Raw genomic sequence first — 48,868 nt, forward strand, 5'->3', positions numbered from 1 at the left:
TTCAGACTCCTGTAGTTCAGACTCCTGTAGTTCAGACTCCTGTAGTTCAGACTCCTGTAGTTCAGACTCCTGTAGTTCAGACTCCTGTAGTTCAGACTCCTGTAGTTCAGACTCCTGTAGTTCAGACACCACTAGTTCAGACTCCTGTAGTTCAAATACCACTAACACCTGAAATTGATGAAACAAAGTTAAGTCATACAGATATGGAAGTTTATCCTAAGTCGCCAGAAAACGTGGTAGTCCAAGATGTTGCAAGTAACTTTAACCAAGATTTTTTCAAACAAGGTGAACAAGTTGAAAATACTAAAGTAGAAAATATTTCTAATTACGCATTGCCAGCTAAGCCTAGCTTTTCGGATAGTAGTGATTTTTCAAATATACAAGACACGGATAGAAGTGATGAAGCATCAGTTTCTATCTTTGAAACAAAAGATAATATTGCAGATGAAGCTCTTTTTGCATTCGGATCCCATGATGTAAATGGTAATCAATCAATGTGGTCTATGTATGAATCAAATGATGATTTATCAAATGCAAAAAATACATTAAACATGAATGATTTTCCGACAGTTTCAGACGGAAAAAGGCAATTAACATTAAAAGAACCAATGATAATCTGTGTATATTCACCGAAAGGTGGTGTAGGAAAAACCTCAATTTCAGTAAATATGGCTGCTCGTTTGAGTTACACGACAAAAGCTCAAGTTTGTATTGTTGATTTAGATATAGGTTTTGGAAACGTGGGAACGAGACTTGGTCTATATAACCCTACAGTTCGAGAATTATTGAATGAGCATCATTTAGATTCAGAATCGCTTTCTAGAAATTTAGTATACGACAGAAGGTCTGGTCTGTTTGCTTTACTAGCTCCTTTGCGACCTGAAACTGGTGCAAATCGAAGGAAATTTTCACCAGCAACATATAGTAAAATTCTTGAATTACTAACTCAAAGATTTGATATTGTAATTCTGGATTGTCCAGTTGAATTGCGCGACCCATTGGTATCAGGTTTTGCTTTAACCAGTTCAGATAAAGTTGTTATGGTTGTTAATAATGAACATGCAACTTTGCTTGATGCAAGAAGGGCATTAGAAGCAATGTGTCGATCTAAGGACTCACAACGACTTCCTGGTTTAGGAATTGATCCTAGCAAAATTGGGCTAATTGTAAACCAAAAAGTAGATAACGTCGGGCGAGAAGTTGAAGATATTAAGCAAGTAATCTCAGGATCTGATTTTGACCATCCTAGTAATCAAGTAGATCTATTGGCAGTTATAGAAGACGATAGAGAGCTTTGGGTTGGAAATGCGAATATGGCTAGGACTGTAGCAACATCAGGTGAGAATTCAGTCGATACTCAACTAGATAAAATATGGGAGAAAATACTGCCCAAAGACTCAATGCAGTCCTTTGACGATACACCCGGAGAAAATATATCAAGATCAAATAAATTAGACGATATTTTTTCATCTAATTCAGAATATAAAGATGACTCAAAGATAAAAAGAAAATTATTTAAATGGAAAAAAGGAAATTAAAATGGGAAAAAGAGAATTAGCGATACTCGATACAAGTATTACTGCTAGATCTGTTGCTAACAAATTGTCTTTGCCTATACATAAAAAAGGTGATGACGAAAAAGAAGCTATATTATTGGTAATTAACACAAAAAAGGATATAGAGCTGATCGAATGGTCTAGATCTATAAGAAATATTATTGGAATTTTGGCATGGGAACTACCCGAAAAATTTCTATTAGAGCTATTGGAACTTGATTTACCCGTATTGATTGGTCATGTAGGACCCGACCAGCTTAAAGCGCTAGTTAAATGGGGTGGCCAAAAAGTATCAAATGATAGTGAGATTGAGACTACCCAGCGTTTAGCTGCAATTGAAGGCGCTTTTGACGATACTATCTCAAATGTTGGATAATCATATTTTTAGATAATTTCTTTTTATTAGTTTAAGTTGAGTGATGTTATTGACGAATTACTCTCATAATAATTGAAATGTCTAAATGTCATGGAAGACAATAATCGGCTGACATCTTAAATTTGGTAGGAGGTGCTAGTAGTGGCATTCCAAAATAAAAATAAAGGTCCAAAAAATACTCTGGAACAGCAAAATGCACCAGTTCAAGAGTTAAGACTTTTAGTAGGTATAGAAGTAGATGGCACTCAAGTACATGTTGCATACGTAGAACCGCATGGTTCAATTCGTGTTGAACATTTTGAAGGACCTACACCTGCTAAAGCGTTAGACTCTGCTTTAAACGCGATTCCTTCTAAAGCAACGATTGTACGTGTTGCATTTACAGGAGGTAGACAATTCGTGCGACGAGTTGATGTACCTCGCGTACCTGACCGAGCGATGCGTGCAGCAATTATGTCAATTGCTGAAGATAATCTTCCTATTATTCCTGGCTCAACTTCTGTTGCTGCCCTAGTTGTGGGTGATCTTAAAGATGATTTCACATCAAGTGAAGGTGCAAAAAACTCCAATATGTTAAATATGGTTATTGCAGCAGTTGAATCAGACGATTTGGATCCCGTATGGAGAAGATTAGGTGGGCGTAAGGCTCCAATCACTTCATCTACATTTTTACTCCCTGCTGATGGGCTATATTTCAGAGTTGCTAGATCTGTGTCTGAAGTTATTTTATTGGAAGATGGATTACCTTTAGTTTCTAGAGCTCTACGAATTGGTGGATTAGATGAATTAGACAAAAAAATCGAAGAATCACAATCACCAAATACATCATTTACACAAAATGAAGAAGTGCAAAAAACTCCTCAAGAAATAACTGATGAGTTTCTCGATGAACTTGTAAGTGAATTCAGAAAAACTTTGATATTTTGGAAACGAGAAGGTACTGATGTTCCAGACGAGCTTATAGCTCTTGGTGCTGGTGCAAATACTCCTACTTTGCTTACAAGAATTGCAGACACTGGTATAAATATATTGCCTATTCCTGAACCGCGTGGTTATCATCTAGATATTGAGCAGCATGAGAAACCTCTAGCATTCCAAGCTCTTGCTAGTGCATATTCAGATTTTTCTAATCAACCATACGCAATTTTGCCAAATCCTGTATACGAAGCTGAGAGGGAAAATGCAAAACGAAAAGCGAAACAACGTTCAATTGCCTTAATAAGTTTGATCGCTTTTGTTGGCCTTATTATGATGATTACATTTCCATTAATTTATGCAACGCTGAGAGAACAATCCGCTAAAGACGATAAGGACAAAGCATTAAAAGAATTAGCATTAAAGCAAAAAGTCATAGATGCTAACGACACTCTTATACTTGGAGAAACTGCTCTAAACACTTTAGAGATTGGTTTACCTGCATATTCAAAAGTATTGTGTTCGCTTATTACAACTAGACAAGAAATTGTTCCAGGAAGCCCTGCTATCTTTAAATCAATATCAGTGACTTCAACAACGGAAGGTCCAGCAATAGATACATCTATTGAAATTGCAGATCCTGAAAATGGTTTTGCTAAGTCTCTGGGTGTATGGCAGGTACTTCTTCAAAAAGCAGCCTCAACAGAAAAAATTGGTGTGGGAACATTTAAAGACACAACTGGAGTGAAAGATTTTTCATTTAAGTATGTTTATCCATTATCTAGTTCTTATTTAGTTCCAAATGTTGCTAATTGTGATGGATATGTAAATGGTCTATCACCAGAGCAACAATTTAAAATCGCTAATGGGTACGATGCTAATGATAAAGGCACAAAATTTAATAAAAAAGGAGTATTAGTCAATACAGCAGACAATACGCCAGCTTCTACTACTTCTACTACTACAACTTCTACAACAACAACAACAGCTCCTATAGGGGGTAACTGATGAATAAGAATCGTAAATTAACAATAATTTTGATGGCTTGCGTATTGCTATTAGTAGGTTTAGGTGTTTTTAAACTATTGATTCCAAAATATAATGAAATATCTAAACGTGCTGATGAAAATTCTGAAACTGCAAAAGTAGCAAATGATAAATTAGAATTAGCAAAAAGTTTGAATCCTAAATCAATAGAAAAAAGATTAAAAAAGCTACAGGCACGTGTTCCAAATTCACTGGAATTACCAAATGTGATTCTCAAAATTAATGAAAGAGCAGATTTATTTAGACTTCAATGGCTCGAAGGTACACCGGAAGATGTCATTGCATTGGACTCAATCCCTAGCGCACCATCAGCTAAACCCGTACCTGCAAACCCAAATTCAACAGTGACACCATCAGCACCACAATTAGATAATCATGAAGTTTCTATAAAGGTGAGAGGAAATATGAATGATGTCATTGGGTTTTTAGAATCGATAACTAATAAAAGTGTAGGGCGTATTGTAGTTATAACAAGTACGAATATCACAACTATTGGCGATGTCGAAGGAGGGCAATCTGCGGACCCAAATTTAGTTGAAGTTGAAATAAAAATGAATTTAATTGGTTGGGCCGCTGGTGGAAATATAGATTCAGCTGGTTGTATAGAAGATCCAACAACACCAGCACCAGAATGCGTTTTAACGCCTGAAGGTAATTAGAAAAACGTTAATAAGTAGAGGAAAGAGAATGACAATGTCAGCGCACGAAGATACGAATCATGAATTCGAGAATATTGACGTCGTAAATGGTGATTCTCCAATTCAGAAAAATGAAATTGTACCCGTAGACAAAAATATTTTAACTGGCACTAAAAAAAATGCTATAACTTTTACAGTTGAAACACAAAGCTATGTCGATGCTCTAGAGAGAGCTGGATATGATGATACTGAACGAGTAAGAAAAGCAATAAGTGCTGGCAGTCAATTCGGCTTGTTGCCATTACGTTCATTAATGCGTGCTGGAATATCAATAGGAATACTAGAAAAAGCTGCTTGGATCAAACAAGGATATGAAACTATTGATTTAACTTTAGCAATGGTTGATAGGGATCGTTTCTCAAACATTCCTATTGCTAGTGCAAAGAGATTGATGGTTGCTCCAATAAGAACTGATGACAACCATTTAAAAATAGCAGTCTGTGACCCTACAAATATAATAATACTCGATGATATAGAACAATTATTTTCAGGTGAGAAAATAGAGATCGTTGTTGCAGAAGCTGCCGCTATCAGGGATGTACTTTCAGTCTTAGAATCAAGAGAGCGTTCACAAGAGTTAGAAATTGAAAAAGAAGAAGTTGTTGAAAAGATTAGAATTGTTAATAACGATGGTGAAGGAAAAACTTCAAAGTTGGTTAAAACACTAATCGAAAATGCAACCAAACAAGGTGCTTCTGATGTGCATATTGAACCTGCAGGCGAAGAAGTAATAGTAAGATATCGTAAAGACGGAGTGTTACACGTAGTAGGTACTTATCCTATTTCATATGCTGCAGGTATCATAAATAGACTTAAAGTTATGTCTAATTTAGATGTAGGTGAACGAAGACTTCCTCAAGATGGTAGATTCGGATTGGATTTTGACGATCGTTCTGTTGATTTACGTCTCGTCACATTACCAACAAGTTGGGGAGTCGAGGGCGCTGTAATGCGTATTCTTGATCGTTCTAGCAAAATTTCAAAACTTGAAGATTTGGGTTATTCAAAACAAGTCCTAGAAAGATATATTCCTCTAATAACGGCAACACAAGGTACTTTGTTAGCAACCGGACCAACTGGTTCTGGTAAAACTACAGCACTTTATGCAACACTTGACCGTATAGCTACTCCTGATCTTAAAGTACTAACGATTGAAGATCCTGTCGAGTATAGATTTAAAGGAATTACACAAATACAAGTAAATGTTAAGGCAGGAATGACTTTTGCTAGAGCATTGCGTTCATTTATGCGAGCTGACCCTGATGTCATTTTGGTTGGTGAGCTTCGTGATGGCGAGACTGCATCAATTGGGATTCAAGCTGCTCTTACAGGTCACTTTGTTCTAGCTACAGTTCATGCGAACTCAGCATCTGGTGTTCCAACCCGTCTGATCGACATGGGTGTTGAACCATTTTTAGTTTCCTCTTCATTACGTGGAGTTATATCTCAACGTTTAGTGCGAAAACTATGTCATCGTTGTTATATACCCTTTGATGTTATGGATCAAATTAAAGATTCATTTCCTTGGAATGGTGAACCGCCGTCAATCCTTTATAAAGCAAATTTAGAAGGTTGTGCTCATTGTCATCGAACAGGATATTTAGGACGTACAACAATTGCTGAAGTCTTGGTATTTAATGATGAAATTGCACATATGGTTTCTAAAAATACGACATCAAATGAAATAGAAGCTACAGCAATTGCTTCTGGAATGACAACAATATTACAAGATGGCCTTAATAGGGCAGCCGAAGGTATTACATCTATCGAAGAACTATCAAGGGTGGTGGGCTAATGACCGCAACATTTAAGTACGAAGCTTTTAGTAAAAATGGTGAAGAAATTCATGGTGTTTTAGAAGGCGAGAACGAGTCCGAAGTGAGAACTTCACTAGGTCAACAAAACCTACTTGTTATGTCAGTTTCTAAACAAGGTGGTAGTACTGTAGCTACTAAAGAAATAAATCTTCGAAAGAAAGCAAACACAAAAGAGATCGCATGGTTGGCTAGATCTTTGGCAACGACTCAAGCATCAGGGCTACCAGTTTATCCTGCCTTGGGAATCTTGGCACGTCAACAAGCTAAGAAACCTATAGGAAAAATACTTTCACGTATTCATACAAAAGTTGGTGAAGGTTCATCTTTAACCTCTGCATTTCGAGAAGAAGGAGATAATGTTGGAGAGCTTTCGTGTGCTTTAATTGAAGCAGGAGAAATTTCTGGTCGTCTCGACGAATCATTAGAGCATTTAGCCTTTATAACTGAAGCACGTGTCCGAATAAAACGTAAAGTTAAATCGGCAATGATGTATCCAGTTGTTGTATTTATTATTGCCATGGTCATGACTGCTGGGCTTTTGATTTTCGTTGTTCCGCAATTTCAAGCTATTTACGACCAATTAAAAGGTGACTTACCTCTCCCAACAAAGATTGTTGTCTGGATGAGTGATCAACTTATTGAAAAATGGTATATATATCCACTCTTAGCAATAATAATTATTACTTTAGTTGTCTTATATAAGCGAAGTCCTTCAGCTCATGCTACAAAAGATAGATTGATATTAAAGTTACCGATTTTTGGAACAATTATCCATAAATCAGCAATTGCTCGCTTGGTTCTAGTGTTGTCATCACTAATGAATTCAGGAGTAGGATTGCTTGAAGCACTGCTACTTGCAGGTAATGCTTCGGGTAATCAACATGTAAATGAAGCCGTGGTTAGAATTCACGACAATGTTCGTGAAGGATCTTCTTTAGGTCTAGCTTTAAAGCAGGAGCCACTAATCCCAGAAGTTATGACTCAGCTTGTACTAATGGGTGAAGATACAGGTACTGTACCTTCATTATTAGATCGTTATGGAAAAACTCTCGATGATGAAGTTACGACATCAGTTGATGGCTTAAGTTCACTAATGGAGCCACTATTGATTGTATTCTTAGGTGGTATAATAGGTAGTCTGGTCATAGCATTTTGGCTACCAATACTAAATGCACCAAGTCTGGTTTCAAAGCAATAATAGAATATCTTCTAATATTTATATGAAAACCCTTGTATCTTTACCTTCATGACCATCAACCCTGAACTAATATGTTTGTTCGACTTAAATTTCTAAAAATTTAAGCTCAGGGCGGTGTAGCCGAGTGGTTCAGGCACTGGTTTGCAAAACCTGGGACACGGGTTCGAATCCCGTCACCGCCTCAAAACAAGATCGCAGGGTCTTTATGATGAACTATTAGCATTTTTAAAATTTAATAATACTAATATATAACTGTGCTTTTAGTTTCTAATGATTTCCCTCCCAAAGTCGGCGGTATACAAAATTATTTATATGAGCTTGTGAAAAGGTTGCCGTTTGAAAATACCAAAGTTATTACTACTAAATATAATGGAGCAAAAGAGTTTGATCGAGAACAAAGTTTCGATATTGAACGTTATTCAAAAATTCTTTGGCCAACTCCAAAACTTATACATCATATAAACAAGACAATAGATAAACTAAATTCTGAGATTGTATTTATAGATCCTGCATTGCCTACTGGATTAATTGCTTCACATTTAAGAGATATCACAAAGTGTCTTATAGTCCATGGCGCAGAAATAACTACGCCAGGTAAAATTTTTCCTACAAAACTTCTACTAAGACAGGAAATGAAAAGCATAGATATTGTTTTAAGTGCAGGTACATACGCTGCGCAACAACTAGCCAATGTTGTAAATGGTGATATCAACTATTTGCGCATTCCCCCTGGAGTTGATGTAAATAGATTCTCAATACCAGATACAAATGAAAAATTGCAAGCGCAAATCTCGTTACGAGAGACTTTAGGGATTTCAGTTAATTCAAAAATTGTTGTTTCAATTAGCAGACTAGTTCCAAGAAAAGGATTCGATGTACTGATTAATGCGATTTCGAAAACTGATGAAGATCTAAATGTTGTTATTGTCGGCAAAGGACGTGATGAAAAAAGATTAAAAGATTTGGCAATAAAAAAAGGCGTAGAAGATCGGATCCATTTTTTAGGTTCTGTGTCCGACTCAGATTTGCGTATGGTGCTTCATGGTTCAGATATATTTGCGATGCTTTGTCGAGACAGATGGAAGGGACTTGAAGCAGAAGGCTTTGGTATTGTGTTTCTTGAAGCGCAGAGCTGTGGGTTACCTGTAATCGTAGGTGATTCTGGTGGTAGTTCCGAAAGTTTAATTGAGGGTGAGACGGGTTTTTGTATTGATCCTAAATCTGAAAACGAATTGATCAATAAACTAAATATTTTATTATCTGATAATGAATTAGCTTCTCAAATGGGGATTAAAGGTCGCGAATTTGTAGAGAAGAATCATTCATATGACTATTTAGCTTCTTTGCTAGTTCCCATTGTCCAATGTGATTTTTCGAGAATTAAAACTATTTCACCAAATAGATAGAACTATTTTTCTGAGATTTGTTTTAGGTTTTTGAGTGCAGAATCAACTATTTTTTGTGCAGCTTTACGTTTTATAAATCCCGGTAAAGAACTTGTTAGATCAATATCTAAGTTATATATAACTTTTACTTCGTCATTATTAAGCTGTTCTAATTTGTATGATCCTATTAATGAAGAAACCATATCTCCTTTAATGAATTTCCAGCTAATCTCTGATGGATAATTATCATAAGAGTATTGGTGGGTTTGTTCGATTGACCTACCCATAGCATTTGTTTTCATTGTTGCTAAGATCGCTCTCCCTTGTGAATCTCTTGAATGTACATCAATAGATATAATGTCTTGAATCCAACTTGGATATTCATCTAATTCTAGGAGTATTTCCAGGACTTTAGACATTTTGCTATTTATATTTATCTCTCCAGATGCATGTTCGGTCATCTTGCTACTATATTATAAAGCAATGAACAATGACGAAAACATAAATCAAAACATTGCAGATAATATTTTTAATTTTCTCTTTATGTCTTTGAGTCAATTAAATGAAATAAAAAATAATGTTGACCCTGAAGTAAAAGAGCTACTTCTCGAAAGTGCAAGTGATGCTATATCGAGTGCAAAAAACTTATTAGATGCAGTCGATACAATAATTAACCAACTAAAATCTAGTGAGAAAGATAGAGTCCAAATGGATTTAAAGTTTGTTGATGATAATACTGCTGAAGAAGATAATACAGTTATAAATATAAGAGAATCAAAAGTGAAAAAATGAAAGCAATCGGAGTTGATATTGGTGGAACTAAACTAAGTATTGGAATAGTAGATTCAGAGGGTAATTTTGAAATAGAAGAAAGCTCATTAACTTTAACTAGATGGTCGGATATGAAGAAAGTTATCGTTGATACTTCCAAAGATTTGATTTCAAAAGACAATAGTATTAAAGCAATCGGTTGTGGTGCCGCTGGTATGATCTCGCTTGATGGTCACGTTATATATTCTCCAAATGTTCCTGCTTTTAATATAGATGGTGGTGTAGATCTAAAAAGTGAACTCCAGAATGCTATTGGTATACCAGTATTTATAGACAACGATAATAATTGCTCAGGTTATGCAGAATATAAATTTGGTACAGTTAGAAATGAAAAAAATATTTTAAGTGTAGGTTTAGGTACTGGTATTGGAGGTGCCTTGATACTTGATGGAAAACTATATAGAGGCAATGATGGGTATGCATTTGATATCGGCCATTTTACAATGGATTTAAATGGTCATGTATGTGCATGTGGTCAAGTGGGTTGTTTTGAGACATTAGGGTCTGGCAAAGCTTTAGGTCGAGTCGCACGTGAACATATTTCTAGAGGTGAATCTAGATATCTACTTGATTTCGTAGATGGTGATATAAATAAAATTGATGGATCGCATGTAAATCTATCGATTGCAAGAGATCCTAGTAATTGTTCTGAAATATTAGAAGAGTTTTCTCACAATATTGCCTTGGGTTTGAGTTCTTTGGATAATATATTGAATTTTGGTGTCTGCGTAATATCTGGAGGTGTATCGGATCTTGGAGATGCACTTTTATCTAGAGTGCAAAGACACTACAGTGTTGTAGCGCAAGGTAGTTTAAGAAGAACATTACCTGAAATACGATTAGCTAAGTTTAAAAGTAATGCAGGTTTATTAGGAGCTGGCGCTCTTGCCATTGATTCGTTAGGGTAGAATATCATTATGGATTTTCGTCGTATAAATGCCCTTCCTCCTTATGTGTTTGCGGAGATTAATAATTTAAAAGTTGCCCAGCGACATTTAGGTGAGGATGTAATAGATTTAGGTTTTGGCAACCCTGATTTACCATCACCAGATTTAGCTGTAGAAAAATTATGTGAAGCTGCACAGAACTCAAGGAATCATAGGTATTCAACATCTAAGGGAATACCTCATCTACGTCAAGCAGTAGCAAAATTATATGATCGTACTTTTGATGTTAAGTTAGATCCTGAATCGCAAATATGTATGACAATTGGCGTCAAAGAAGGTTTCTCTCATCTTATGTGGACTCTATTAGGTCCTGGTGATACTGCTTTAGTTCCAAGTCCTAGCTATCCTATTCATATATGGGGTCCGATTCTGGCAGGAGCTGCTGTACATTATGTACATTTGGGTGACGGTTCTGATGTTTTATCAAATATGGCAAAAGCATATGAGCAGGCTTGGCCTAGACCACGAGTAATAGTTGCTAGTTTTCCTCACAATCCGACTACTACAGTTGTTGATTATGATTTCATGGTTGAGCTTGTTGCATTTGCAAAAAAACATGACATCATTGTCGTTCATGATTTTGCATATGGCGATATGGGCTTTGATGGATATAAACCACCCTCTATATTGAGTGTACCAGGAGCTAGCGATTGTTGTGTAGAGCTTTATTCGATGACAAAAAGTTTTTCTATGGCTGGTTGGCGTGTTGGATTCTTACTAGGTAATGAAGAGATTATTTCTGCATTACAAAAATTAAAAAGCTATTTAGATTATGGAACTTTTCAACCTGTACAAATCGCAGCTACGGTGGTAATGGATGAACTTCCAGATTATCCAAAACAAGCATGTGAAATTTATCAAAATCGTAGAGATAAATTAGTTGATGGTTTGAATCGCATTGGTTGGGAAATCGCAAAACCAAAAGCAACTATGTTTGTTTGGGCAAAAATACCAGATGCTTATCGTGAAATGAGTTCACTAGAATTTGCTAAGTTTTGTGTAACCGAATGTAATGTTGCTGTCTCTCCAGGCTCAGGATTTGGACCCGGTGGGGAAGAGTTTGTGAGATTTGCCTTAGTAGAGAATGATCAAAGAACAAGCCAAGCAATAAGAAATTTGAAAAAAGGATTAACAAAACTTGAATAAAATAAATTTGCTCTATAGTTTAAAAAAAGTTAAAAATAAATCGATGGACTTGCGAGAAAAGGTAGACTTTGATTTATATGATGCTACTAAAATGATCGGTTCGGTGCCTTTCAAAGCATTTTTAAAGACACAAGTAACGGGTTTAGAAAATATTCCAAACACTGGAGCTGTAATATTGGCTGCAAACCATAGATCATTTATGGACTCAATGTTAATTCCTCACGTTGTAAAGAGAAGAGTAACTTTTGTAGCTAAAGCTGAGTATTTTGATTCGATAAAAACGCGATGGTTTTTTAAAAGTACAGGCCAAATCCCTGTAAGAAGAGATAGTTTAAATAGTGCTACTGGCGCACTTGAAGCAGCTAAAGGAGTGCTAGAAAATGGGGGTGTGTTTGCTATCTATCCTGAAGGTACAAGAACTCGAGACGGTTTTTTACATAAAGGCCATACAGGCGTTGCTCGTTTAGCAATTGAAACTGACGCTGTAATCATACCTGTAGGTATTGTTGGCACCGAGAATGTCCAAGATGTTCATGAAAAATTACCACGAGTTGGTAAAAAAATTTCTATACATTTTGGTAAAGCAATCGATGTTGAAAAGTATAAATCGAATACTGATTCGAAGCTAGTATTACGAAATCTTACTGATGAAATTATGTATGAAATATTTTCACTTTGTAAATATGGATATGTAGATTCTTATGCTTCTACTATACCTATCTAAATATATGCTGTGCGACCAGAGACAAAAGTAATTTTAAACTAAAGAAATATTTAAACGTTCAGAATATTCCCCGATTGCTTCTTTTGCTGAATCTGGATTTGATGGATCAATTCGCGATAATGAGAATAAAATATAGCTAACCATTGCTTCATCAGCATCTAATACTTTGAAGTCCCTTACTTTAACAGCCCATTGTTGCAGTGACTCTAGAGAGATGGAACCATCAAGTGCGCGAGATAAACTTTGAATGATAACATCCCGAGTAACTACCACTTCTTTTTTCTTTTTCTCTTGGCTTCGTTCGTGTGAACTTAATTCAGTTTCTGGAGACTTTGGAATAGAAGACTTTGCGCCCAATGATTCTTCTAAAGCCTCAGCAACATCATTACTAAGCGCCACACCTTTTTGACTATATACCTCTTCACTTGCGATTGGTTGTTGATTCGTATTAGTTGCAATTGGTTTATTTATCTCAACGATTGCATTCACTAAATTTTCTACAAATAAGTTTGTAGCATCAAAAGACTCGACAATAATTAATTGTCCATCAGGAAATAGTAATTCACAATTCTTTTTATTTTTTTTAGACCAAGTGTCTTGTATTTGTAAATCTTCAAACATCACCGAGCAAGAAATCTCAGAGAGGCTTTTTGCCAATGTGCGCCTTTTGGCCCACATGATTAGGCGTGTTTTGCTCATTGCGGCAACATACACATGTCGTGAAACCATAGCTCGTGGAAGTTTAGAATGAGATGCCGCCAGAACAAATTCAATTTGCTCTACCTCTTCTCCTTCAAAAAATGAAGCGATATCCTCTGTATTTATTTGGTTTGAATCTTTAAGTTTTTCCATGATCTAAGTTTAGCGCTATTAAATACGTGATATGTAGATGGTTAAGTGTAATAATAGAAGTCTTACGAAAGGTATAAGATGAGAATAGGAATTTTAACTTCAGGAGGCGATTGTCCTGGGCTAAATGCGGTTATTCGTGCCATTATTAGAAAAGGTGAGGGATTCTATGGTCACGCACTAGTTGGGTATAAATATGGCTGGAAAGGTGTATTGGAATCTGACTATATTGAACTCTCTATAGATAGTTCTAGAGGTTTATTACACAGGGGCGGTACAATATTAGGAACTTCACGTTTATCACCAACAATGATTGATGACGGTGCGGATATTGTTAAAAAATCGTTAGAAAATAATAATATTGATTGTTTGATTGCTATTGGAGGAGAGGGAACGCTATCTGGTGCTGCTTCAATGAGCGATTCAGGCATAAATATTGTGGGTGTGCCAAAAACAATAGATAATGATATTTCAGCTACTGATGTAACATTTGGTTTTCATACAGCTGTACAAATAGCAACTGACGCAATCGATCGTTTACATACAACAGCAGAGAGCCATGACCGGGTAATGGTAGTAGAAGTAATGGGAAGACATGCTGGTTGGATAGCGACTTATAGTGGAATCGCAGGTGGTGCAGATGCTGTTTTAGTACCTGAAATTGAATTTGATTTAGATCAAATTTGTGAACAAATAAAAAGACGTCATACTCGTGGTTCTCATTTTTCAATTATTGTTGTTGCGGAAGGCGCATTACCCATTGAAGGAACAATGAAAAAAATTAATTATGATGTAGATGAATATGGACATCAGCGTTTGGGTGGAATTGGCTATCGTGTTGCTCGCGAGATAGAACAACGTACTGGATTTGAAACACGCGAAACTACACTTGGTCACGTTTTACGTGGAGGTACACCAACTGCCTTTGATCGAGTATTGGCTACACGATTTGGTATAGCCGCGATCGATGCTGTAAATGAAAAAGATTATGGCAAAATGGTATCTTTAAAAGGTAAAGAAATTAAGCGTGTGACTTTAGCTGAAGCCACTATTGAACTAAATCGTGTTGACCTTGAACTTTTAGAAATTGCAAATATTTTCCAGTAGATAAAGTTGAACTTGATACATGTCAAAAGCATTAGATGAATTATTAACATATTTTGAACTAGATGCTATAGACGAAAATATCTATCAGGGAAATACTCCTTTAGAGTCTAGGCAAAGAGTTTTTGGTGGATTAGTAGCATCTCAAGCTTTGTTAAGCGCTGGAAAAACTGTTGATAAATCTAGAATGGTACATTCACTTCATGCATATTTTTTAGTCGGCGGTCATCCTGGAGCAAAGATAACATATGTCGTTGAAAAAATTCGTGATGGTGGTAGTTTTTCAACAAGGCGAGTATCTGCACAGCAAAATGGTGTAACAATATTTGTGCTTACTGCAAGTTTTCAAAAAGTTGAAGAGGGTTTTAATCATTCAACTCCATTCCCTGAGAATATTGTTGAACCGGAGAATTTACCTACATGGCAAGATCGCTTGCGGCCAATTATGAATAATATCGATGAGGATACTCAGAAATGGCTCGTATGGGATAGGCCAATAGATACTCGCTCTGTTACTGCACCAGCTTGGGTTGCTAATACTAAGCAAGAACCGGAACAAGATGTTTGGCTAAAAGCAGATGGTGCTTTAGGCGATGATCCATTAATACATAAATGTATATTGACATATGCATCAGACCTAACATTGCTTGATACGGCAATGCTGCCTTATGGTGAAGTTTTATACCGCGGGAAATTTATGATGGCATCATTGGATCATGCGATTTGGTTTCATGAACCTTTTCGTTGTGATGAATGGCTTTTATATCATCAGCATTCTCCTCATGCTTCAAATTCTAGAGCTTTAGCTTATGGCGAAATATTTACACAAGATAAAAGACATGTAGCAACTGTAATGCAAGAAGGTTTAGCAAGATTCTTTAAACAAAGATAGATGTCATCTGAGTAGTTTTGACGGCCTTTTAGAAGATGAAAATAGTTTTTTTCTACTTTTGAATTCTACACTTGCTTTTAAACTTATATTTACAACTACCGACATTGACCAACAAATTGAAATTGAACTTAGCAAGGCAAATACTAATTCTATAATTTGTGATGGGTCATTTACAAAAATCTTTGAGCTTGCATAACCTATGAGTCCACCTGTAATTGAGCTAACGAATAATACAAGAAAAGCGATAATATACGCCTTTCTAGTCGGAACCAGAGAATCAATTTCTTCTTCTGAGTAGTCGGATTCATTAAATGATAAATTTTCATCGTTTATATTCACTTTTATATCGTACTCAACTAGAATGTACCTATGCGAAGTTGTGTGGTAATTCCTACATATAATGAAAAAGAAAATATTGAAGAAGTTATTAGACGTGTACTTAAAAATGATGTGGATTTATTGATTGTTGATGATTCAAGTCCCGATGGTACAGGCGATATTGTAATAGAACTAAGCAAAGAATACAATGGACGGCTATCTTTAGAAACAAGAAAAGAAAAACTTGGGCTTGGCAAAGCCTATATTTATGGCTTTTCGAAATGTTTAGAAAAAAAATACGACATAATTTGTCAGATGGATGCTGATTTAAGCCACAATCCTGATGTGCTAGGTGAATTAATACAACCAATTAGTGAAGCTAGAGCTGATCTAGTAATTGGTTCTCGGTATGTACAAGGTGGTCAAATTCCTAAATGGTCTTTAATAAGAAGACTACTTTCTAGAGGCGGAAATTTATATACTCGAATTATGCTTAATATTAAAACCCGAGATGCAACAGCTGGTTACAGAGCATACAATGCAAAGATACTAAAGAAAATGTTAGATAATGGAATAAGTTCAGAAGGGTATGGGTTTCAAATTGAGATGACTTATACTGCTTCAAAATTTGGTGCAACCATTATTGAGGTACCAATTTCTTTTGCTGAAAGAGAAAAAGGTGTATCGAAAATGGGTGGTATCATTATCGTTGAAGCATTAAAGAACGTAACTATATGGTCTTTAAGAGATAGGTTATGGAAGCCAGTTTCTAAATTATTTACGCATAGAGCTAACATAAAGGTTGACATTAGTAAAAGCAATGATGATATAGATCTATATAACAGTAATGATGGTGAAGTTAATTCACATATCATTGATACAGAAAACAGAAAGTAATTGAACGATTTTTATGCCATTAAGTGAAAATGAAGAAAAGATTCTTGCCGATATTGAAGCCAATATTAGACGTTCTGACCCTGATCTAGCTCAGCATGTTGAGCAAACAACTATCTACAGACATAGTGGAAGAAGAATACTATTTTCAGTAATTGGATTATTGCTTTTATTGGTAGTGATAGTGATTTCTTTTACTAAAGCTTGGTATATATCTTTTATATCATTTGGTATCATGGTAGTTATAGGTATATCGCTAGTTGATCATGTTGTTAAAATATCAAAAGCTGGTGTCGATGATGTTATCCGTCAATCAAAAAAAATGACTAATAAATCAAAAAGAAATAAATATTAGACTTTTTCATTGGCCATATCAGTTAGCTCAAGCAGCGCATCATTAGCAGATTCCGTTAAGTCATAAATATCTATATCACAATCTGGTGCATAAGAATATTCTGAATATTGTTCTAAAAACTTTTGTGTATACAAACAAGTCGACGGCACTTTTGCTTTTAATTCCGCAAGAGTGATATCTATTTTGTGGGACTCTAATATATAATGTTCAAATATTTTTTTATAGGTATTATTTATTTGTGTTGTTGGGAACGAATCTATATTTCGTTTACGGACATATCTGTTATATAGAAAACCCATGATCGTCAATAAAGATACCAAAGTTAAAAATAGTATATTTGAAAAACTAAAAATGTTATTGCTACTAGTTGAAGTGCTTAATGGACTTACTCTTGACTGTGTAATGGTATTTGTTGTTTGTGTTCCAATTAACGTTGTTGTTGTATTCTTAATCCTAGTTGTACTAGTCGTGCTAGAAGTTGTTGCTAATTGCTCACCTATATTAGAAGGTGCCTGGCCAGGTTGTGTTCCTTGTGGAGTTGGGTCTATTGTTATCCAACCCATTCCCGTTAAATATACTTCTACCCAGGAATGTGCCTGTTTTGACATTACATTGAATACACCATTTGTATCTGGTTTACCAGGTATAAAACCTACGATTACCCTTGATGGTATTCTTATCGACCTTGCCATTGCTGCATATGTTGCCGCAAATTGCTCACAAAACCCGACTTTGGCATCTAAGAATTGTCTCATAGCTCTTTGGCTAGAGTTATAATTAACTTTTGTTGAATATACGAAATCTCCTTTTGTGAAATAGTCTTTTAGCGCTGTAACTTGTTCATATATTGATGTTTTATTTGTAGCAATACTTCTACTCAATTCTTCGATACTAGGATCAAAATTTTCTGGTATCAATAAATAATCATCTAATCCTTTTGGTGTTGGAGTTGAACCAATACGTATTTGTTCATCGGTAAAGGATGATTCTGGCACTGAAGCATCAATTGAATAGTTAGTAATGTCTGATTTTGGGGAACTTATTGTAGAGTCATCTAATACTACGAGATTGCGTTCTGATGTTGAATCAGTATTATAAATCGAAGGCAAAATTTTAGGACTCAAATTTTTTAGCTCAAATGTTGCATTAACTAATCTTGAATCTAAGCCTTTAAGCACTGGTTCTTTATAGTTTTTCTTTGGAGCTTCATAATACCAAGTATCTCCATCGAATTTATTTAGTACTCCAAGTCGAAAATATTGGGCGCTATCTGTTTTCGCTGTGAACATTAATTTATTATTATTATCTTTTAGTTGAGCTCTCATCGAAACAAGAGGGGATAATTCAGTTATTGTTGAGTTTCTGGATAATTTATTAAGCATGTTTTTTGGTGCAATACTAGGTAAGGATGAGATTGGGATAACAATGGCTATACATATTGTTGTTATTAGTATTGTCGCGAATATATTTGTCGCGAATATCTTATATTTTGTCTTATTCACGATCTGTATTTTGTGTGCACTATTTGAAACTTTATATCTGTATGTTGTCCTTAAATAAATCCAGCAAGCAAAACAAAAAAGAGCGATGATTGGTATATTAAATGTATTATTTGAATTATTTTGGGCTAATGCAAAAAATAGTATGTAGATAGCGAAGGCTAATCCGTAAAGATTTAATCTGATAGCAATTGTCTCTATCAGTTCAGAAATTGACCATAGTATAAAAGCAGCAACAACTATTGTTCCCGTTGTTGACTGCAATGGAGTTGAGTTTTCAGCAAATTGCCGTATCCCAATTTGTCCTTGTTTTGAAATGTTTTTCAGGTTAGAAATTGTTGGAATGAGTTTTTCTAATTTAGGTCCAGCCACTTTTAGTAAGAGTAATTCTATGCCGATAAGAGCGCTAACCAGTGAAGAAATATTTTGAAATATTTTATTTTTTGCAGCGAATATACCTACACAATGTGGAAGTATTACTATTATACCTAGAAATATATAGTCATTAAGTGAAATGTTTATTAGATTATTAATATTCGATCCTAGTATTAAGGACAGGAATATTAGAGAGATGCTGATGTTTCTCGAACGTTCCATTTTGCTACCCATTGCTTATAATCTTCAAATATTGTTTTTACATTCAGACAAAAAACATTGTTTCCGTCTATTTCATTAATTTTTTTTGATGTGACTTTAAATATGGTCTCTTTAATATTTGTTGTATCAAATCTTGATCCAGTTATTATAAAAGAATCACATTGATTACTTTTAATCTGGCTATTTAAGATATTAAAAGGTACAGTATGTTTAACTAACTGCTGTGAGCATAATTTATCTAAAAAAATATCTGCATCATATATAACCTCTTGTTGGTCATTTCCTATAAATATCGTTTTTTTGCTAGATGATAAACCAGCTTGGCAGATACTTGCACAAAGTCTGATAGCGGATTCAAATTCGTTTTCATCATAAGAATTTTCATTGAGGTCTAAAATGATTGCTATAGATCTAGTTGATATAGGTTCATGCTGCCTAACGAATATCTTTCTTGTTCTCGAAGACGTTTTCCAATGTATCAATCTAATATCATCGCCAGGCTCATATTCCTTTAGCCCAAAGAGATCTTCTGAAAGCGAACTTGAGTTTGAGTCGAAGTAACTAGATTCATCGCTGGCTCGTAATGGTAAACTTGGCAACGGTATAGTCTCAGTTTTTGGATATATTAGTAGTATATCCTCGTTGTCTATAGTTTGATCTTTTAAAAAGAATCCTAGCCAATCTGATTCGCTAATTAATATAGGACCAACTGTGAAGTTACCTCTTTGTTTTGCACAAAATTTATATTGTGCTTCCGAAATGGCATCTTTAGATGTTTTATTAAAAAAGAATTTTGCATTTTTTTTCCCATTGTCAAAATAATCTTTCAAAATAGTATCTGCTGTTGCACCTTTTATTCGTAAAGTCGTTAATATTTCGGTTTCTTCGTCAGGTTTTTCGGGTAAAACTATTCGTGTTGTATGGATTGTAGATTTGATTATATATATATTGATAATCGACAATATAATTAATGTAAACATAAATATAAACATTACCAGTAAGAATTTTGAAGCAAATGATATTGAACCTAAGCCCGCTAGGATACCAATAGTTAAAGCCCAGTAGCCTCTAAAAGTCATCATCTTTCTTTCATGGTAGGGACTTCAATACCACCAACTGTTGCAAGCATTACATCAATTCTTTTAATACCTTCAAGTTTCGCTTTTGGAGTTAAAATTAATCTATGTTCCCATATTTTAGGAGCAAGTGCTTTAACATCATCTGGTAGGACATAATGTCGTCCTAAAGATAATGCTAATACTTTCGCTGCTTTATAAAGTGCTAATGATCCACGCGGCGATATACCCAATGATATATTTGTGTTCGCTCTTGTTGCATTGCTTAATGAAACAATATAATTTACAACTATTGGAGATACATATATCGATGTTGCTATTTTTTGAATTTCGAAGAAATCATCTAAAGTCAGCACTTCCGTGAGTTTTTGTTTTGTGGAAGATCCTTGCAATATTTCAATCTCATCTTGCACACTTGGATAACCCATTGCTAGAGACATCATGAATCTATCTAATTGAGATTCAGGCAGGGGGTATGTTCCGCTGAGTTCAACTGGGTTTTGTGTAGCTATAACCATATGTGGATTTGGCAAGCTATGCGTAATACCGTCATAGGTAACATTTCTTTCTTCCATGGATTCTAATAATGCACTTTGTGTTTTTGGTGAAGCTCTATTGATCTCGTCAGCTAATAAAATATTTGCAAATACTGGTCCAGGCCTAAATTCAAAAGTATTGTTTTCTTGATTAAATATTGATGTCCCAATTACGTCACCTGGAAGTAGGTCAGGTGTGAATTGAATTCGTGATTGTTCTAAATTCAGGCTCTCTGATATTGATTTGGCCAATGTAGTTTTTCCAACACCCGGCACATCTTCTATTAATAGGTGCCCACCAGCTAATAAACATACACAACTTAGATGAATTACAGGGTTTTTCCCTTTAATATTTATTGCAATATTATTCACTAGTGAATTAAACATTTTTGCAGCTCTTTTTGAGTCTTCTTCTGTTGCAAAATTATCCATTTTTACTGCTTTCTTTATTTGACATTAAGTTATATTATCCCAAAGAATCACCCAAGTTGATTCAACTTTGTATTTGTTCTATTCTCGTCTTAATATGTATAAGACTCGAGTACTTTTTATGGCAATACTATGGGCAATTTTGCCTCATCCTTCGCTCTATCTGACCGGTTTAGGGTTATATCGTTCATCGCTTTCAAATGATGGAAATAGCATAATGCGGTTATTACCATCGAAGAGGTATATAGGTTTTAGGCTACACACACAATACGGTGATAAGTTGCCCGAGATAAGGGTATTAAAGGATGATCTAATTAATTACATATCATGGGTCAAAAATTATTCTAATAATGATCGATATTAGATTTTTATAGCGTCTATAGAATCTTTAATTTCACTTAGATCAAATGCTCCATCTAATCTTTTCTTAATTATTCCAGATTTATCGACGGCAAATAACCATGGTTCACTTGGTAATCCCCATTCAGTTACTGCATCTAGTACATCCGGTGATGTTTCATCCTTATAAATTTCAATGTGTGTGCAGTTAATAGGATTTTTTTCAACTTCACTTTTCAATATGTCTAAGACCGGACCACAATATTTCGTTTGACACCTTGCAGGTGTAGCAAATAGAACTAGGAAGGGTGCATTTTGTGATAATAGATTTGATATTGAATTTTTGTGCAACCCACATTCTCCATCGAACCTTGTGCATAATATTTTTGCATCTTTAGGATCAGCATTGGTAGGTGAGTCAGTATTAATACAATTTGTATCAAGTCCAGGTGCGAGGTTTACTTCACTAACATTAAATGTAAGTGTTACCGGATTCTTATCATATGATGTTGATATTTCGTAATTACCAGCTTCATCAAAAATAGTTTCAAATGAATATATTCCTTGAGATTTTAATCCACCAACTCTAGGTCTAATATTTTTAATTTGTGTTAATTTTCCACTTGGTTTTTTTAAATTAACACTAAGTGTTTCTTTTGATAAATGTGTTTCTTTTTCAAAAATTACAAAAGCGAATCTTTGTAATAGCGTAGATTTATATAAATCGGAACTTATCCGAATCGCTACATATTGTGAACCTTTAAGTTCATTCTCATTTTTAGTTGATTTGTCGTTAGAGCATCCTTGTAATGATATAGCCAAGGAACCTAGAGCTAGGCCTGATGCCCCAATCCCTAATTTTTTAAGAAATTCTCTTCTATTTAATTCATTCATAGCTTAATTCTTTCACGTATTGGCTGGTAGATCAGAATTTTACGAAATGGAGCAAAAAAGTGTCTAAGTGGTTGCATAGTGGTGGGTAGTGGGGTAAAGTGGAGCTCAGTGGTTTTGACCTAGGTGGCTAGTACCTGGATGGTTTATCGAAAGATGATCAGAAAATCATTAGAGGGAGTTAACAAACTATCGAGTGAAAATATTCGAAAAGTAGTTAAGTGAAAAGGGGGTATGGTGTTTCTCGGAGAGTTTCATCATTCATTAGACGATAAAGGCAGAGTTATATTGCCTTCAAAGTTCCGTGACCCTTTATCGCGTGGAGCAATAATTTCAAAAGGCGATGGATGCTTATTTATTTATACTCTTTCTGAATTTGAAGAAGTAGCAAATGAAATACGTGAAAAGTCAAAGGCATCTCCACAAGCGAGAGAAGCAGCAAGATCATTTTTTGCAGGAGCCAGTGATGTAACTCCCGATAAACAAGGTCGACTAAATCTTCCAAATCCACTCAGGAATTATGCAAAGTTAAAAAAAGAAGTAACTCTCTTAGGTGTGTATTCTCGAATTGAAATTTGGGATAAAGCAACTTGGAATGAGAGATCACTTAGTGGTGATGCAACTCTTAACGATACACAAAATCTTCCAGATCTTGGTATATAACTTTTATGCTCAACCAAAAATTTAGTGCACGGATGCAATTGACATCAACATTGGGTCTGGCAGCAGTCCCCGTAAAGTTAAGATCGAAGCCCCAACTCCGCCCGCTTCTATCTCTTAAGTTTCGGAGAGAAAACCGAACGCTTTATTTAACTAACGGGGACTCCTGGCAGATCTAGTGTGAATAAATTTAAATCGAAGATTTAAAGCATCAACAGTAAGAAGAAAGAGTTGTTTTGTCGACTGATAATTTTAAACATATACCAGTAATGGCAGATGAAATTATTAAATATGCAAAAGATGTTTCTGTTTCAGGGGTAATGATAGATGCAACACTTGGAGGGGGAGGGCACTCCAAACTTTTATTAAAAGCAAGACCCAATGACAAACTCATATGTTTTGATAGAGATGAACAAGCCATTAAAGCTGCATTAGAAAACCTTAATGACTTTAAAGATCGATTTGAAATTATTCATACTGGATTTGCTGATATAGGCAAAGAAATACGCAAACGGAATTTAGAGGGGAAGGTATCAGTAGTGTTATTTGATTTAGGTGTATCAAGCCATCAACTTGATAAAAAAGAACGTGGATTTACATACCGTGTCCAAGATGCTCCTTTGGATATGCGCATGGACTCAAGACAACAATTAACTGCTGAAATTATTGTTAATGAATATAGTGAGGATGAATTAGCAAAGATTATTCAAAAAAATGGTGATGAAAAATTTGCAAGAAAAATAGCAAAAAAGATTGTTGAAAATAGACCAATTATGACTTCAGGAGAACTAATAGAAATAATCAGATTAGCTATTCCACATAAATTTCAAAGACTCACACATCCAGCAAAAAGAACTTTTCAAGCTTTAAGAATAGAAGTTAATGCAGAACTAGATCAATTAGAAACAGCTTTAGAAGAATCAGTCCACCTATTAGCTCCAGGAGGAAGAGTTTTAGTGCTTTCTTATCATAGCGGTGAAGACAAAATTGTTAAAAGTATATTTTCAAAATATTTCCATAAAGAAAAATCAACAAAAGATGGTCGCTTAATTCCCACAATTGAAGATGTAAACATAAACCAGTTTGAAGGTGAAGTATTAAGGCTAATACCTACAACAAGAACACCAAAAAAACCAAGTAAAGATGAACTAGAAATTAACAGACGTTCTAAAAGTGCAAAGCTAAGAGTAGTTCAACGAGAAGAAAATACAGACTTTAACCATGCGAGCGGAATGTAAATTATGGCGACAAGATCCGCAGCATTAAAAAAATTAAACCCAGATCATGGGCTTATTGAATACAACAAGAAGCGTCTTGAACAAGCTACAAAAGCGTTATCCTCGAGCACAAGATCAATCGCAAATGATACCAGGCTTCGACATTTTGAATCTGGCAAAACCGCTAAACTTCCATCACGTAAACCAAGACTTGTAGAAAAAAATGATATAAAAAAAGAAAAATCGTTTATAGGGATAATGAGACTTTTTGCATTAGCAGTTGTTTTTTCACTAGTTGCAGTAGTTGGAATACAAACAATTATTGCTAGTAAACAAATCAAAATTAATGAAATAAGAGAAAATCAGAAGAATGAGATAATTCAATATAGAAAAATTCGTAAAGACATCGCTACGTTGAAATCACCAGATAGAATAAACAGACGCGCTGCATTTTTAGGTTTGATTCAACCCAATAAATTTACAACGATAAACATTCCATTTAAAACTGAATTGAGAAGCGATATTAATAAAGATCAATTAAATTCGGAATTGAAAGTGATACTAAATGGCTCGTAATCAAGCGACTAATGAAAATATTGATCGGGCTATGAAAGATCTCGATGAAGGCCAAATGTATAATAGGGCGCGTCGCGCTAGAATCACACCAAGATATTCTAAAGTTAGTGTTAACCCTTCGAATGTAACTCCAATCGCTAACAGAACTAATAATATAAAATCACGAAAAACAGTTGAAAGCAATGCTTCAAAAATAAGATCTAGAGTCAAGTCTGGTGCAAAAGCAAATGTTTACTATCTTAAATCTGCATTTAATGATAATCAAGTAAGGCCCGCAAAAAATAGTAACCGAAATAAGGACAATAAAAAAACTAATAACCAAAAAAATATTCAAAGGTCTCAACTAGGAAAGAAAAAAAATGCGAATCCTGTAATTTGGAATCCAAAGAGACGAGCTACATTGCTTGGGATAATCATGATTATCCCATTGTTTGCTGTATCTCTAAAGTTGGTAGATATCCAATATTTAAATGCTGATAAATACACAGATTTAGGATTAGCACAAAGAACTTATTCTCGCATAGTGGTTCCAGAAAGAGGAACAATAACAGATAGAAATGGGAATGTATTGGCTGTCAGTGAGCCATCATGGGATATTACAGTCGACCCATCCTTGGTCAAAGATGAAGATGCGCTATTAAGCGATTTGAGTAAATTGACAATTTTTGATGAAACAAAATTAACAAAAGAGTTAAAAAACAAAAAATCTCGGTTTGCGTTTGTTGCAAAAAAGGTAGATGAACCAACTGCAAAACGAATACAAGCAAAAACATTACCAGGTATAATTGTTACTAAAAGTTCAAAGAGAGAATATCCAGCTGGAGATACTGCTTCGAATCTTGTTGGATTCGTCGGAGAAGATTTGAATGGCCTTGGTGGTATTGAATATAAATATAATACGAAACTTAGTGGAAAAAACGGTTCTGAAATAATTGAAAGAGACCGACAAGGTCGAGAAATTTCAAGAGACAATAAAAAAGTCAAACAAGAAATTCCAGGACAAGATATTTCATTAACTATCGATCAAGGGTTGCAGTTTGAATCAGAAAGAATTGTACAAGAAGAAGTTTTATCAACACACTCTAAAGGTGGAACGGCAATTATCGCGGATGTCCACTCTGGAGAAATACTTTCAATGGTATCAATAGTTGGAGGACCAAAAAAGCCTGTTCCTGCACCTGCAAGTGATGTTAATCATGCAGTTGCTGATGTGTATGAGCCGGGTTCAACAAACAAAGTTATAACAATAGCTGGGGCATTGGAAACAAAGATTATTTCACCTTCTACAACCTACAGTGTTCCAGATAATATAGTTTTTGATAAACAGAATTTTCCAGATGCAGAAACTCATGCTCCAGCTATTTGGAATGCAGGCGACATACTAAGAGAATCTTCTAATGTCGGTACGATCATGATTGCCTCTAAATTACAAAGAACACGAATAGATTCCTACCTACGAGCATTCGGTTATGGCAAGAAAACTGCATTAGATTTTCCTGGAGAAGCACCAGGTATATTGTTAGACAAAAAAAATTGGTCTGATACTTCTATTGCGACCATCCCCACAGGTAACGGTATAGCTGTTACACCAATACAAATGTTGAGTGTTTATATGACAATTGCTAACGGAGGACTAAAACTAGATCCGAAATTAGTGAAATCTGTTGTTGATGAAAAAGGTAATAATAAAGAATTGAAAACTACTGGTCAAACTCAAGTTATTTCTAAACAGACTTCATCACAATTAATTTCTATGCTTATAGGTGTAGTTGAAAATGGTACGGGGACAAAAGCGGCTGTTCCAGGTTATAGCGTTGCTGGTAAAACAGGTACAGCTCGTAAAGCTCCATATACGGCTAATAAACATATTGCATCTTTCGCTGGGTTTGCTCCTGCATCAAATCCACGTATAGCAATAATTGTTATTCTCGATGAGCCAGAGGGCCAAATTTATGGTGGAACAGTTGCAGCTCCCGTATTCTCTAGGCTTATGAGTTCAGCCCTTAGAGTTGTTGGCGTAACACCAGATAGGCCTAATCAAGGTTTGAGTATTACAAATACTATTACTACAACTCCAATCAATCAGAGCAATACAGTAAGTACACTACCTTTGGTTAAACCAATTACTAAACCAAATCAAGATAGTAATATACAAAATGATTAATTGATTTAGTGTTGAGCGCATTAGAATAAAAAAACTGTGAAACTTATAAAAATACTCGAATCCTTATTATATTATGAAAATATAATTGGCGGCATTCAAAAATATGTATCAAATGCTGATTTGTCTATCCTGGAAACAGAGATTACCTCTATTACTTGTAAAAGTAATGACGTAATACCTGGTGCTATTTTTGTAGCTATAGATGGGACAATAAATGATGGCCATAAATATATTAATGATGCTAGAAAAAACGGTGCGGTCTTTTGTATTGGTACGTATTCAAAAACAGAATTAGCATCTGTACCTGATCTGATTGTTAAGAATGCAAGAGCTATTTTAGGTCCAGCAAGTTCTATTATGGAAGAAAATCCTAGTAATAAAATAGCAATAGCAGGTGTTACAGGAACTAATGGTAAGACAACAATTACATATATTCTAAATTCCATATATAGTTTTACAAAGAAAAAGAATGCAATAATTGGAACTACTGGTATTTATATCGATGGTAACAAGCAGCTAGCATCACAAACAACACCTGATGCCATAATATTGCAATCACTTTTTAATAAGTTGGTTAAAGAAAATATAGATGCTGTAGCAATGGAGGTATCAAGCCATGCTCTAGATCAATATAGAGTTTTAGGTACAAATTTTGATGCTGTAGCTTTTACGAATTTAACACAAGATCATCTTGACTATCATCTCAATTTCGAAAATTACTTTAATGCAAAAGCAGAATTATTCAATGGGGTATATTCTAAAAATGGAGTCATAAATATTGACGATAAAGGAAAATATAGCCAACAACTTATTGAAATTGCAAAAAAAAATGGAATGAACTTAATATTGGTATCGACAAAGAACCCAAATGCTGATGTCTATATAGAAACTATGTCAACATCTCTAACTGGAAGCGAAATACAAGTAACGTATATTGACAAAGATAAAAATATACATAGTCAAAATATTAAGACTTCGCTAATAGGTAGTTATAATATTGAAAATATCGCAGTATCAATAGGCCTAGCAATTTTTGGCGGTTTACTATTTGAAGATATATTAAATGCTCTGTGTCAACAAATTAATATACCAGGACGTCTTGAAAGAATATTAAATGTAAAAGGTGGATTTGAGATATTTATTGACTATGCACATACGCCAGATGCATTAGAGCGATCTATATTTGTACTTAAACCATTATCAAATAAGCTAATTACGATATTTGGTTGTGGAGGAGATAGAGATGTTGAAAAACGTTCAATTATGGGAAAAATAGCAAGCGAAAATTCTGATTTTATAATAATTACGAATGATAATCCTAGAAGTGAAGACCCACAAAAAATAGCTGATGGAATTCTAGAAGGAATATCAAATGACCATAAAGATAGAACAATGGTAATTTTAGACCGTTATAAAGCGATAGAATATGCACTGTTAAAAGCAACTGTAAATGATTGTATTCTTATTGCAGGGAAAGGTCATGAGAACTATCAGGAATTTGCTGATGGTAAACACGATTTTTCTGATGTGAATTCAGTCACCGAGATATTAAAAAAGGAAAGTAAATGATTGCACTTCTAATTGCTGTAAGTCTTTCATTTGTTGTATCAGCATTTTCTACGCCTGTCATCATCAAAATTGTTAAATCTAAAGGCGCTGGCCAATTTATTAGAGATGATGGCCCCATTGTTCATCCGCATATACTCAAAGCCGGTACACCAACAATGGGAGGCATAGCAATCATATTGGCAGTTGCGTTAGGTTACTTTGTATCGCATTTTCGTTTAGGTTTTGTATTTGGACGTTCAGCACTTTTAGTCCTTGGCGTCTTTATTGCAATGGCAGGAGTCGGATTGATCGATGATTATTTATCGATCATTAAAAAGCGGAATATGGGTTTGCGCAAACGCGGAAAAATTATAGGACAAGTAATTATTGCATCTATCTTTTCATATTTAGCAATTAATTGGGTGAATGTTTCTACGGAATTATCATTTGCTAGACCAGTAACTCATGGATTACCTAAATGGCTCTTTCTCATTATATGTATAGTAATTGTTATCGGTGCTGCTAATGCTGTAAATATAACTGATGGTCTTGACGGTTTAGCTTCGGGTAGTTCAACTTTAGTTTTTTCGGCATATGCAATTATCACATTCTGGCAATTTCGTCATCCAGATCTCTATAGTTTAGGATCATTGGGTTATTCTCAAAATGCGTTGGACTTAAGTGTTTTGGCAGTTTCAATAGTTGGAGCATCTGCGGGATTTTTATGGTGGAATGCTGCTCCCGCTCAAATATTTATGGGCGATGTCGGATCTTTAGCGCTCGGTGGGGCTTTAGCTGCTTTCGCTATTGTCACAAAAACGGAATTATTACTTGTGTTCCTAGGTGGGATCTATGTAGTAGAAACATTAAGTGTTATTGCCCAAATAATTTCTTATAGGGGATTTAAAAAACGTATCTTAAAGATGGCACCTATTCACCATCATTTTGAAGTGCTAGGTTGGCCTGAAACTACAGTAATTGTACGCTTTTGGCTTTTTTCGGGTGCATGTGTTGCAATAGGTTTAGGGTTTTTCTATGCAGACTACGTGACACTGTTAAATTAGTAAATTTTTCATTAATTAATTTCAGAACTGCACTTATCAGACTAAAAAACCAATTAGAATTATATGTATCATGGTAGTTAAAACCCCGGGAAAGACCAGAAATAAATCAATAGTAAAAAGCTCTGAAAAAATATCTAAAAAATCTAATGATAAAAAGGTCGATGGTTTTTCACTCCGTCAAATATTATTTATTTTTAGAAATTCTAATCTAGCTAAGCCACCAAGAAATGCCAACTTCGTATTATTGACAGCAATTATTTCAGTTTTATGTATCATAGGTGCAGTAATGGTTCTGAGTGCTTCGTCGGTAGCAGCTATAGCTAATTATGGTTCTGCATGGTTCTTTTTTCAACGTCAAGTTATTTGGCTGATACTGGGTGCAGTTGCGTTTTTAGTTATGTCGCGTATCCCTTATACATTTTGGCAAAGGATGACTAAACCCATTGTGTTTTCAAGTATTTTTCTCTTGATCTTAGTTCTTATACCCGGAATTGGAATTGAAGCTTATGGTTCAAAGCGATGGTTAGGCTTTAGTTCTTGGAGATTCCAACCTAGCGAATACGCAAAAATTGCTTTAGTCATCTTTACAGCAGACTTTTTAACCCGTAAAAAAAACCTTATGGGAAATTTTAAACAAATTATTTTTCCTATAGTTTTAACTAGTTCAATATTTCTATTTTTTGTTTTTATTGAACCCGATTACGATTCATCTGTAGTACTTGTAATGATTGTTTCATCAATAATGCTTATGTCTGGTATACCAATGAACTTTTTAGGTAAATTGGCAATTCCAGCTGTTGCAATATTGGTAATAACGGTATTTTTTCAACCATATCGAATACAAAGAATACTTACTTTCACCGATCCATTTAAAGATAAAAGCAATACTGGTTATCAAATTGTTCAAAGTTTGATCGCATTGGGTAGTGGCAAAACAACGGGTGTAGGTTTAGGAGCAGGCAAGGCTAAATGGTTATTTCTGCCTAATGCACATACTGACTTCATCTTTTCAATAATTGGTGAGGAGTTAGGTCTGGTAGGAACACTTATGGTCGTAGGCCTCTTTGTAGCGTTCATACTATTAGGTATTAAAATTGTTTTGAGTTGTGACAATAGGTTTGCTGCCTTAATGGCAACTGGGATTATTGCTTGGATTGGTGGACAAGCAATAATAAACCTAATGGCCGTAATTGGACTTTTACCTGTATCTGGTATAACTTTACCTTTTGTTAGTTTTGGAGGTTCTTCTTTACTCATTTCATTAGGTGCTGCAGGTATTTTGGCAAATATTGCACGAAATTCTAAAGCATAGTTATTTCTATTATGAATTCCGAAAATAAAAATGTCATTATTGCAGGTGGGGGTAGTGGGGGTCATATTTTTCCTGCTCTTTCTATTGCCGATGCTTTGGTCAAAAGTGGGATTGATATAGATAGAATATCTTTTTTTGGTTCAAAATATACCTTGGAAAAAACTATCGTTCCAAAAAGTGGGTATAAAATATTTCTATTTCCTGGCCGTGGAGTTAATAAAATTAAGTCGGTTAAAAATTTATTTAAGAATATAATTAACACAATTGGGCTAGTAGTTGCAATTTTCAAATCCCTCTTTCTGATGATCAAGATAAAGCCAGTCGTCGTTATTGGGGTAGGGGGATTTGCTTCTTTCCCAGCGATAATAAGTGCAACTATACTGCGTAAGAAAATTGTTATACATGAACAAAATTCTGTTCTTGGTCGTATAAATACAATTGCTCAGAAATTAGGTGCAACTGTTATAACAACATTTAAAAATACAGAAGGTATTAATCAAAATGCAATAAATCTAGGATTGCCCTTACGAAGTGAAGTTATAGAAAAGATAAATAATAAAAATATTGAAAAAGATAATAGTACGAATAGTTCTGATATTTTAATTTTTGGGGGTTCATTAGGAGCACGTTGTATTAATACTGCGGTTATAGAAATGTTGCAGAATCATAAAATTCCTAAAGATTGGAAAATAACACTCTTCACTGGTGAAACTAATTTTGAAAATGTATATAAAGCTATTGGTGGTAAAGAATTAGATATTTCGATAAGTGCTTTTACTAATAAATTATTCGAGTTAATGTTAAAAAGTGATGTTATAGTTTCAAGGGCTGGTGCAGGGACTTGTGTAGAAATAGAAATATCAAATGCTCAGTGTATCCTAATACCATTACAAATCGCTCCAGGTGATCATCAAAGTAAAAATGCAAACAGTCTTATATTGTCAGGCAAAGGCTTGATACTAAAAGAAAGCGCGCTAAATGGAGAAACATTATTTAAAGCTATAGAAGAGAGAATTACTAATAATAGAGATAGAGGCGAGATTAACACTAATAGCATTCATTTGTCGGCAAATTTAAATATTGCTAAATATTTAATTAATAACTATCTATGATTAGAATTGAGAATAAATGAAACCTGTAAATATTGATCTAACTTCGAATAATAATCAAAATATCCATATTGTTGGTATCGGTGGTGCCGGGATGAGTGCGATTGCGCATATTTTAAAAGCGAAAGGTAAAATAATTTCTGGTTCCGATCTTAAAGAATCTAAGGTTACTGAGAGATTAATTACTCAAGGTATAACTGTTAGTGTACCTCATCTTGCTAATGCCGTTTCTGATGTTATCGACTTAGTAGTTATTTCTAGTGCTATTGGAACTGATAACGTCGAAATTATACGTGCAAAGGAAAAAGGTATACCCGTATATTCTCGAGCAGATATATTAAGCGCTATATGTCATAGTGAAAAGTCTATTGGCATTGCTGGAAGTCACGGTAAAACTACTACAACTTCTATGGTGACTACAATCGCACGTTATGCCGAAATGTCTCCTAGCTTTATGATTGGTGGCGATCTCAATGAAATTGGTACTAATTCGCAATACAATGATGGTTCGTATCTTATCGTGGAAGCAGACGAGAGTGATAAAACTTTTTTAGAATTAAGCCTTGTTGGATCTATAGTTACGAATATAGAGTGCGACCATTTAGAAAATTATAATAATTCATTTGATTCGTTAAAAAATAGTTTTGAAACTTTTGTGAAAAATACTAATGGACCAGTTGTTATTTGTGTAGATGAAATAAATGCTAGAGATGTAGCAGATAATTGTGCTGAAATTAAAAATATTATTACCATAGGTAATAACGATGCACAATATACATACAATATTATTGGTCGTGATTCAGCTGGTATTGATGCAGAAATATATTTTGGAGCAGAATTAAAAGGAATACTTAAACTTGCTGTTCCTGGTGAACATAATGTTAGAAATGCACTTTGTGCAATAGCATTAATGGTTGAATTTGGTGTAGCGATCGATACCGCAATTGCTGCACTTGCAATATATGGAGGAGTAGCAAGAAGATTCCAACCACGGGGTAAGATTAATGGAATAACTTTAATTGATGACTACGCACATTTGCCTACAGAAATTGAAGTTACATTAAATGCTGCACATGATGGTAGATTCAATAAGGTTATAGCGATATTTCAACCTCATAGATTTTCTAGAACACAAGAGCTTTACAGGGAATTCGCAAAATCATTAGAAAAGGCCGACATAGTTTGTGTCACACAGATATATGATGCAGGTGAGTCAGTACGCATAGGAATTAGTGGAGAAAACATTGTTAATGAAATGAAATCTAATGGCTATTCAAATGTCTTTTTCGCACCACATAAAGAAGATGTTATAGGTTTCGTTTTAAATAATGCTAACGAGAACGATATTGTTCTTACTCTTGGTGCCGGCGATATTACCACTTACCCCGACGATATCATTGCTGCTTTAAAAAATTTCGAATCACTTAAGAGCCAGGATTAGAAATATGTCACTAGATTCTGTTCTTGAAAAGTTAGTCTGCATTTTAGAAGAGGATGGTATTGAAGTTAGACGCGATATTTTCGCATCTAATCTAACGACATACAGATTAGGTGGTGCACTAAAATATCTCGTATTTTTAAAATCTGAATTAGAAATCAAATTACTTTCAAAAAGAATTTCGGAAAAATATGTCGGTAAGATCTTGGCTAAAGACGTATTTATTTTGGGAAATGGTTCAAATGTAATAGTTTCAGATGGCGGCTTTGATGGTTTAACATTTAAATTAGGTGGAGAGCTGGCACATGTTTCAGATAATTTAGATACAGAAAATCAAGCCACTGATATAAAAGTACAAGTTGGTGCAGGTGAATTATTACCCAAATTTGCACGTACTACAGTTTCTAACGGGATATTCGGATGTGGTTTCTATGTCGGTATTCCAGGTAGCGTTGGTGGAGCTGTAGCAATGAATGCTGGGGGACACGGAAAACAAACGAGTGATGTCCTAGATTCTGTAAAAGTTTTATCGTTAACTACAGGAAATATTAAAAACTATTCAAATAGCGAATGTGATTTTTCATATAGACACAGTATATTTAAATCTACAGATTTAATATATATGGCAACATATAATTGTGAAAAAGGGATCAATAATAAATATAAAAAAGAATTAGATAATATTGTAAAATGGAGAAGAGAGAATCAGCCAGGAGGACGTAACATTGGTTCAGTATTTCAAAACAGTTACGATATTTCAGCCGGCGAACTAATAGAAAAATGTTCTTTAAAGGGTTTTCGTATTGGTGGAGCATATGTTTCTGAAAAACATGCTAATTTTATACAAGCGGATGAGAATACAAAAGCACAAGATGTTGTCGAACTAATAGAATATGTTCGCAATAGTGTCAAGATACAAACAGGTGTCGAACTTATTAACGAAGTTCGGTATATAGGATTTAAACAAAATGGATGAAGTTGAAGAATCTATAACTTACGCTCTTATTGATGATGATGAAGAAACTATAGATCTAGAAAAATTTGATAGTGCTGAACTTTCTGTAACTCGCATAGCGGTGAAAGAAAGTTCTAGCGCTGTCAATGAGTCATACAAACCAGCCAAGAGTCCTAAATTCGACGAAGAGGGCGATTATATTGACCCAAATGAGAACGTAGAGCAAGAATCTAACTTAGTAACTGATTTTGTAGCTAAGCGCAAAGCTCAGTTTAGAGCTATAAAGCTAAATAAAAGAAAAATAAAGCTATATATAATTGGCGGAATCGCTGTCTTTTTGGTGTCAATAATTATTCTTTTAGAAAGTCCTATTTTTACTATTGATAAAGTTCAAATAGTTCAAACAAAAAATATAACATCCTTAACATCAGCAGAATTAACAATACTTAATAAATCTTTATCGTCGGTTAAAGGTCAACAAATTTATAGAAGCAACTTTAAAAAAAGCAATACCAAAGTTGGAAGTTTAAACTTTATAAAAAATATCTCATATAAAAAGAAATGGCCGTCAACGTTGAAAGTTATTGTTACACATCGTGTGCCCATTGCAACAATAAAAACAAATAAAGGATATGTGTTAGTTGATGATGAAAATGTTATTTATGAAAAAGTTAATGAGTTCCAACAAGGCCTTCCTGTATTTAAAGGTTTTGATGAAATAACTTTTTCTAAAAAAATACCAGATAAAAATTATATTGAAATAGTAAAAAGTACTCCAAAGGAATTAAAGAATCAGATAGCTTATGTTGAAAAAAAGGATAGTAAGTATTTTGTGACTTTGACAGATGGGATAGTTTTAAATCTAGGAGATACTTCCTTGTTAAAAGAGAAAATGGCAATTGCTTGGTCGATCATTTTGACTAAAAACCGCTCTGATCTAGGATATATTGATGTCTCAGTGCCTTCCTTGCCGGTCTCAAGTGCATCTAAAGTTTAAGTTAAGGTCTAAATACTGTAAACCTCTACATTAGGTATAGATAATGGAAATTGACCGATCTGAACTAAAAAGACTATTATATACTTACGATTTTTTCGGTAGTCATAAACGCACACGATTATGGTTCAAACTGAAATCTAATGTCTAAGAGACATTAACGAGAGGAATATCAAATGGTAAGTTCACCACAAAATTACTTAGCGGTTATTAAAGTCGTTGGATCTGGTGGAGGTGGCTGTAATGCTGTCAACCGTATGATCGATGCTGGACTCAAAGGTGTTGAATTTATTGCAATAAATACTGATGCTCAGGCTTTAATGCAAAGCGATGCTGATGTACGTTTAGATATTGGTCGTGAACTTACACGTGGTCTCGGTGCTGGCTCCGATCCCGAAATTGGTAAAAAAGCTGCTGACGACCACCGAAACGAAATAGAAGAAGTGCTTATGGGCGCTGACATGGTCTTTATTACAGCAGGTGAAGGTGGAGGTACCGGTACTGGTTCAGCACCAGTAGTTGCAGAAATTGCTAAATCTCTAGGTGCTTTAACCATTGGTGTAGTAACTCGTCCTTTTGGATTCGAAGGCCGTCGTCGTTCAGTACAAGCTGAAGCAGGTATAGCAGAACTTAAAGAAAAAGTTGATACCCTTATTGTCATCCCTAACGATCGTTTACTTCAAGTTAGTGACGAGAAAACAACAATGCTAAATGCATTTAAAATGGCTGATGAAGTTCTTCTACAAGGAGTACAAGGTATTACAGATCTTATAACTGAAACAGGTCTGATTAATACAGACTTTGCTGACGTTAAAATGGTTATGACAAATGCTGGTTCAGCATTAATGGGTATTGGTTTCGCATCAGGTGAAGGTCGCGCGATTGCTGCTGCGAGATCCGCTATATCTTCTCCATTGTTAGAAGCATCAATAGATGGAGCTAGGGGAATATTACTTTCTATTGCAGGACCTTCAGACTTAGGTTTGCATGAAATTAATGAAGCTGCAGAAATTATTGCTCAAAGTGCACACCCTGATGCAAATATTATTTTCGGTACTGTTGTAGACGATACTCTCGGTGATGAAGTTCGTGTAACTGTTATTGCTGCTGGTTTTGATCGTTTCGAACGAACTCTTAAAGATACAACCTCCTCATTGGGACTAGCCGAAACAGAACGTAATCTTGGTGGTGGAGATTCTTACTCTAATTCGCGTGCCGATTCTATAGACCTTGTTTCATTAGAAAATGAGACAATAGAAGAAGACGAATTCGACGTACCTGAATTTCTAAAATAGGTTTTTAATGTTATAAGACGTCATTTAATTTGGTGACGTCGGCAATAATGGAAGTAACACCTAAGTTAATTGCTTCTCTTCTATCTAAGTGGCCAGATAGCACGACAATTGGTTTAATTCCAGCATTTTTTGCCATCATAACATCATTTTTTGCGTCACCTACTAAAACAGCATCTTCTGGCTTTATATTTAAGTCATTAAGTATCATATTAACCATCAATGGATTTGGTTTTGATTCATTCATGTCTTTTAAATCGTAAGAAGTAACAATTTTACTAAAGGCATTGGGGATCTTGAATCTTGGGAATATATATTCTTTTAATAATTTAGGATGGATGCCTGAAGCTATTGCTAGTTTATATTTTTTAGCAAGATTGTTTATGAAATCTTGAATTCCTGGAAGTGTAGTAAGGGCATTTAAAAATGTATCACCAAAAAGATGCTTCTCATATATTAAACATGCCCTTTCAATTAATTCTGGACTCTCTTGGAGCAATTCAGCAAGTTCAATCTCATGAGTAGTGCCCCAACGGGCTTTTATACGCGACTCTTCGACATTTGGATCTAAATGAACACCTACTTCAAGAAGCGTTTGGTGGTAGCAGGCATAGTAGCCCCTTGTAGAACCTATGGTAAATACGTCATCCCAGTCAAAAATAATAAGCTTAGTCATTGCGAAGAGTATACATAGCGTGATGGCGATTAATTCAATGCTGCGAATAAAGAGTAATCTTATAATGATGGATATCCCAAATTTTATTTTTGAAAAATGTGGAAAAGCAAATGTTGTTTTTACATCTCGTGTTGGTGGTTTTTCAAAATCGCCATATGATTCTTTAAATGTTGCTAAACATGTTGGAGATGAAATTGATCTTGTCGAAAGAAATCGTAAAACTATATTTAGTAGTTTAGAAAAATTTGATTTACCTCAACCCGAAGAATGGATATTTTTAAACCAAACTCATTGTGATCAAATATTTCAAGTCGATGAACAAACTTACGATCAATTGAATCCTCCAACAGCAGATGGATCTATAACTACTTTGTCCGAAATTCCGTTGGTGGTGATGGTCGCAGACTGTGGGCCACTTATTATTTCCTGTGGGAATATAACGGCAACAGTACATGCAAGCGTAAAAACAGTCTCGCTTGATATAATAGGAAAGACCATTAATTTAATTCGTAATTTAGATCAACACTCAGAAATATATGCACTACTCGGGCCTTGTATTCATTCTGGAAATTATGAGTATGCCCAAGATGATCTAGATAATTATTCAAAATTACTCGGGAGTCATGTTGTTTCAAAAACTAATGATTCTAAGCCAGCATTTAACTTACCCGAAGCCATAAAATATGAATGCGAAAAGTTTAAGGTAAACTTCAGGGATATAAATATTGATACATTTTCAAATAATAATTATTTTTCATATCGACGGGATGCGAAAACGGGAAGGCAATGTGTGATTTCATGGATGTCGAAATAGAAACTATACCTATAGACGTAATAAAAAGAAATTTAGATATTATAAGCACAAGAATATTTGATGCATGTAAAAAAGTTAACCGAGATCCAAAGGAAATAACTTTCGTCGCCGTTATAAAAAATCAAAGTAATGAAACAATAAAAAATCTATTTAATTTAGGTGTGAGAGAATTTGGAGAGAATAGATATCAACAATTAGAAGCGCACCAGAAATATTTCGAAACAAATAATATTGATTTTAATCAAGAAATAACATGGAATTTCATAGGACAAATACAAAGTAATAAAATAACTAAAATAGCTAATAGATCCCAGGTAATTCAATCAGTAGATAATTTGAATATACTTAACGTTCTAGGTAAAAGGACTGATCATAAAAAAATATATATCCAGCTCGCGGGGATTAATGATCAAACTCGAGGGGGAGTATCTTTCGAGAATGCTGAAGAGCTAATAAAATCTGCAGAGAAACTAAAAATAGTATTATCTGGCGTAATGATAGTACCCCCATTCGAAAAAGACCCACGTCCATACTTTAATAAAGCTAGAGAATTTGCGAAAAAACACAATTTGGATGAAATCTCTATGGGGATGACTAGCGATTTTGAAATAGCGATCGAATGCGGAGCAACCACGATACGTGTGGGTTCTGCAATTTTTAAACCTAATAATTATGCACTTTAATGCACTAAGTGTTATAAAAGCGCTAAGATGGAGTCTTGATAAAGTATCTATCAAAATAGACATATTAAGTAAATAAGGGGAATCATAAAATGTGGCGAAAAGCAATGGTGGCATTAGGTCTACAGGACGATGAAGACGACGCAGAATTTATGGGATTTGATAACGATTACGATGATGTAACAGATCATAATACGCGTTCACAACGAAGCACTCCAACTCGACCAATGCGTGAGCAACCGGCGATGCCAACAAGACCTAGCTCTTCAAGTTTAAAAAATAAACAAACACATGATGAACCATCAGTTCGAACAATTGCAAACAGTGAACCAGCTCGTCCTTCATCTATCAGAACAATGCCAATGACTGCTCCTGCGTCAGCTTCTGTTCATGTATGTGAGCCTAAAAGTTTTAATGATGCGCAGGAGATTGGCGAGCGCTTAAAATTAAATCGTCCAGTAATTATGAATATCTCTGGATTGCCAAGAGAATTGCAACGACGTCTAATTGACTTTGCTTCAGGCTTAGCATTTGCATTAGATGGCTCAATGTCACGTGTTGACGAACACGTTTTTCTTTTGAGTCCATCAAGTGGCGAGGTATCGCTTAGCGAAGCGCAATATTCTAAAAATAGTCAGTATCAATAAAATAACCTAAGATACTATTTATGATTTATTATGTTATCCAGTTTCTAAATGTCTTAGAAATCTTACTTTTTATTTACTTTATACTGAGTTGGTTTCCACTTCAAAGCGGTGGACCCATACATCAAATATGGACAGTACTAGACCGGATTTTTGGCCCAATATTAGCTAAAATCAGAAGTAAAATCCCCAGGACAGGAATGATCGATCTCTCTGGAATCATACTTATTTTTAGTATAATAATTTTGCAAACAATACTGCAAGCGTATGTTTAAGCTAGGATATACTCAAATAATTTAGCAATTATTTGCAATAAAATAGAATATAAAAGATTTCTGTATGATTGTTCTTATTTTGAACTCAGAAAGGTGTATTATTACCACCCATGAAGATCTCTCCTCGTGAGCTACGTGAAGCTCAAATACCAACTAAAGCATTCGGTTTCGATCGGGATGTCGTCGACGCATTATTAGAACGAGCAGCAGATACTGTCGAAGGACTAATAGAAGAAAATAGACAACTTTTTGAAGCATTAGAACGCGCACAAAATACAAATACAGGTACTCCAATTGTACAAAACGCAGAACAACAGCCAGTATTCGATGTTGTAGAGCCTGCCCAATCATTTGATGAAGCAATAACTGGTGAACCTATACAAGCGGAAACTCAAAGCACACAAGTTGATTCTGCACTAGTAGCGGCAAATGAGATGTCAGCTCAGATTGCTCAAAAAGAAGACCTTATTAATAGGACATTGGTTTTAGCTCAAAAAACAGCTGATGAAACTTTGCGCACGGCTAAAGAAGAAGCAGACGAATTAATGTTAAAGACGCAAGCTTCTGCAAAAGAATTAGTAGATCAGGCAACAGCTGAGGCTGAACATTTAACAGGGTCAGCTAGAGAAGAAGCAGATTTAGCACTTACACTTGCAAAAGATCAAGCACAACAGATGGTTTCTTCGGCTAGAACTGAAGCAACAGAAATTGTTGAAAAAGCTCAAATTCAGGCTAATGAAATGTATGAAGCTGAGACTGATAAGTTTGTCGATCTAGTAGAGCGTTTGAGTACTGAACGAGAACAACTGGTTTCTGATATTGAATTGCTACAAAACTTTGATTCTGAACATAGAGCAAAATTAACCTCCATTGTAGAAGAGGATTTGACTAAACTTAAATCTAGGGAAACTTTTAGTTTTGATGAATTGCCTGACATCCCTGATATGCCAAAGATTCTAGAAGCATCAAAAAATTTGACTGTACCTGTTGGCGAGATAGTCGCACATTCTGAACTTCCTAAAGATGAATCTGATGATACGGTAGTTGTTGAAGATGTTATTGATGTAGAGGAAAATGAAATCGCAGATATCGAATTGGAGGATATGTCGGATTCTCCTAATTCTGATAGTACTTCAGTCGTTGAACCAGCTGGAGGTGCTAGTGCTGATCCTTTTGCAGATTTCGTTAATTCCCAGATTGATACATCAAATATTACTGAAGAAAATACTGGAGATGAAGAAGATATTGATGTGGTAGCTCCTGCAGGAAATAGCGATCATGAACAATCAGATAATGTAAGTTTTCAACCAAATCTATCCGATGATAAAAAAAATAAGGAACCAATAGATGATGATGATTTTTTTGCCTCATTAAGAGAAGCAGTTAATGATGAATCTCCACTTGGGGAATCTTCTGATAAAGAAGGAAATTCAAACGGTATTTTTAAGAACTTTTTCGATAAGTAATATAAGTAATATTTTTCAACACTAAATAGAAATAAACAAGGTATAAAATGGCACCCACAAAGAAAACTGGAACAAAGAAAACTGGAACAAAGAAACCAGCTGCAAAATCACTTGCAAAAACTGTTGCTGCAAAAAAGAGAACATCTCAAAATGTTGTTTCTGCTAAAAAAGGTGATCAGCGTGCAGATGTAAAAAAAGCGACTACAAAGACTTCGGCAAAGAAAGTCGTAACTAAAAAGACTTCTACTAGTGCTCCCAATAAAAAGACTGCTACTAAAGCTACACCAAAGAAGGTAGCTGTTAAAGAAAAAGCTAAAAAACAAGATGGTTCTTTTAGATGTACGGTTTCAGGAATAGTTGTCAAATCAGAAAAGCCAAATATATCTGAAAAAACTCTCCTTAAGTTAAAAGACTTGCTACTTGAAGAACGCGTAAAGCATGCGAATCAAATGGAAGATCTACTCCAAGATGCTGATGATCTAATTGCTGATCGTGAAGGTGGTGACACTGTATTTGATGAAGAATCTGGTGAAGGTGATTCTGTTGCAGTTGAGCGAGAACGATCTTTGTATCTTGCAGCCGAGACAAAGAGAACATTGGATCAAATTGACTCTGCTTTAGAACGAATCAAGAATAAGACTTATGGTGTATGCGGTCCAAGTTCAAGAAGAATTAGTGTCGATAGACTTTCGGCAATTCCTTGGACTGATATTTGTTTTGATTGTAAAACTCGAAGTGAACGCCGACTCTAATATAATTAATGTTTACAAAATATCATAAATCTTTTTTTATAATAATTATTATTGGTGTTTTGTGTGATCAAATATTAAAAAACATTGCATTAGATAAATTAATAGATAGTCCACGTTTTTTTGGAAAATCTAGACTCGGATTTGAGTTGGCATTTAATTCAGGGAGTGCATTCTCACTGTTCGAAAACTCAACAATCATTATTACTGTAATCTCAATGTTGGTAGTAACATTTCTTATTTTTTATTATCCAAAATGTCAATCTAGGGCTATGTTTTTGGCAGTTAACTTAGTTATTACTGGTGCCTTTGGAAATATAATCGATAGGTTTGTTAGGTCACCTTATTATGGCAGAGGCAGGGTAGTTGATTTTATTGCTATCTTGAGATGGCCAACATTTAATCTTGCTGATACATTTGTTAGCATCGGAGTACTAATCGCTATTATTTCTTTATTTTTAGAATCAAAACGTATTCCTGAATCATCTAATGATAACGAACAAAATCGAGGTCTTAACTAGAGTTTAGACTCTTCGTTGCATTCAAAATGAGAGTCATTGCCTAGAATATGGGAATGTCCGAAGAGAAGTTAGTGTTTTCAATACCTGATGATATTGAAACTATGCGAATCGATAAAGCAATAGCATTAGAAACCCATTTATCACGTGCTCAAATAGCTGAATTATTTAAAGAAAATAAGATATTATTAAATTCTAAAAATTCGAAGCGTTCCGAAAAAGTAAAACCTGGAGATAAAATATCTTTAGAATTTATACCAAAAATTGATGTAAAGATACAAGCAGAGGATATATCTTTTGACGTAGTATATGAAGATGAATATCTATTAGTTGTAAATAAAGAACCATATATGGTTGTACATCCAGGGGCTGGTAATTTAGATGGCACTCTAGCAAATGCTTTATTACACCGCTATCCAGAAATAATAGACGTTGGACAGGAATTTAGGCCAGGTATAGTTCATCGTTTAGATGCTGAAACTTCGGGTTTGCTAGTTATTGCTAAAACTCAAGATTGTTATGAAAAGTTCGTAGAATTATTTACCACTCATGAAGTAGATAGAAGGTATGTCGCATTAATTTGGGGTCGTCTAAATACGAAATTTGGAATTATCGATGCACCAATTGGCCGTTCTTTATCTCGAGCAACAAAAATGTCTGTTAGAGATGATGGAAAATTTGCTAGAACACATTATAGTGAAAATAAATATTTTGAGATACAAGACGTTACACTTATGGATGTGTCACTAGAAACGGGTCGTACACATCAAATCCGTGTTCATTTTGCAGCAATTGGACATCCTATAGTTGGGGATAAAACCTATGGTGGTTATCGACAAAGTATAGATTGCCCAAGAACCTTTCTTCATGCCGAAACTCTTAGTTTTGTTCATCCAATAACTACTCAAGAGCTGACTTTTACTGCTAAATTACCTGATGATCTTGCTTTAGTTTTAGAAGAATTACAAAACAAAGACTAGAATTTAGAGATTCGTGCCATCCAAGGTTTAGCCTTTCACGGACTTTATCCACATTTGGATAAAGTTAAATGTAGGGACAGACTCTTTTAGTTAGAAGAAAGTACATAGTGTCCAAATCATTCGCTCATCTGCATGTTCACACAGAATATTCGATGCTCGATGGAGCTTCTCGGCTTGGTGAATTAATACAAGCAGCAAAAGATGATGGACAAGTTGCTTTAGGCATGACCGATCATGGGAATCTCTATGGGGCAATTGAGTTTTATAAACAATGCAATGAAGCTGGAATAACTCCAGTTATTGGTACTGAAGCATATTTTGAAAATGGTTCTAGATTTGATCGTCCAAAAAGATCAGAAATGGAAACCTACCATTTAACAATTTTAGCTGAAAATAATGAAGGTTATAAAAATCTCGTAAAAATTTCATCTAAAGCATTCCTTGAGGGTTTTTATTATAAACCACGTACAGACTGGGATCTATTAGAAGAATATTCAAAAGGACTAATAGCAACTTCTGGTTGTTTAGGTGGCTTAGTTAACCAATTAATAATGAAAGATGAATTCGATGCGGCATTAAAAGCAGCTTCACGTTTTCAAGATATTTTTGGCACAGATAGTTTCTTTATAGAGTTGATGGATCATAATCTTAAAGAAGATAAAATCGTGTTACCTGCATTGGCTGAAATCTCTCGAAAAATAGGTGCACCAATGATTGCAACTAATGATTCTCATTATACTCATCAGCACGATGCTCAAAGCCATGATGCATTATTGTGTGTCCAAACTGCAGCACAGATGAGCGATCCTAAACGATTTAAATTTGAGACTGAAGAGTTTTATTTGAAAACCACAGATCAAATGCGCCACCTTTTTCGCGATTATGAAGGTGCATGTGATAATACTTTGCTTATTGCTGAACGTGCGAATGTAACATTTGAATTTGGGAAAATTATTCTTCCAACTTTTCCTTGTCCTGATCAGAAAACTGAGAAAGCATATTTGGAGGAACTTGTATATGATGGAATGAAATACCGATATGGTGATAATCCTGCACAAGAAGTTAAAGAACGTATCGATTTTGAATTAGGTGTTATTAACGAAATGGGTTTTCCCGCATATTTCTTAATTGTTTGGGATCTATGCGAGTACGCTCGTAGAGTTGGTATTCGAGTTGGGCCCGGACGTGGTTCAGCTGCAGGTTCTGTTGTTGCATATTGTTTAAGAATTGTAGATATAGACCCTATAAAATATGATTTACTTTTTGAGCGATTTTTGAACCCAGGTCGCAAGGAAATGCCTGATATTGATATGGACTTTGACTCACGATACCGTGGTGAAATGATTAAATATTCTTCTGAACGATATGGTTGGGATAAAGTTGCTCAGATTATTACTTTTTCTACTATTAAATCGCGAGCGGCAGCAAGGGATTCGAATAGGGTTCTTGGATACCCATATGCCCTGGGCGACAAAATAGCAAAACTTATGCCTCCACTATTGTTAGGTCGCGATACTCCTATTTGGGCTTGTTTTGATAAGACAGAAAAATATAAAGAAGGCTATGGGATGGCTGCTGAGTTGCGATCTTTATATGAAAGTGACGTTGATGCTAGACGTGTTATTGATGTTGCTCGTGGTTTAGAGGGTCTTCGCCGTGGAGACGGTATTCATGCCGCAGCTGTTGTTATAGCGCGTGATCCAATAACAGATTATTTACCCGTTCAGAGAAAGCCAGTTGCTGGTCAACCTTTTGAAGATTCACCTATTGTTACTCAATTCGAAATGAATAGTGTTGCCGATCTAGGTCTTTTAAAGATGGATTTCTTGGGTCTTCGTACCCTAGATGTGATGGATATCACTCTCAAGTTAATTAAACGTGTTCGTGGCATTGAATGCGACATCGACAATGTTGATTTAGAGGATGAGAAGACTTTCGAGTTATTACAAAACGCACAAACTATTGGAGTATTCCAACTTGAAGGTGCACAAATGCGTACACTCATTAAATCTTTAAAGCCTACAGCCTTTGAAGATGTTTCTGCTCTAGTTGCTCTGTATCGTCCTGGACCTATGGCTGCGAATATGCATAATGATTATGCTGATCGAAAAAATGGTCGTAAACCTGTTACTTATTATCATGATGATGTAAAAGATATACTCGAATCTTCATACGGCTTAATGATATATCAAGAACAGTTGATGCGTGTTGCACAAAAGCTTGCTGGTTATTCTTTAGAAGAAGCAGATAATTTACGTAAAGCAATGGGTAAGAAAAAACGTGAAATTATTGCTGAACATCGCGAAAAATTTACTGCAGGCTGCGTAGCAAATGGCTACGGTGAAAAGTTTGGTAAAGATATGTTTGATATAATCGAACCTTTTGCCGATTATTCATTTAATAAATCACACTCTGTTGGATACGGATATATTGCATATCAAACTGCTTTCTTAAAGGCAAATTACCCTCACGAATTTTTGTCTGCAATGTTGACTTCCACTAAGGGTGACAAAGATAAGACCGCAATATATTTGGCAGAAGCTCGTGCTATGGAGATCGAAGTTCGGGTACCAGATGTTAATGAGTCTGAATCTGATTTTACTGTTGTGGATGATTATATTCGTTTTGGTATGAGTGCTGTTCGTAATGTTGGTGAAGGGGTCAGTGCACTTATCATTCAGGCACGTGAAGATGGTGGCAAGTTTGTAGATTTTTACGATTTTTGTGAACGTGTTGACATTGGCGCGCTAAATAAACGTACGATTGAGTCATTGGCTAAGGCTGGAGGTTTTGATTCACTTGGGCATACTCGAAAAGGTTTGTTGATGGTCTATGAGATGATAGTCGATAATGTTGTATCTCGTCGTCGTGAACGAGAAGCAGGGATTATGTCGCTGTTTGGTGAAATCTCTAGTGAGCAAGGCAATGATGCTTCGTCAAGATTGATAATTCCTGATGTTGAATTCGAGAAAGCATTAAAACTCACATATGAAAAAGAAATGTTAGGTTTATATATATCCGACCATCCTCTTGCTGGTCTAGAAAAAGCTTTAAACGCGATCAGCGAAAAAACTGTTATGCAAGCTAAGGAATCCTCAGAAGGTAATATGATTACTGTCGGGGGAGTGATAACTGCGCTTAGTCGTCGATATACAAAAAAAGGTGAACTAATGGCTACCTTTGTTTTAGAAGATTTGTCGATGGGTATTGAAGTTATGGTTTTTCCAAAAACAATGGCTATATATTCTGAACGAATTGTCGAAGATTCTATTGTTCTAGTTCAGGCAAGAGTAGATGCTCGAGATGATGTCGTAAAACTTATTGCAATGGATATCACTAAACCTGATCTACAAATAGAAGGCACTGGTCCACCACTGCGTCTAAAAATTACGGCTCATTCTTTGACCAAAGAAAGAGCCGACGAATTACATACTATTCTTTCTAGATACGTGGGTGATTCTCCAGTTTTTCTTCATATTACTGATAAAGATAAAGAAACTGTCGTACGATTTGGAGCAAACTTTACTGTAGATGCAAAAGCATCTTCATTACGAGCTGAATTAATTTCTGCTCTTGGCGATGGTTGTGTTTTCTAAATTCAACCTTTTAATAATTGTTAAGGTCTAGCCTTTTGAGTTAAGTTATCAACAAGAAGAAAATTCAGGCATGAGGCACAGGACCTTTAGCATAGGCTCTTAAGTTTTATTCGGGAAATGATTTATCTGAAGATTCCCAAAAATTATTAGTCCACATAGTGTGTGATAGGGGGGTTTCGAATACAGTATTCTCCAAGCTTGGAATAAATGCTGCTTTGGGATGAAGTTTTTCTAAAGTATGAAAATAGTTTGTTGGGTTACTAAACGGCCCATCAAAGCCTTCAGCTGCCTCAAGGAAAGGGAATTCTAAATCAATATTTGTTGTGCTTTCAAAGCTATAATCTAATTCGATGTATTCCTGAACTGCAACCATAATTAATTCCCTCCGCAAAGAATTTCAAATAACTCTGAATACTCTACCTAACAGTAACAAGTTTGTCTATAGTTGATGCTAACTATAGTTATACAGCAAATTTTAAATCAGCCAAAGGTGACGGCATAGTGAAAGTATATAGATGGTGAGTATCAGGCACTATAAGATCCTTTACACAAGCCGGAGGATCCACGTCTTGTCCATAAAGAATAATATCTGCCATATATTGGTCTATTGCATCTAATGCTATCAAATCGAAATGATTACAATCTAAAACAATAACTTTAGTTCTATTATTTTTTGGCATTTTACAACAATGTGGATCTACTATCCCATCTTCTCTTGCAACAAAAACAGTAACAGGCATAGGTAAATCAGTCTTATTCGTTTCCTTTTCCCAATTATCAATAAAATCAGGGTGGAATTTAGAATGTACTAGATGCATCAAATCGTGTAAAACGCTTAAATGTGTAATTTGGCGAAGTTCTTCGGGTGTTGCATCTGATGGAGAACCAAGGAGTATAACTTGTTCGACCATCTCCGGAAATTTTCTTGCTAGATGCAATGCATATATACCACCAAGCGAATGTCCGATTAAATTAATTTTCTTCCCACCTGATTCATTAAAAAGTCGAACCAGCTCATTTTCTAAATCTTTAATAGATTCAATCAATGGACCGAAATTTATTGTAGGTCCCATATTCACGCAATCGATATCACGACTTCGTAGAGCTTTTTGCTGTGTATTCATGATACATTTTGGACCCATCACCCCTTGAAGTAAAGCAGTGGGATTTTCAGTACTACGAAAATGTGGTTGATGGAACTAATTTGGAATATTGAAATCTCTAGCTAGCCTTTTACCGCCTGTTACAATTGAAGTTATTTCACCCAAAAATTTTATTAAAGGTGGTTTTCGATAACTAATAACTAAGTCATGATTCGCATGTTTTAATGTACCGTATAATAATGAAAATGTCATATCTTCCCCCCGAAAAATAGGTCACGCTATTGACAATACGCGTTCTGTAACTAACTGTGGTGGATACTGCGCGATTTGTATTACTGGGTCAGTTTTTGCAAAGTGATTTACTAGGTGTGATCTATCAACAATACCAAGTTTGATAATCTCGTCAGGAAATTCGGCGTACCATCCATTTTTATATAGAAATACTAAAGCAGCTTTAGTAGCAGGATGGTTTTTCACACCAGAATGATTAGTATTAATATAAATAGTCCTATTTAATGGGCCAATTGGTGCTTCGCAACTAAAGCCATTTACATTTTTGTCATCACATGAAACAAAGGAAAAAAATAGGAACATCTAACACGGGGATTCGGTCTTGTTC

The 48,868-nt window shown here is 35.1% G+C and carries 49 protein-coding genes and 1 tRNA gene; 38 read left to right on the forward strand and 12 right to left on the reverse strand.

Annotated features, from left to right (window positions below):
• The 9 genes from KBF89_03300 to KBF89_03340 form a co-directional block, all read left to right on the forward strand.
• A partial coding sequence (locus KBF89_03300; protein ID MBP9115349.1) for a Cys-every-fifth RiPP peptide CefA occupies positions 1-172 on the forward strand: 172 nt, incomplete at its 5' end.
• A 31-nt stretch (positions 173-203) separates the two neighbouring features.
• Positions 204-1,538, forward strand: coding sequence for an AAA family ATPase (locus tag KBF89_03305; protein MBP9115350.1), 1,335 nt, complete (start codon positions 204-206; stop codon positions 1,536-1,538).
• Position 1,539: 1 nt separating this feature from the next.
• On the forward strand, positions 1,540-1,932 hold the full coding sequence (locus KBF89_03310) for a hypothetical protein (GenBank protein MBP9115351.1): 393 nt from the start codon (positions 1,540-1,542) through the stop codon (positions 1,930-1,932).
• Positions 1,933-2,073: 141 nt separating this feature from the next.
• On the forward strand, positions 2,074-3,855 hold the full coding sequence (locus KBF89_03315; protein MBP9115352.1) for a hypothetical protein: 1,782 nt from the start codon (positions 2,074-2,076) through the stop codon (positions 3,853-3,855).
• On the forward strand, positions 3,855-4,553 hold the full coding sequence (locus KBF89_03320) for a hypothetical protein (GenBank protein ID MBP9115353.1): 699 nt from the start codon (positions 3,855-3,857) through the stop codon (positions 4,551-4,553). Before KBF89_03315 ends, KBF89_03320 begins: the two co-directional genes overlap by 1 nt.
• A 28-nt stretch (positions 4,554-4,581) precedes the next feature.
• Entirely contained in the window at positions 4,582-6,387 is a 1,806-nt protein-coding gene (locus tag KBF89_03325; GenBank protein MBP9115354.1) for a type II/IV secretion system protein, read from the forward strand.
• A complete protein-coding gene (locus KBF89_03330) occupies positions 6,387-7,607 on the forward strand; it encodes a type II secretion system F family protein (protein ID MBP9115355.1) in 1,221 nt (406 codons plus the stop codon). Before KBF89_03325 ends, KBF89_03330 begins: the two co-directional genes overlap by 1 nt.
• Before the next feature lie 110 nt (positions 7,608-7,717).
• Positions 7,718-7,789, forward strand: a tRNA-Cys gene (locus KBF89_03335).
• Positions 7,790-7,861: 72 nt separating this feature from the next.
• Positions 7,862-9,013, forward strand: coding sequence for a glycosyltransferase family 4 protein (locus KBF89_03340; protein MBP9115356.1), 1,152 nt, complete (start codon positions 7,862-7,864; stop codon positions 9,011-9,013).
• Between the two features lie 2 nt (positions 9,014-9,015).
• On the opposite strand, the gene KBF89_03345 is transcribed toward KBF89_03340, so the two are convergent.
• Positions 9,016-9,453, reverse strand: coding sequence for an SRPBCC family protein (locus KBF89_03345; GenBank protein ID MBP9115357.1), 438 nt, complete (start codon positions 9,451-9,453; stop codon positions 9,016-9,018).
• 22 nt (positions 9,454-9,475) lie between these two features.
• On the opposite strand from KBF89_03345, the gene KBF89_03350 reads away from it, so the two are divergent.
• The 4 genes from KBF89_03350 to KBF89_03365 are packed head-to-tail and all read left to right on the forward strand — an operon-like array spanning position 9,476 to position 12,640.
• The gene (locus tag KBF89_03350; GenBank protein MBP9115358.1) at positions 9,476-9,784 is read left to right on the forward strand and encodes a hypothetical protein; all 309 of its coding nucleotides are present in this window, start codon (positions 9,476-9,478) and stop codon (positions 9,782-9,784) included.
• Positions 9,781-10,731 (forward strand): ROK family protein, encoded by a 951-nt coding sequence (locus tag KBF89_03355; protein MBP9115359.1) that lies wholly within the window; start codon positions 9,781-9,783, stop codon positions 10,729-10,731. The genes KBF89_03350 and KBF89_03355 overlap by 4 nt, the downstream gene beginning before the upstream one ends.
• Positions 10,732-10,740: 9 nt before the next feature.
• Entirely contained in the window at positions 10,741-11,916 is a 1,176-nt protein-coding gene (locus KBF89_03360) for an aminotransferase class I/II-fold pyridoxal phosphate-dependent enzyme (protein MBP9115360.1), read from the forward strand.
• A gap of 43 nt (positions 11,917-11,959) precedes the next feature.
• Positions 11,960-12,640 (forward strand): 1-acyl-sn-glycerol-3-phosphate acyltransferase, encoded by a 681-nt coding sequence (locus tag KBF89_03365; GenBank protein MBP9115361.1) that lies wholly within the window; start codon positions 11,960-11,962, stop codon positions 12,638-12,640.
• Between the two features lie 33 nt (positions 12,641-12,673).
• Here the strand turns inward: KBF89_03365 and KBF89_03370 are convergent, their stop codons facing one another.
• Positions 12,674-13,492, reverse strand: coding sequence for a hypothetical protein (locus KBF89_03370; GenBank protein ID MBP9115362.1), 819 nt, complete (start codon positions 13,490-13,492; stop codon positions 12,674-12,676).
• Positions 13,493-13,570: 78 nt separating this feature from the next.
• Here KBF89_03370 and KBF89_03375 point away from each other — a divergent pair, with 78 nt between their 5' ends.
• Positions 13,571-14,596: a 6-phosphofructokinase gene (locus tag KBF89_03375; GenBank protein MBP9115363.1), complete on the forward strand. Its 1,026-nt coding sequence runs from the start codon at positions 13,571-13,573 to the stop codon at positions 14,594-14,596.
• Positions 14,597-14,615: 19 nt separating this feature from the next.
• Complete coding sequence (locus KBF89_03380; protein MBP9115364.1) at positions 14,616-15,485, forward strand: acyl-CoA thioesterase II; 870 nt, start codon at positions 14,616-14,618, stop codon at positions 15,483-15,485.
• A 3-nt stretch (positions 15,486-15,488) separates the two neighbouring features.
• Here the strand turns inward: KBF89_03380 and KBF89_03385 are convergent, their stop codons facing one another.
• Complete coding sequence (locus tag KBF89_03385) at positions 15,489-15,824, reverse strand: hypothetical protein (GenBank protein ID MBP9115365.1); 336 nt, start codon at positions 15,822-15,824, stop codon at positions 15,489-15,491.
• Between the two features lie 30 nt (positions 15,825-15,854).
• Between KBF89_03385 and KBF89_03390 the strand changes: the two genes are divergently transcribed.
• Together KBF89_03390 and KBF89_03395 are read left to right on the forward strand one after the other, a co-directional pair.
• Entirely contained in the window at positions 15,855-16,700 is an 846-nt protein-coding gene (locus KBF89_03390) for a polyprenol monophosphomannose synthase (protein ID MBP9115366.1), read from the forward strand.
• Positions 16,701-16,713: 13 nt separating this feature from the next.
• Positions 16,714-17,052, forward strand: coding sequence for a DUF3040 domain-containing protein (locus KBF89_03395; protein MBP9115367.1), 339 nt, complete (start codon positions 16,714-16,716; stop codon positions 17,050-17,052).
• Here KBF89_03395 and KBF89_03400 read toward each other — a convergent pair.
• From KBF89_03400 to KBF89_03415, 4 genes are all read right to left on the reverse strand, one after another.
• Positions 17,049-19,148, reverse strand: a complete 2,100-nt coding sequence (locus KBF89_03400; GenBank protein MBP9115368.1) for a transglutaminase domain-containing protein — start codon at positions 19,146-19,148, stop codon at positions 17,049-17,051. The two genes, KBF89_03395 and KBF89_03400, sit on opposite strands and share 4 nt — an antisense overlap.
• Positions 19,115-20,230: a DUF58 domain-containing protein gene (locus tag KBF89_03405; GenBank protein ID MBP9115369.1), complete on the reverse strand. Its 1,116-nt coding sequence runs from the start codon at positions 20,228-20,230 to the stop codon at positions 19,115-19,117. The genes KBF89_03400 and KBF89_03405 overlap by 34 nt, the downstream gene beginning before the upstream one ends.
• Positions 20,227-21,192, reverse strand: a complete 966-nt coding sequence (locus tag KBF89_03410) for a MoxR family ATPase (protein MBP9115370.1) — start codon at positions 21,190-21,192, stop codon at positions 20,227-20,229. The genes KBF89_03405 and KBF89_03410 overlap by 4 nt, the downstream gene beginning before the upstream one ends.
• Positions 21,193-21,549: 357 nt before the next feature.
• The gene (locus KBF89_03415) at positions 21,550-22,422 is read right to left on the reverse strand and encodes a twin-arginine translocation signal domain-containing protein (GenBank protein MBP9115371.1); all 873 of its coding nucleotides are present in this window, start codon (positions 22,420-22,422) and stop codon (positions 21,550-21,552) included.
• A gap of 231 nt (positions 22,423-22,653) precedes the next feature.
• On the opposite strand from KBF89_03415, the gene mraZ reads away from it, so the two are divergent.
• From mraZ to ftsZ, 12 genes are all read left to right on the forward strand, one after another.
• A complete protein-coding gene (mraZ, locus tag KBF89_03420) occupies positions 22,654-23,082 on the forward strand; it encodes a division/cell wall cluster transcriptional repressor MraZ (GenBank protein MBP9115372.1) in 429 nt (142 codons plus the stop codon).
• 233 nt (positions 23,083-23,315) lie between these two features.
• Complete coding sequence (gene rsmH, locus KBF89_03425) at positions 23,316-24,317, forward strand: 16S rRNA (cytosine(1402)-N(4))-methyltransferase RsmH (protein ID MBP9115373.1); 1,002 nt, start codon at positions 23,316-23,318, stop codon at positions 24,315-24,317.
• A gap of 3 nt (positions 24,318-24,320) precedes the next feature.
• Entirely contained in the window at positions 24,321-24,872 is a 552-nt protein-coding gene (locus KBF89_03430; GenBank protein MBP9115374.1) for a hypothetical protein, read from the forward strand.
• Positions 24,862-27,036, forward strand: coding sequence for a penicillin-binding protein 2 (locus KBF89_03435; protein ID MBP9115375.1), 2,175 nt, complete (start codon positions 24,862-24,864; stop codon positions 27,034-27,036). Before KBF89_03430 ends, KBF89_03435 begins: the two co-directional genes overlap by 11 nt.
• A gap of 36 nt (positions 27,037-27,072) precedes the next feature.
• On the forward strand, positions 27,073-28,605 hold the full coding sequence (locus tag KBF89_03440; protein MBP9115376.1) for a UDP-N-acetylmuramoyl-L-alanyl-D-glutamate--2,6-diaminopimelate ligase: 1,533 nt from the start codon (positions 27,073-27,075) through the stop codon (positions 28,603-28,605).
• Positions 28,602-29,648: a phospho-N-acetylmuramoyl-pentapeptide-transferase gene (locus KBF89_03445; protein MBP9115377.1), complete on the forward strand. Its 1,047-nt coding sequence runs from the start codon at positions 28,602-28,604 to the stop codon at positions 29,646-29,648. Before KBF89_03440 ends, KBF89_03445 begins: the two co-directional genes overlap by 4 nt.
• A gap of 70 nt (positions 29,649-29,718) precedes the next feature.
• Entirely contained in the window at positions 29,719-30,960 is a 1,242-nt protein-coding gene (gene ftsW, locus KBF89_03450; protein ID MBP9115378.1) for a putative lipid II flippase FtsW, read from the forward strand.
• Between the two features lie 11 nt (positions 30,961-30,971).
• A complete protein-coding gene (locus KBF89_03455) occupies positions 30,972-32,072 on the forward strand; it encodes a UDP-N-acetylglucosamine--N-acetylmuramyl-(pentapeptide) pyrophosphoryl-undecaprenol N-acetylglucosamine transferase (GenBank protein MBP9115379.1) in 1,101 nt (366 codons plus the stop codon).
• A 16-nt stretch (positions 32,073-32,088) separates the two neighbouring features.
• Positions 32,089-33,510, forward strand: coding sequence for a UDP-N-acetylmuramate--L-alanine ligase (murC, locus tag KBF89_03460; GenBank protein ID MBP9115380.1), 1,422 nt, complete (start codon positions 32,089-32,091; stop codon positions 33,508-33,510).
• A 4-nt stretch (positions 33,511-33,514) separates the two neighbouring features.
• A complete protein-coding gene (gene murB, locus KBF89_03465; GenBank protein MBP9115381.1) occupies positions 33,515-34,483 on the forward strand; it encodes a UDP-N-acetylmuramate dehydrogenase in 969 nt (322 codons plus the stop codon).
• Complete coding sequence (locus KBF89_03470; protein ID MBP9115382.1) at positions 34,476-35,459, forward strand: cell division protein FtsQ/DivIB; 984 nt, start codon at positions 34,476-34,478, stop codon at positions 35,457-35,459. The genes murB and KBF89_03470 overlap by 8 nt, the downstream gene beginning before the upstream one ends.
• Positions 35,460-35,632: 173 nt before the next feature.
• Positions 35,633-36,751: a cell division protein FtsZ gene (gene ftsZ / locus KBF89_03475; GenBank protein ID MBP9115383.1), complete on the forward strand. Its 1,119-nt coding sequence runs from the start codon at positions 35,633-35,635 to the stop codon at positions 36,749-36,751.
• Between the two features lie 10 nt (positions 36,752-36,761).
• Here ftsZ and KBF89_03480 read toward each other — a convergent pair whose 3' ends face one another.
• Positions 36,762-37,424: an HAD family phosphatase gene (locus KBF89_03480; GenBank protein ID MBP9115384.1), complete on the reverse strand. Its 663-nt coding sequence runs from the start codon at positions 37,422-37,424 to the stop codon at positions 36,762-36,764.
• A 64-nt stretch (positions 37,425-37,488) separates the two neighbouring features.
• Here KBF89_03480 and KBF89_03485 point away from each other — a divergent pair, with 64 nt between their 5' ends.
• The 9 genes from KBF89_03485 to dnaE all read left to right on the forward strand — a co-directional run bounded on the left by KBF89_03485 (position 37,489) and on the right by dnaE (position 47,146).
• Positions 37,489-38,238: a laccase domain-containing protein gene (locus KBF89_03485; GenBank protein ID MBP9115385.1), complete on the forward strand. Its 750-nt coding sequence runs from the start codon at positions 37,489-37,491 to the stop codon at positions 38,236-38,238.
• Entirely contained in the window at positions 38,223-38,921 is a 699-nt protein-coding gene (locus KBF89_03490; protein MBP9115386.1) for a YggS family pyridoxal phosphate-dependent enzyme, read from the forward strand. Before KBF89_03485 ends, KBF89_03490 begins: the two co-directional genes overlap by 16 nt.
• A gap of 89 nt (positions 38,922-39,010) precedes the next feature.
• Positions 39,011-39,565 (forward strand): cell division protein SepF, encoded by a 555-nt coding sequence (locus KBF89_03495; protein ID MBP9115387.1) that lies wholly within the window; start codon positions 39,011-39,013, stop codon positions 39,563-39,565.
• Positions 39,566-39,585: 20 nt separating this feature from the next.
• Positions 39,586-39,837, forward strand: coding sequence for a YggT family protein (locus tag KBF89_03500; GenBank protein ID MBP9115388.1), 252 nt, complete (start codon positions 39,586-39,588; stop codon positions 39,835-39,837).
• Between the two features lie 110 nt (positions 39,838-39,947).
• Positions 39,948-41,303 carry a DivIVA domain-containing protein gene (locus KBF89_03505; GenBank protein MBP9115389.1) on the forward strand — a complete coding sequence of 452 codons (1,356 nt, stop codon included), beginning with the start codon at positions 39,948-39,950 and terminating at the stop codon, positions 41,301-41,303.
• Positions 41,304-41,350: 47 nt separating this feature from the next.
• On the forward strand, positions 41,351-42,055 hold the full coding sequence (locus KBF89_03510) for a hypothetical protein (GenBank protein MBP9115390.1): 705 nt from the start codon (positions 41,351-41,353) through the stop codon (positions 42,053-42,055).
• Positions 42,056-42,063: 8 nt separating this feature from the next.
• Positions 42,064-42,573 carry a signal peptidase II gene (locus KBF89_03515; GenBank protein ID MBP9115391.1) on the forward strand — a complete coding sequence of 170 codons (510 nt, stop codon included), beginning with the start codon at positions 42,064-42,066 and terminating at the stop codon, positions 42,571-42,573.
• Positions 42,574-42,626: 53 nt separating this feature from the next.
• Positions 42,627-43,550, forward strand: coding sequence for an RluA family pseudouridine synthase (locus KBF89_03520; protein MBP9115392.1), 924 nt, complete (start codon positions 42,627-42,629; stop codon positions 43,548-43,550).
• 107 nt (positions 43,551-43,657) lie between these two features.
• Positions 43,658-47,146 carry a DNA polymerase III subunit alpha gene (dnaE, locus tag KBF89_03525; protein ID MBP9115393.1) on the forward strand — a complete coding sequence of 1,163 codons (3,489 nt, stop codon included), beginning with the start codon at positions 43,658-43,660 and terminating at the stop codon, positions 47,144-47,146.
• A 106-nt stretch (positions 47,147-47,252) separates the two neighbouring features.
• Here the strand turns inward: dnaE and KBF89_03530 are convergent, their stop codons facing one another.
• The 4 genes from KBF89_03530 to KBF89_03545 all read right to left on the reverse strand — a co-directional run bounded on the left by KBF89_03530 (position 47,253) and on the right by KBF89_03545 (position 48,843).
• Positions 47,253-47,519: a hypothetical protein gene (locus KBF89_03530; GenBank protein MBP9115394.1), complete on the reverse strand. Its 267-nt coding sequence runs from the start codon at positions 47,517-47,519 to the stop codon at positions 47,253-47,255.
• Between the two features lie 88 nt (positions 47,520-47,607).
• The gene (locus tag KBF89_03535; protein ID MBP9115395.1) at positions 47,608-48,270 is read right to left on the reverse strand and encodes an alpha/beta hydrolase; all 663 of its coding nucleotides are present in this window, start codon (positions 48,268-48,270) and stop codon (positions 47,608-47,610) included.
• 75 nt (positions 48,271-48,345) lie between these two features.
• Positions 48,346-48,501: a hypothetical protein gene (locus tag KBF89_03540; protein ID MBP9115396.1), complete on the reverse strand. Its 156-nt coding sequence runs from the start codon at positions 48,499-48,501 to the stop codon at positions 48,346-48,348.
• Between the two features lie 21 nt (positions 48,502-48,522).
• Positions 48,523-48,843: a hypothetical protein gene (locus tag KBF89_03545; protein ID MBP9115397.1), complete on the reverse strand. Its 321-nt coding sequence runs from the start codon at positions 48,841-48,843 to the stop codon at positions 48,523-48,525.
• Between the last annotated feature and the right edge of the window lie 25 nt (positions 48,844-48,868).

This window comes from Acidimicrobiia bacterium (assembly GCA_018057765.1).
Classification (GTDB): Bacteria; Actinomycetota; Acidimicrobiia; order IMCC26256; family JAGPDB01; genus JAGPDB01.

Bases quoted from the DNA above. Each gene is read 5' to 3' on its own strand.
- KBF89_03540 (MBP9115396.1), bottom strand. From the start codon at position 48,501: ATGACATTTTCATTATTATACGGTACATTAAAACATGCGAATCATGAC.
- KBF89_03365 (MBP9115361.1), top strand. From the start codon at position 11,960: ATGGACTTGCGAGAAAAGGTAGACTTTGATTTATATGATGCTACTAAA.
- ftsZ (MBP9115383.1), top strand. From the start codon at position 35,633: ATGGTAAGTTCACCACAAAATTACTTAGCGGTTATTAAAGTCGTTGGA.
- KBF89_03375 (MBP9115363.1), top strand. From the start codon at position 13,571: ATGAGAATAGGAATTTTAACTTCAGGAGGCGATTGTCCTGGGCTAAAT.
- KBF89_03455 (MBP9115379.1), top strand. From the start codon at position 30,972: ATGAATTCCGAAAATAAAAATGTCATTATTGCAGGTGGGGGTAGTGGG.
- murC (MBP9115380.1), top strand. From the start codon at position 32,089: ATGAAACCTGTAAATATTGATCTAACTTCGAATAATAATCAAAATATC.
- KBF89_03350 (MBP9115358.1), top strand. From the start codon at position 9,476: ATGAACAATGACGAAAACATAAATCAAAACATTGCAGATAATATTTTT.
- KBF89_03400 (MBP9115368.1), bottom strand. From the start codon at position 19,148: ATGGAACGTTCGAGAAACATCAGCATCTCTCTAATATTCCTGTCCTTA.
- KBF89_03435 (MBP9115375.1), top strand. From the start codon at position 24,862: ATGGCTCGTAATCAAGCGACTAATGAAAATATTGATCGGGCTATGAAA.
- KBF89_03530 (MBP9115394.1), bottom strand. From the start codon at position 47,519: ATGGTTGCAGTTCAGGAATACATCGAATTAGATTATAGCTTTGAAAGC.
- ftsW (MBP9115378.1), top strand. From the start codon at position 29,719: ATGGTAGTTAAAACCCCGGGAAAGACCAGAAATAAATCAATAGTAAAA.
- KBF89_03490 (MBP9115386.1), top strand. From the start codon at position 38,223: ATGGATGTCGAAATAGAAACTATACCTATAGACGTAATAAAAAGAAAT.
- KBF89_03470 (MBP9115382.1), top strand. From the start codon at position 34,476: ATGGATGAAGTTGAAGAATCTATAACTTACGCTCTTATTGATGATGAT.
- KBF89_03380 (MBP9115364.1), top strand. From the start codon at position 14,616: ATGTCAAAAGCATTAGATGAATTATTAACATATTTTGAACTAGATGCT.
- KBF89_03345 (MBP9115357.1), bottom strand. From the start codon at position 9,453: ATGACCGAACATGCATCTGGAGAGATAAATATAAATAGCAAAATGTCT.
- KBF89_03520 (MBP9115392.1), top strand. From the start codon at position 42,627: ATGTCCGAAGAGAAGTTAGTGTTTTCAATACCTGATGATATTGAAACT.
- KBF89_03405 (MBP9115369.1), bottom strand. From the start codon at position 20,230: ATGATGACTTTTAGAGGCTACTGGGCTTTAACTATTGGTATCCTAGCG.
- KBF89_03445 (MBP9115377.1), top strand. From the start codon at position 28,602: ATGATTGCACTTCTAATTGCTGTAAGTCTTTCATTTGTTGTATCAGCA.
- KBF89_03500 (MBP9115388.1), top strand. From the start codon at position 39,586: ATGATTTATTATGTTATCCAGTTTCTAAATGTCTTAGAAATCTTACTT.
- mraZ (MBP9115372.1), top strand. From the start codon at position 22,654: ATGGTGTTTCTCGGAGAGTTTCATCATTCATTAGACGATAAAGGCAGA.
- KBF89_03480 (MBP9115384.1), bottom strand. From the start codon at position 37,424: ATGACTAAGCTTATTATTTTTGACTGGGATGACGTATTTACCATAGGT.
- KBF89_03325 (MBP9115354.1), top strand. From the start codon at position 4,582: ATGACAATGTCAGCGCACGAAGATACGAATCATGAATTCGAGAATATT.
- KBF89_03390 (MBP9115366.1), top strand. From the start codon at position 15,855: ATGCGAAGTTGTGTGGTAATTCCTACATATAATGAAAAAGAAAATATT.
- KBF89_03360 (MBP9115360.1), top strand. From the start codon at position 10,741: ATGGATTTTCGTCGTATAAATGCCCTTCCTCCTTATGTGTTTGCGGAG.
- KBF89_03355 (MBP9115359.1), top strand. From the start codon at position 9,781: ATGAAAGCAATCGGAGTTGATATTGGTGGAACTAAACTAAGTATTGGA.
- KBF89_03320 (MBP9115353.1), top strand. From the start codon at position 3,855: ATGAATAAGAATCGTAAATTAACAATAATTTTGATGGCTTGCGTATTG.
- KBF89_03485 (MBP9115385.1), top strand. From the start codon at position 37,489: ATGATGGATATCCCAAATTTTATTTTTGAAAAATGTGGAAAAGCAAAT.
- KBF89_03495 (MBP9115387.1), top strand. From the start codon at position 39,011: ATGTGGCGAAAAGCAATGGTGGCATTAGGTCTACAGGACGATGAAGAC.
- KBF89_03510 (MBP9115390.1), top strand. From the start codon at position 41,351: ATGGCACCCACAAAGAAAACTGGAACAAAGAAAACTGGAACAAAGAAA.
- KBF89_03535 (MBP9115395.1), bottom strand. From the start codon at position 48,270: ATGAATACACAGCAAAAAGCTCTACGAAGTCGTGATATCGATTGCGTG.
- KBF89_03395 (MBP9115367.1), top strand. From the start codon at position 16,714: ATGCCATTAAGTGAAAATGAAGAAAAGATTCTTGCCGATATTGAAGCC.
- KBF89_03545 (MBP9115397.1), bottom strand. From the start codon at position 48,843: ATGTTCCTATTTTTTTCCTTTGTTTCATGTGATGACAAAAATGTAAAT.
- KBF89_03305 (MBP9115350.1), top strand. From the start codon at position 204: ATGGAAGTTTATCCTAAGTCGCCAGAAAACGTGGTAGTCCAAGATGTT.
- KBF89_03515 (MBP9115391.1), top strand. From the start codon at position 42,064: ATGTTTACAAAATATCATAAATCTTTTTTTATAATAATTATTATTGGT.
- KBF89_03415 (MBP9115371.1), bottom strand. From the start codon at position 22,422: ATGAATGAATTAAATAGAAGAGAATTTCTTAAAAAATTAGGGATTGGG.
- KBF89_03310 (MBP9115351.1), top strand. From the start codon at position 1,540: ATGGGAAAAAGAGAATTAGCGATACTCGATACAAGTATTACTGCTAGA.
- murB (MBP9115381.1), top strand. From the start codon at position 33,515: ATGTCACTAGATTCTGTTCTTGAAAAGTTAGTCTGCATTTTAGAAGAG.
- KBF89_03505 (MBP9115389.1), top strand. From the start codon at position 39,948: ATGAAGATCTCTCCTCGTGAGCTACGTGAAGCTCAAATACCAACTAAA.
- KBF89_03410 (MBP9115370.1), bottom strand. From the start codon at position 21,192: ATGGATAATTTTGCAACAGAAGAAGACTCAAAAAGAGCTGCAAAAATG.
- KBF89_03430 (MBP9115374.1), top strand. From the start codon at position 24,321: ATGGCGACAAGATCCGCAGCATTAAAAAAATTAAACCCAGATCATGGG.
- KBF89_03330 (MBP9115355.1), top strand. From the start codon at position 6,387: ATGACCGCAACATTTAAGTACGAAGCTTTTAGTAAAAATGGTGAAGAA.
- KBF89_03370 (MBP9115362.1), bottom strand. From the start codon at position 13,492: ATGGAAAAACTTAAAGATTCAAACCAAATAAATACAGAGGATATCGCT.